This is a genomic window from Polyangium jinanense (assembly GCF_028435365.1).
This window is the reverse complement of the sequence record NZ_JAGTJJ010000001.1, coordinates 858,867-916,206: the sequence shown is the minus strand read 5'-3', so window position 1 is coordinate 916,206 and position 57,340 is coordinate 858,867. Positions and strand designations below refer to the sequence as shown.

The following is a 57,340-nucleotide window of genomic DNA, read 5'->3' as shown; positions in this document are numbered from 1 at the left end:
GGTCGGCGCTTCGCCGAGCGATCGGTAGTGGAGGGCAGCCACCGCTCGCTCCGGGTGTCGTCGACGACCTCGAGAGGCACGGGCTCCTTCGCGACGGCGACGTGTTCAGCAGCGCGTTTGCCTCGTTCGTGCAGGAACAACGATGAGGCGGTTTCTCCGCGAGACCTTGGAGCTTTGGCATTGGGCGCTCTTCAGCCCAACGAAGCTCGAGGGACGCTTGAAAGAATGGGTCCCCCTAGCGGACCTCATGCCAAGAGAAAAGGCGCAGAACGACGAGGCACACGACGAGGAGCCCAAGGACACCTCGTTTCGAGACATCCTTTGGTTCCGCGCCAAGCCCGAAACGAGAGCGGGTCGGCTCGTGGCCGAGTACGTACTCGCCGTGGCCATTTCGACGTTGCCGCTCGCAATTGTGATCGTGACACTGGGGAGGCCTCGCGATATCACCATTGTTTTGGCTGCCCTGCTACTTTCACTCGGGCTTGGTGCAGTCAGTCATTCCGTAGCCCTCATCGCTCCGATCCTGTGCGCTCTCACCTGTCTATTCCGGCTGTCGATCGTGCAAGGCAGCCTGGATACTTTGATTCGCTCCTTTCCCCCCTATCGACGCCTGGGACTCGCGCTCTGCATTGCGGTTGCGATACTCAACCTGACCGCCGTCACGGTCGCCAAGATATGGCGACACCGTTGGCTTAAGTGCGGGTGGGTCTTGCTCATTTTGGGAATCACAGCGGGGCTCTCGGCAGGCTTCTGGTTGACGAGCGGAGATCGTGGCGGTGCCACGCTGAGCGGCATGGGGATGGGACTGTTTGCGTTCGTCATGTTCAAGGAACTGTCGAAGTCGGAGGACACGACCGATCTCCTCGTTTTTAATGCGGCGCTGGTGGCGCTCGGGACGGGGCTCGGGTTGTCCGGTGAGATCGAGTACCGGATTGGTTCGGATATCATTGAAATATCCATCTTTTTTGTCATGCTGACGTCGAGCATGGGCGCCATCGGATTCCTAGTGAAAGGGCTCGTCCGTGCACTCAAAGGAAATCTACCGCTCACCGTACCGGGCTCTGCTCTTGCGGGAGTCGCGTGCGGAATTCTGTATCCTGTAGCGACCGGCTTCGTAGCGGGACTCGTGCACGCGCCTCTGAGCTGCTTGACCATCGCGGGGCTGCTCTTCGGACATTCCCTCGCACCCACGCGTGCGGGTGTTCGCATTTTTGTAGAGCTATGGGACATCATAAAAACAGCGTGGAGCGACGGGTGGATGGAGCTCAGGCTTGTTCCCATGGCCATATTGGACTTCGAGCCCACGCGCAGCCTCGTCGTAGGCATGTCCTGGGTCGCTGTATTGAGCTTTCCGCGCGGAGTCTGGGCACTACTCCCTGTGTCAGCCATGCTGGTCGGATATTTTCGTCTGTTGCCCGAATATTTGTTCCTAGTAATGAAGGCGCTGTGGCGCGTCCGGCGAGCGCAGCGGACCTCGCGGGATGAGCTATCGCGGTACCTGAGTGACCTACCGCCATACGAGCATGAGCTCATCGTCATCCCGATCGTCGGGCATGCCCGTCTTCTGGTTGCTTCTTTTCGTATCGCACCGCAGGCCACGCTGGAGACCGTGAGCAAGGCCGTGCAGATGGGGCCGTCGTGGGGCTACTGGCGAACTCTGGAATCTGCCTGGGACGAGATCGCTGCTATTGCCGCAGAATTCGATGGCGCCGAGCGGAGCAGGCTCGTACGCACGCGGCTGCTTGCATTCTGTGAGCCAGAGCGTATAGCCGAGATTGCGACACACGACCTCAGCCTCGCCACGCTCACGAATCACCTCTACAATCCATCGGAAGCATCTGGTGACGACACGGAATCGCCCGAGGGCGAACGGGGCGACCTCGCAGAGCTCATGCCGGCGTTGAAAGGGGTAGCGCAAGGCGTCGCCGACGCGCTTGCCCAGGATCTACCCATTCAACGAGAGCGTGGGCTAGAGCGCTGCATCAACGTACTCGATCGGCTGCAAGGACGCACTCAGCAGCTTGGTCTCGGCGATCGCGCGGCCGCTGAATGGCTGCGTGTACTGAAGCACTGGCAAGTGGTGTTGAGGGAGAGGATCGAGACAGACGCATCCGTAATCCCCCACAAGGAGGTGATTCAGCCCTTCCAGAGCGGTAATCCCCTACGCGCAGATCGGCCGTACCTGTTCAAGGGTCGCAAGCGTCTAGCGCAAGACATCGTTCGGACCATCCGCACCGGCGGCCGGCCGACGCTCGTGCTCCATGGTCCACGTCGCTGCGGAAAGAGCTCGTTTCTTCTGAACTTGTCCCGCCTTCTACCCGACGACGTCCTGCCCATCTACGTGGACCTCCAGAGTCAGGCCATGACGAGCAGCGAAGGAGACTTCTGCTATGGGCTGGTGCGGGCAGCAATTCGAGATCTGCGCAGCCGAGGTCTCGATCCTCCGATGGCCGATCGCTCCACGTTCAAGTCGGCGCCCTACCCGGCACTCGAGGATTGGCTGGATGAACTCCGTCCTCGGCTGGGCGAGCGGCGCCTGCTTCTCTGCCTGGACGAATTCGAGAAGCTAGGCGATGCCATGGAGCGCGGCAGGGTTACCACCTCACTTTTCGACGAACTGCGCCATCTCGCGCAGCACCGAGACGAGTTTGATCTCATCTTCTGCGGCGCGCAGACGCTCGAGGAGCTGGGACCCGGGTGGACGAGCTATTTCATCAACGCACGCCCGATCGAGATTCTCTACCTCGAGCCTGACGAGGCCCGCGAGCTACTTTTGGACCCAGATCCCGCGTTCAACCTCAAGTACGACGAGGGCGTCGTCCGTCGTGTCCTGGAGATGACCGCGTGCCAGCCCTATCTCTTGCAGCTCATTGGCGAGGCGATGGTAAAGACGGCGAACCGACACGGAATGCGCCATATCGATGAAGCGTACCTCGAGGAAGCGCTCGGCGAAGCGCTGGCCGCGGGCGCGATCTACTTTGCGAATCTGTGGGAGGAAACGACTGGCGCAACGCCAAGCGAGGTCGCTGCGGGCCAGAGGTTGCTCCTGGCGCTCGCGCACGAGCGACCTCTCCCGGCCATGGATGCGGCCGCGAGCGCTGCTCTGCGCCGGTTGAAGCGCTATCACGTCGTCACGACAGGCGACAAATACCGCATCGAGATCCCGCTTGTTGCGCGGTGGCTGCGGGATTGGAAGGGAGACGAGGCCCGTGTCGGCACCTGATGGCACCGATGCGGACCCTTCGGGGGCCGGACGGTCGTGCCGATCTGCGTCGCAACGGGATCGAAACCGAGGCCCCTCGGATTCACCACGACGAAGGCCGCCTCCGCGAGGACACGACCGGGATGAGCTCGTTCGGGGTGAAGAGATCCTTGGTGCGCCAACCTTCGAGGTCGTACTCGTCGAGGCAGCGACCTGCGAAGGCCTTGCAGCGGTCGGCGAGCCCGCTCGTGGCGGCCGCGGCGAGCACGTCGATGCGCATGTCGTCGGCGCTCTCCAGGCGGTCGCCGGAAGCGAAATGGCTGTCGATCTGGCCGCCGAGCGCGTCCCAGAGCAGCTTCGTGAGCTTGACCCGATCGAGCGCGGTGTAGCCGTTCTCCCCGCGCACGAAGCGCTCGAGGTACGCCCGCGTCTCGGGGTTCATGAAGTCGCTCGCGTTCGCGGTGAGGAAGACCTGGCCGCTCCCCACCGCCCGCTCGATGACGTCGCGCAGCCGCGGATAGGCGAGCGTCGAAAAGATGCGGAAGGACAAACCATGCTCCGGGTTTGGCAGCAATGCGTCCTGCGCCCACGGGGCGGGGACCCGCGCCTGCGCTTCGGTGAGGCCCCAGAAGAGATTGCGATACGAGAGGACCTCGCCGAGCGAAGCGCGCACCTCCGGCGAGCCGCCCGTGCCCGCCGCCTCGACGGAGCGCAGGAGCAGGCCCGCGAGGAATTCGAGCTTGATGCTGAGGCGCGTGCACTCCTGGAAGCTCGCGCGCGCGGCGAACGAGGCGCGCTGGAAGGCCGCCGCCCGGTCGCTCGCGTCGCGGTACAGGAACACGTTTTCCCAGGGTATGAGCGCCTCGTCGAACGAGAGGACGGCCTCGTCCTCTTCGAGGCGGCTCGTCAGCGGATGATCGAAGGGGCTTCCGTGGAGCTTCGTGTTCGTGGTGGCGCTCGGGCGGCATTGCAGCTTCACGCCGCGGCTGCCGAGCGGCACGACGAACGAGAGGAGGAGCTCCTCGTCGCGCAGGATGCCCGGGTGCACGACGAAGCTGCAATGGGAGAGCGCCGCGACCGAGGGGACGGGCGTCGTGCCATTGACGACGATCCCCGCGTCGGTCTCGCGCTCGATGTAGAGCGGCGTGGGGGCCGGGGCGTTCGGCGGGTGGCTTCTGCGATCGAGCATCGCGTGGTGGAAAAAGAGCGCCTGTCCGCTCGCTTTGCGATACCAGCTCCGCGCGTTCTCGGCGAAGCGGCCATAGACTTCGGGCGCGGCGCCGAGCGTGGCGACGAGGCTCGCGCCTTCTTCCGGGCTCTGTCCCATCCAGCCGTACGTGATGCGCGCCGATTCCGCGATGGCGTCGCGGGTCGCGACGAGATCGTCGATGCTGCGCGGGATGCAGAAGAAGCGGTGTGTCCGGGCACCCGATCCCGTTTCCGTCTCCGCCGTGAGCGCGGCTTGCCTTCCGGGATCGTTCAGGGCGTCGTAGAGCCGCGCGAGCATCCGCGTGGCGTTGCGGAAGACCGGGTGGCTCGGGAGATCGATGACCCGTTCGCCACGGATCCAGACTTCACGCCCGTCGCGCAGGCTCTCGAGGTACTCCGCGCCGGTGAGCGGGCGGGTACGAGGGACCGCAGTGCCATTCGTGGGAGGGGCGCTCATGAAGTCGTCTCCTGGGCAAGCCCGGTAGTGTAGACCGGTCCGCCCGAACTCCAGTAAATTTCGCCGAGAATACCCCACAGCGCAGCGAAAAGACGTCGCTTTTTTGGCGCGCCCGGCCCGTCGATGCGAGCATCGCGGGCGCCGTCATGCGGAGCTCGCTCGCTCGAAAGGTCGCCCTCGCCTGCACGCTTGCCCTCGGTGCTGGCTGCTCGCGCGAGGTCGCGGAGCTCGACGCGTCTTTCCTCCTGCCGCCGATCCCCACGGCCGAGCCGCGCGCCGCGCTGGCCCTCGACTGCGACGATCTGCCCCCCCTGTCGCCGGAGGAAGCCGCCCGCCCGCCTCTATCGCCGCCGCGCCTCGAAAAGTCGACACCACGGGGAAAACCTCCGGCGTGGAGTGCGCTTACGGACGTAACGTTGCCGGATCCGGTCGCGGACAAGGTGGACGCGATCGACGAGGCGTACTTCAAGCGGACGGGAAAACACGTCACGGTCACGAGCGGGACGCGGGACGCGGCGCGGCAGGCCAAGGCGATGTACAAGATGCTGCGCCTCGGCGGCGATCCGATGCAGCTCTACCGGAACAAGGAAGCTGCGCGGGAGATCAAGCAGGCGTACGAGCGAGCGCGGGCGGCGCGCAAGGAGCCGGACGACGTCGTCGCCGCGATGCACGAGGTGCTCAAATCGCAGATCGCCCGGGGCGTGTACATTTCGGCGCATCTGCGCGCTGGTGCCGTGGACGTGCGAAACCGCGACATGTCGTCCGCCGACAAGAAGGCATTCGTCGCGGCCGTGAACGAGGCGAAGGGCGTGACGCTGCTCGAAGAGTCGGCCCCGCCGCACTGGCATTTGCAGATCGATTGAAAGCGCCGGCCGGCAGCCCACGCTGAGCACGGAGACGCGAGGAGGACCTCTTGAACGTGCTTCGACAGATCGTGATCGACACCGACGCCGGCTGGGACGACTGGCTCGCGCTGCTCTTCCTCATGAAATGCCCCGAGATCGAGATCCTGGGCGTCACCGTCACGGGCGTGGGCGAGGCCCACCTGACGCCGGGGATGACGAACATGCAGCGTCTCCTGGTCTTCGGGGGACAATCGGCGAACGTTTATCCCGGCGCCCAGAAGCCGCTGCTCTACAGCAATGTGTTTCCGGCCTCGTTCCGGGCCACGATCGATTCGTTTTGGGGCGTCTCGATCCCGCCCCCGCCCGGACGAACCGGGACCTCCACGATCTCCACGACGAGCGCCGTGGATTTCCTGTACCAGACGTTCGCCGCGGCCGCGGCCCGGGGCAAACCCGTCGACATGCTTTGCATCGGCGGCTTCACGAACCTCGCCACGCTGCTCGCGGAGCGGCCGCTTCCTGAATTTCAGGCCGGGATCGGCACCATCTACGCCATGGCCGGCGCGGTGGGCGTCCCGGGGAACGTGTACGACCCGGGCGATGCCACCTGGGGGTATTACGACAACACGAAGGCCGAGTGGAACGTCTTCGTCGACGCGAAGGCCGCGGAGATCGCCCTTCGCGCGGGCCTTCGTATCGTCCTCGTGCCGCTCGACGCGACGAACCACGTGCCGGTCACCACGGCGTACGTCAACGCGTATGGAAGTGCTGCCGGAAGTGACGTGTACGCGGGGTTCGTCTACACGCTCCTCCAGCTCCAGGCCGGGGAGACCAATTTCTTCGACCCGCTCGCGGCCGCCGTCCTGCGCACGCAGAGCGCGAAGGACCTCGTGACGACAGCCCCCTTCCGCCTCGAGGTCTCGACCGGTTTCGACGAAGAAGACAACACGACCGGCGCCCTCACACCCACGGCCGATCCTGCGTTCCCCGAGGTCGTCGTCTGCACGTCGGCGAACGCCACGACGTTCGAGGGGCTCTTCTCGTCGGCGACGCTGCCGCGGCAGGGCTAGAGCATCGACCGGTTGGATGCTCGGAAGATCGCGAAGCGATCTTCCCTCGGGGGGTGAATCGTCCGGGCTTTGCCCGGTCGAGAGGGGGACGCGAGGCGTCCCCCTCGGGACAAAAGAGCTAGGACATCGAGCGGTTGCAAACCGATCGATGTCCTAGCGCGACGCTGCCACGTCCCCCCAAACCTTTTCAGCGAGCGCCGAGGCCCACGCGGCGATTTCTTCCCAGATGGGTCGTGACCGCGGATCGGTGACGAGCCCCATGTGGTCGGGCGCCCGGCCTTCGTGCTCGGCGTTCGTCACGATCCGCAGCTTCTTCTGCGCGCTCCCGATGCGCGCGAAGAAACGCGTCACGGATTCGGGGTGCGCGAGCAGTTTGTCGCCCTCGCTTGCCACGGCGAGGACCGGGCAGGTGACGCGAGAGAGCGCCTCAGCATAATCGTACCGCTCGTCGATGCTGCCCCACCGATCGGAGGACCAGACCTTCCAGAACTGGCGGATGTACGGCAACGCGACGGCATCCGAGCCGATGCGGAATGGTTTGGGGTCGAAATGACCGACCGTCTCGGCCGCGGCGAGCCACGTCCGGAGGACGGCCGCCTTCGCGGCGCGCCGCGCGAGGCTCGGTTCGTCCGAAGGGAACCAGAAGTTGCCGGCGATCGAGGCGACGGCGTCGGCCGCCTTGTCCGGAAAAACACCGGCCGCAGCGAGCGCGGCGTGCGCGCCGAGGCTGTGTCCCACGACGATCACGCGTTTGCCCGGGAACAGGGAGCGCGTGAGCCCGACGAGCGCGGGGACGTCGAAGAGCACGCAATCATCGTACGTGTACCTTGCGCCCTCTCGCGCGGAGGGGCCGCTCTCGCCGTGGCCGCGCAAGTCCATGGAGACGACCGAGAGCCCGGCCGCGGCGAGCGTCGTGGCGAGGCCTGCGCCGCGGGGTTTGTCCATGCTCCTTCGGCTCGCCATCATCGCGTGCAGGAGCAACGCCACCGCGGGCCGACGGCCTTCGGCGAGCACCTCGCCGCGCAGGTGCCAGCCGTCGTCGGTCCGGGCGGAGACGGGCCCGATTGCGATCATGGGGACGAGGCTACCACGCCCCGAATCCTTCGCTACAGTGCGCGCCATGCTGGACGAACCGCCGATCGCCCTGTTCGCCGCGCAGCCCGGCGTGACGCCGGGATGGGTGATCCGCAACCTGCCGGCCTGGTCTTACACGAAGTCGGTCTACGGCGTGACCGTGTGGCAGTGGGTCGCGTTGCCGCTCGCGTTCGTGCTGTCGATGCTCACGGGCGCCCTCCTGTCCGCGATTTTCGTGCGCCTCACCTCGCCGATCGCCCGGCGCACGGCGACGACCTGGGACGACGAGCTGCTCGTCGCGCTGCGCGGACCCGCGACGCTTTTCCTCGGGACGACGGCGTTCTGGTCCGTGGAGCCCGCGATCGCGCTGCGCCGCGCGGCAAGCGATGTGGTGGGCCGGGGCGTCGACGCGCTGCTCGTCGCGAGCCTGCTCTGGGGCCTGTTCGGCCTGCTCGACGTGCTCGCGCACCACGTGGGGGCGCGCATCGCGAAGGCGGGCGACACGAAGGATCGTGGCGGCGCGCTCTCGCTCGTGGCGATCTCCACGAAGGCCGCGAAGGTGCTGCTCGTGATCTTCGGGTTCATCTTGGTGCTCGGGCAGCTCGGGCTCAACGTGACGGGGATCATCGCCGGCCTCGGGATCGGCGGCATCGCGGTCGCGCTCGCGAGCCAGAAGACGCTCGAGAACCTGTTTGGCTCGTTCACGATCGGCGTGGACCGGCCGCTGCACATCGGCGATTGCGTGAGGGTCGACGAGCTCGTGGGGACCGTGGAGCAGATCGGCCTGCGTTCGACGCGGATCCGGACGCTCGACCGGACACTCGTGACGATGCCGAACGGGCGGCTGTCGGACATGCGGATCGAGAACTACAGCGCCCGCGACCGGCTGCGGCTACACGCGAAGATCGGCCTCGTGTATTCGACGAGCCCCGCCGTGGTGCGGCGGATCGTGGAGGAGATGCGCAGCTATCTCGCCGAGCGGCCGGGCATTTACCCCGACGCGGTGAACGTGAACTTCATCGGCTTCGGCGACTCGGCGCTCACGATCGAGGTGATGGTGTGGCTCGACTCGTGCGAGTGGACCGAGTTCCTCACGTGGCGGGAGGAGATCCTGTTCGGGCTGATGGAAATCGTCGAGAAAAACGGCTCGGCGTTCGCGTTTCCGACGCAGACGATCCACGTGGCGTCTTATCCGTCCCCTCCGCAGCCGGGGCCGGCCGAAAAGAGGTCCGAGCGGTGAGGCTTTACAGCGGGACCGTTCTGAAGGATACGTGACAAAAGTCCGAGACGAGGAGGCCCCGTGGCAAGCTGGCGAGACGAGCTCATCGAGGCAGCGAAGACCAAGGCGGAGCGCGACGCCGAGGAGCAGGAACGGCATCGAAAGCGCGTCCAAGAGGCGCTCCACACGGCCGAGGCCGCGCTCTCGCTGGGCGCCGAGGCGCTGCGCTTCACCAGCGACCGGCTGCGCGACAAGGGGCAGTCGCCCGCGTTCAGCGAGCAGGCGGACGACTTCAAGCTGAAGCTCGGCGATTTCAGCCTGCGCGTGGAGCTCGCCCGAGACGCGGCCGTCGTGCGCGTGACGTTCGGCGACGGCAAGCCGCGCGAGTTCGACTTCGCCAAGGACCGGCACATCGCCCCGGCCGACGTGGAGGAGTACATCGGCCGCCGCGCCGTCGAGCTCGTACGTACGGCCCAGAAGGCATCGCCCTGGTGATCGCAAGCCCGACTTCGTGGTAGAGGCGTTGGCCGTGAAGCCGACCCTCCTGCGCCTTCGTGGGCGCCTCGCGATCCACGCGTCCATCCTCGCCCTGCTCGCCGCCTGTGGTCCCGCGGCCGAGCCCGTCACCCCGCCGCCGCCCGCGCCGCCGGAGCTCTCCTCCGCAGCGCCGGCGCCGAAGGCGGAAAACCCGATCGAGAAGGGCGATCCGCAGCGGATCGGCGAGGACGTGAAGCGGCTCGCGTCGGACGAGCTCGCAGGTCGCGGCACGGGTGATGCGGGCGCGCAGCAAGCGGCCGAGCACGTGGAGAAGCGCTTCCGCGAGCTCGGGCTCGAGCCGTTCGGCGATGCGGAGGGGAACGGCAAGAACTTCAAGCAGAAGTTTTCCGCGCGTGTCGGCGCGAAGGTCGAGGCGCCGATGGTCTCGCTCGCGAAGAAGGGTCAGAAGGCGGCGAAGACGCCGGCGCCGGCCGACGTGATCACGGCGGAAGGCGCGCAGACGGGCGAGGCGAAGGGCGAGGTCGTGTTCGTCGGGCACGGCGTGACGGCACCCGCGGCGTCGTGGGACGACTACGCCGGCAAGGAGATCGCCGGGAAGGTGGCGCTGATCGTGGACGGCGCGCCAAAGCCCGAGTCCGGTGGCAAGAACGCCGAGGCGCTGCGCGACTTCAAGAGCGTGCGGTACAAGCTGCGCACGGCCCGCGAGCACAAGGCCGTGGCAGCGATCGTGGTGGCCGCGGGCGAGGAGCTCCCGGCCGCGCCGGAGAACGCGAGCGGGATGGGCATCCCGGCCGTGGTGCTCAAGCGGAGCGCGGCGAAGGTGCTGTTCCCGGAGATCAAGTGGGACGACGCGGCGGTGAGCTCGCCGAAGGCCGCCGTGAAGCCGAAGGCGCTCACGGGCACGGAGCTCACGGTGGCGACGCGGCTCGAGCCGACGTTCGCGGACGCGTGGAACGTGGTCGCGCGGCTGCCTGCGCGCGCGGGCTCGAAGACGGCCGAGGAGTACGTGGTGATCGGGGCGCACTATGATCACCTCGGCAAGGGCGGCACGTCGCACTCGCGCGCGCCGGGCGCGCGCGAGATCCATCACGGCGCGGACGACAACGCCTCGGGGACGGCGCTGCTGCTCGACGTGGCACGGCGTTTCTCGAAGCTCACCGAGAAGCCCGCGCGGAACATCGTGTTCATCGCGTTCGGAGCCGAGGAGCTCGGTACGCTGGGATCACGGCACTGGGTGGAGCACCCGCCCGTGCCGATCGGCTCGGTGACGGCGATGATCAATGCGGACATGGTCGGCCGCATGCGTGACCGGACGCTGGTCGTCGACGGCACGGGAACGGCGGCGGCGTGGCCGGAGCTCGTGAACGCGGCGAACGCGGGGATCTCGCTCACGCTGAAGCTCGGCGCCGAGGGCTTCGGCGCGAGTGATCACGCCTCGTTCACCGCGGCGCGCGTGCCCGTGGCGTTCCTGTTCACGGGCGTGCACGACGACTACCACAAGCCGAGTGACACGGCCGACAAGGTCGACGTGGGCGGCATCGACCTCATCGCGACGCTCGCCGCGCGCCTCACGCAAGCGGTCGCGGAGCGGCCGGAGCGGCTCGCGTTTGTCGAGGCGCCGGCGGCGCAGGATCCACACAAGGGCGGCGGAGGCGGCGGGCGAGGGTTCCGGGCGTCGCTCGGGTCGATCCCGGACTACGCGTGGCAGGGCAAGGGCGTGAAGCTCACGGGGGTGCGTCCGGACGCACCCGCGGCGCGCGCGGGCCTGCAAGCGGGGGACATCATCGTGAAGCTCGACAAGCACGAGATCACGAACGTGCACGACTACGTGTTCGCGCTCGGCGATCTGGAGCCGGGGCGCGAGATCACGGTCGAGGTCGAGCGCGACGGCAAGCGTGTGGCCCTGAAGATCATCCCCGCCCCGGGCCGATGAGCGAGCGTTTTTCGAACCCGTCGAGGCTGGGCCTCGGCCTTCTGTTTTGCGTCGCGCTCGCCACTTCGGCGACGGCGCCCGCATGCTCGGGCGGTGGCTCCACGCCGCCCGCGCCCGACGCGGCTGCCGATGCCGCGATCGAAGCTGCGGAGGCACGCGCGGAGCTCGACGCAGCGCTCGCCGATGCGGCGCTGGATGCGGAAGCCGACGCGGATGCGGCGGCGGATGCGGACGCGGCGACGGACGCGAATGCGGCGCTCCCTGGGACGAGCGAGGGGTGTCCGTCCGATATGGTGCTGGTCGCGGGCGAGTATTGTCCGCTCGTGCAGCAGCGGTGCGTGGAGCACCACGACGAATTCGAGAAGGACCAGGCCAAGAAGAAAAAGGCGTCTGAGGGGGGCGAGGGCTCCGGGCCGAGCACGGTGAGCGAGCGGTGCATGCGGTACGAGGAGCCATCGGTGTGCCTCTCGAAGAAACGCACGCCGATGCGGTACTGCATGGACCGCTATGAATGGCCGAACCAGAAAGGCGAGCTGCCGGCGCTCCTGGTCTCATGGGGCGACGCGCAGAAGCTTTGCGAAGCGAAGGGAAAACGGCTCTGCACGGAGGCCGAGTTCAATTTCGCGTGCGAGGGCGAGGCGATGCTGCCGTACACGTACGGCTACGAGCGCGACCCCACGGCGTGCAACATCGACAAGGCCTATCGAAAACGCGAAAAGAAGCTGTTCAAGTACGAGCGATGCATGAAGCGCCCCGAGTGCAAAGCGGAGCTCGAGAAGCTCGATCAGCGCTTGCCGACGGGCTCGATGCCGCGCTGCGTGTCGCCGTTCGGGGTGTATGACCTGAACGGCAACATCAACGAATGGGTGGTGCGGCCGAAGCAGAAATACCCGAACCGGAGCGGCCTGAAAGGCGGCTGGTGGGGCCCGGTGCGCGGCCGCTGCCGGCCGACGGTGGGGTTCCACAAGGAAGACGATTACGGCTACGAGGAAGGGTTCCGCTGCTGCAAGGAGGCAGAGGGGACCTGAAGGGGCGGACGGGCGTCAGAGGGTGTTCCACAGGCTGCTGCGGGACTCGATGCGTCGGTCGGCCTCGCTCGACGTACAGTGTACGCCTCGCTCGGACTCCCTAGCCTCGAGTCGCTCGCGACGCCTGTGGAACACCCTCTCCGTGCCCGTTCGTCGCGGCGAGCCAGGAGGCGAGGTCCTCCGGGGAGAGGTCGAGGACCACGTCGCCGAGCCGCTCGGCGCCTTGCTGAAGGAGCTGCTCGGCCAGCGTCGCACGTTCGGTCGGCGTGAGGGGGCGGCGGAGGCGGCGTTCGAACAGGTGAGCGAGCGGGGCGAGGCCCTCCTGCCGGCCCTCCTCGCGGCCCTTCTGCCGACCGTCCTCCAAACCTTCCTTGTAAATCCAGTTCTGCATCACGAGCTCCCTGGGTAACATCATTCTTACCACACTTCGGAGATCGCGGCCTCGCCTCCTTCCTGGACGGCTGTGCAACGCTTACGTTTGTCCCCGGGTTCCGTCAAGAAAAACGTTTGTCGAAACATGTGCAGCGGTACCCATAAAATTCTGGGATAAAAAGCCGCGTCGACACAGCCACACTCGGAGGGCCTCCTCCGTCCCCGGCACAGCCCGGCGGGCACGATCCCCTGCCTTTTGACCCACTGCGTCGAGCACGCCCCCGCCTCTCGTTGGGGTTTTCCACGGGCCCTCGTCTCCGCTAGGCTGTGGGCATGGGGTCACGACATCGTGGGCGACATGGCTTCCACGGCGGGCTCGTGCTCGTCGGGGCGCTCTTCTTCGCGGCATGTGGCGGGAGCCAGGCCGACGGCTCGCCCCCGACGGTCGAGGGGGGCAACGCGTACGCGCCCGCGGCCGCGCCCGGGCAAGGCACCGTCGCCGGATCTTATGGCCCCGCGCCCCAAGGCCAGGCCGCCGGATACGGACAGACGTCCGCCGCGCCGACATCCACGGCCACGCCCCCGCCGAGCCCGCTCTCCCCCCTCTGCACCGAGGCCACCGCGATCGTGTGCGGTGGTCATCGCTGCAATGCCCAGGTCGGACGGTGCGCGATGCCCTGCGGCTCGGCGCAGGATTGCAATCCGGGGTTTTCGTGTCTAGGGGCGGGCGGGCCGACGGCGATCTGCGTGCCCGGAGGACCGTGAGGCGAGATCAGGCCGCGCCGGGCTGAATGCCCTGCACCGCGAGCATCTTCTCGCGCTCTTTTTGCTTGTCGAGGTCGCGGTACTTCTCCTCGAGCTTGTCGACGTCGAGCTTCAGGATGCGGCCCCAGAGCATGAACGTCGGGCCGAGGACCGAGCCGTAGCATTCGGCCTTCACCCGCTCGTCGTAATGGGGATACGCCGCGTGGTGGAAGCTCTTCAGGTTGTAGAACGGAATCCCCGGGTACTTGTGGTGCTCGTTGTGGTACGTGACGTTGTTCCACAAGAAATTAAGGAAATCGCTCTTCGTCCCGTACGTGCGTGAGCTGTAGGCGTCGTCGTCCGTCGCCGGCATCTCGAAATGCTCGATCATCGACGTCACGCTCGCCAGGATCGCCCCGAAGATGAAGGGCAGGGCGAAGCAGAAGAACCACACCTGGAACGGCATCTTCCAGGCCGCGAGGCCCACGAGCGAGAAGTAACCGAGCGTCTCCAGGTGCGTTCGCACCTGCTGCCCCAGCGTGAGGCGGCTCATGTAGAACTTCATCATCTGCCCGAGGAAATACATCGGGTACGCGAACGTGTAGACGCAGAAGAGGAAGATCTTCGCCAGCGTTGGATTTTTCGTGTAATCGGTGACCACGACGTTGTCGACGTCGGGATACGTGTTCGTGATCTTGTGATGGTGCAGGTGATAGTTCGCGTAGAGCGTCACCGGAAACCCCGACGGGGACCAGCACAGGAGCGCGAGCCAGTACGAGATCGTCTTCGAACGCGAGAGATTTCCGTGCACGGCGTCGTGCCCCGCCGCCCCGAGCCCGCGGATCAGGTTCGCGATCGTAAACGCGACCACGATGCCGATCGGGATCGCGAAGCGATGATGCTGCGTCGCGTAGAGGACCCAGGCGAGGCCCGCCCAGAGACCATAATGCAGCGGAATCTTGAGCAGGTAGATCGGCTTGCGCTCGTAGGCCGCGCGCAAGATCTCCCGGGGTACCGCGTCCATGCCCTGTCCGGCCATCACTCGCTCCACGTAAGAATCGTCGGGGGCGGAAGGTGGCAAAGATCCGGACAGATGACAAGCGCGGACGCTGCTAAGCCTGCGGCATGACGACGCGCATCGAGACCGACACGTTCGGACCCATCGAGGTCGAGGCCTCCCGCTACTGGGGCGCCCAGACGGAGCGATCGCTGCATCACTTCGCGATCGGCGCCGAGCGCTTCCCGAGGCCGTTCCTCCGCGCCCTCGGCATCGTGAAGAAGGCCGCCGCGCTCACGAACGCCGAGTTCGGGCTGCTCGGGCCAGAGGAGTCGCAGCGGATCGTGGCCGCCGCCGACGAGGTGATCCAAGGCCAGCACGACGCGCATTTTCCGCTCTCGATCTGGCAGACCGGCAGCGGGACGCAGACGAACATGAACGCGAACGAGGTGATCGCGAACCGCGCCATCGAGTCGAGCGGCGGCGTGCTCGGCTCGAAGAAGCCGATCCACCCGAACGATCACGTGAACCTCGGCCAGAGCTCGAACGACGTGTTCCCGACCGCGATGCACGTGGCCATCGCCTCCGAGATCACGGCCGCGCTGCTGCCGAAGCTCACCACGCTGCGCGACACGCTCGCGCGGAAAGCCGAGGCGTTCGCCGAGGTCGTGAAGATCGGAAGGACGCACCTGCAGGACGCGACGCCGCTCACGCTCGGGCAGGAGATCTCGGGCTGGGTCGCACAGCTCGATCACGTGAAGGGGATGATCGAGCGGGCGCTGCCGCCGCTCTACGAGCTCGCGCTCGGCGGGACCGCGGTCGGGACGGGGCTCAACACGCATCCGGAGTTCACGACGCGCGCCGTCGCGAAGATCGCCGCGCTCTCGGGCTTGCCGTTCGTGCCCGCGCCGAACAAGTTCCAGGCGCTCGCGGGGCACGAGGCGATCGTGTTCGCCCACGGCGCGCTGAAGACGCTGGCTGCGACCCTGACGAAGATCGCGAACGACGTGCGGTGGCTGTCGAGTGGGCCGCGCGCCGGGCTCGGCGAGATCACGATCCCCGAGAACGAGCCCGGCAGCTCCATCATGCCGGGCAAGGTGAACCCGACGCAGAGCGAAGCCGTGATCATGGTCGCGGCCATGGTGCAAGGGAACGACGTCGCCGTGGGGATCGCCGGCGCGGGCGGGAACTTCGAGCTCAACGTGATGAAGCCGCTCCTGCTCCACGTGACGCTTCAGTCGATCCGGCTGCTCGGCGACGCGATGGCCTCGTTCGAGGAGCACTGCGCGCGCGGGATCGAGCCGAACCGCGCCCGCATCGCGGAGAACCTCCAGAAGAGCCTGATGCTCGTGACGGCGCTCGCGCCGCGGCTCGGCTACGACGCGGCCGCGCGTATCGCGAAGAAGGCGCACGCCGAGGGGACGACGCTACGCGAGGCGACACTCGCGCTCGGGCTGCTCACCGGCGAAGAGTTCGACGCGATCGTGCGGCCCGAGCGCATGATCGGCCCGAGCCCATCGGCCTGAAAGAAATACCGGGCGCGCGTGGCCAGGGGGATCACCACGCGCGCCCGGCGACCGGAAGCGTTTTGTTTCGGGCCCCTACGGAATCATCCAGGGCAGCTCGAGCTGAAAGCCCACGAGCACGCCCTGCATGCCGCGGGACTCAGCCACCACCGTCGACGCGGTCTCGATGGGGATGAGCTGGGCCCGCGCCGGCCCCACGTAAATGATGGGCTGCTCGGGGCTCGGCGGAATGAACGTGCGCATGTCCGCGCCCCAGAATTGCGAGGGGACGCTCACTTGCACGGCCGGCGTGATGGCGGGCGGCGCGCCATAACGGGAGAGATCCGCGAATGCCTCGAATGCCTCGAACGTATCGCGCAGGACACGCTGGTAGCCGTCCCCGAACGGGGTCGCTCGTGTAAACACCTGACCGGGCTGCCAGGGCAAGCCGCTCTCCGACAGCGGCGCCAGAGGCGCCTGCGCCCAAGCCAAAGCAGGCGTGCCGAGCGCGATTCCCATCGCGACGACCGCTCCCAGCACCTTCGTGCAAGCTCCCATCGCACGCTCCTCCATGGACGCACGCCGCGCGCGCGCCGGTGACCGTGGGAGGCGGAGAACCGCCCCCGAATCCAATGGCAAACACGAATATAGCGAGTGCCAGCGACAGTGAAAAGAGGGTCTCCTCACGCAGGCGGCATTTTCCAGCGCGCGGTCGCGTTCCGAGCCGCTCGCCCGCGGAAGGGCCCGACGTGCCTACGGTCCTTCCTCGGGTGGCTGCTTGCGCCGCCCGGACGTGACACGCGGCGGCAAACATGAAGCGTGGTGGGGCTCGCGTGGCGCCGTCACTCCCAGGTGACGTCGACGGGCGTCATCCCGCCGCCGGTGTCGAGGCGCAGCGCATACACGCCCGTCACCGTCGAGAGGAGCAGGATCGCGAATCCATCGCGGGAGAAGAGCCGGAGGTCGAAGAGCGTCGAGAGCTTCTGGACCTGGCCGTCCTTGTAGAGGTCGTCGTAGAGGATCGAGTCGTCCGCGCGCTCGATCTCTTCGGCCTTGGCATAACGCATGCGTACGCCGCCACGTTCGCCCGCCGCCCACACGACGAGGAGCTTTCCGTTGACGTCGACCGCGTCGACCTTCAGCTCGCGCGGGCCGAACTCGTATTGGCCCTTCAGGATCTTGTCGAACGAGACGTCGTGCACGCGGCAGCCGGCGGTCGTGCACTGGCTCTGGGCGATCTTCGTGGCCCAGCCTTTGTCCGGGCCGCCCGGATAGAGCCGCGTGACCACGGCTTCGGTGCCGTGGCAGGAGAGCAAGCCGTCGCTGACCTTGGGCGACATCGGCGGGCTCCACTTGCCTCCGACGAGGAAGCTCATGAAATCGTTGTCGTAGCCTTTCACGCGAACGACCATGGCCTCCGACGATCGGCAGCCGCCGATGTGCGGGGGTTCGTCCGCGCCGCCCTCGACGAGGCCCGGCTCGGGCAGCTCGCCGATGTCGGCGAACGAAGGCTCGGTTTTACCCGCGACGCCATACGGCGAGACGAAGAGGCGGCGCTCGTTCTGCTTGGTCACGCCGCGCAGGATGAGGTGATCCCAGAGGATCTGCGTCGAATAATAATAATTGCCAACGCGGAAATCGGGCTCGATCTTGGTGCGTCCGGGCTCGCCGCCCGAGGCCTTCCGCGTGAGGAGCAGGTCCTTCGTCTTCTCGTCGAACCCGAGCGCCGCGGCCGCGCCGTCTTTCTTGGCATAACCGCCATAACTGTACATGGCGTCGACCTTGTCGCCGCTGTCCGCGCGAAAGATGCCGGCCTGGCCACGCTCGCCCGCGAAGACGAGCGGCGCGGAGTCGTCGTCGGCCGTGCCCCAGAGGCGCAGGCCGTGGCCCTTCGGTAGCGAGCCCGGGAGCGATTTGCAGGTGGCCTTCGCGTCCTTCGCGGCGAACGTGCAGAGGAACGGCGCCTTCTCCACGCCCTTTTCCTCGATGAGCAGCCGCATCACGCCCGCCGGGTGCGCGTCGGTGTAGGCCGCCCGCAAGGTGAACGCCGTGCGCGAGAGGGGCTCGGTGAGCTCGTCGAGGCGCGTCGCGTCGAGGGGACGGACCGCCTCGGGCGCGCGCGGGCCCTTCTCGACGACGACGCGCTGCACGGCGGCCTTTTTCGCCTGCGTGAAGGCCGCGTCGATGGCCTCGGAGAGGTCGGCCATGCGTGCTGTCGGCTCGGCCAGGGATTTCGCCAGGGATTCGGCCATCGCGCCGAGGTCCTTGCCGCCTTCCTCGGTGCGACCCGCGCTCTTCCAGACCTCGGCGACGGCGTGGCCGAGCGGCGCGCACGCGGCGGGCCAGGGTTTGTCCACGCCCGGCGTCATCCGCTCGGCGTCCGTCATCGTCATCGCTTCGAGCTGCACGCGCCGGAAGCGCTTGCTCGCGGCCTCGTTCTCGTCGAGCTCGGGACCGATCGTGCACGTGGCGAACGCGCTCCACGCCTCGGAGAGCGCTTTCGTGTTTTGCGCGTCCTGATACCGGAGCAGCCCGAAGAGGCCGCCGCCCCCGATCACGAGCGCGAGCGCTCCGAACGTGACGAGCCGACGCCCGCGCTTCTTGCGGTCTTCCACGAGCTCGTCGACAGGCTCGGGCGGAGGCGGCTCGTGATCGGCCGCGTGTGAGGAAATGGGTTCGTTCATGATGGAGCGTTCTCCCTCCCTGGGGGGCCCGACACATACCACGCGTTTCGAGCGACCTGGAAGATTCCCCCGATGGACAGACGTGAGCCTGTCTGGCAAGCTCGCGCGCCCATGGCCGGTTCTCTCTCCATTCCCAGGACGCTGTACCCAGAAATCGAGCCTTACCGCACCGGGCGCCTGCGCGTCTCCGACGTGCACGAGCTCTACTTCGAGGAGTCCGGCAATCCCGCCGGAAAACCCGTCGTCTTCCTGCACGGCGGCCCCGGCGGCGGCAGCGACGCGAAGCAGCGGCGGTTCTTCGATCCCGCCCATTACCGCATCGTCCTCTTCGATCAGCGCGGCTGCGGCAAGAGCACCCCCCATGCCTCGCTCGTGGACAATACGACCTGGCACCTGGTCTCGGACATCGAGCAATTGCGCGAGCACCTCGGGATCGAGCGCTGGCAGGTCTTCGGCGGCTCGTGGGGCTCGACACTGGCGCTCGCGTACGCGGAGAAGCATCCGGAGCGCGTCACCGAGCTCGTGCTGCGGGGGATTTTCCTCCTGCGCAAGTGGGAGATCGACTGGTTTTACCAGGACATCGGCGCGGCTGCGTTTTTCCCCGACGCCTGGGAGTCCTACCTCGCCGCGATCCCCGAGGCGGAGCGAGGCGACATCGTGGCCGCGTATTACAAGCGCCTCACGAGCGAAGACGCGGCCGTGCGGCAGGCCGCTGCCCGCGCGTGGAGCGTGTGGGAGGGCAGCACGAGCTTTCTCTTGCAGAATCCGGATTACATCGCGCGGTGCGCGGGCGACAAGTTCGCGGACGCATTCGCCCGCATCGAGTGCCATTACTTCGTGAACCGCGGGTTTTTCGAGCACGACGGGCAGCTCCTCACGGACGCGGTACGCATTCGGCACATCCCCACGGTCATCGTGCAAGGGCGCTACGATGTGGTTTGTCCCGCAAAGAGCGCCTGGGACCTCCACCGCGCCTTGCCCGAGGCAAATCTGCGTATCGTGCCCGACGCGGGGCACTCGGCGTTCGAGCCGGGGATCGTTCACGAGCTCGTCACGGCGACGGACGCTTTCCGCAGCAAGAAGTGAGCGTGCCCGGCGATTGACGTCGCTCCGCGGACCTGGTTCATTGTCGAGGACATGAAGCGAAAGGCCCCCCGGAAAGCGCTGGCCATGACGGTCGAGACGCTCTTCGAAGCGGCCTCGTCCAAATCGCACGGGGAGGTGACCCCGAACGAGGACGTGCTGCTCGTGTCGGGGCACGTCTACGGCGTGTTCGACGGGGCGCGGAGCGGGGTGATCGCGAGCGAAGTGTTCGGCGAGCGGACGAGCGCGCCGCTCGCGGAGCTCTGTCAGGAGGCGAATCGGCGTATCGGTGAGGCGCGGGCGCAAGGCGGCTCGCAAACGGGCAGCGCGGCGGCCGTGGTGCGGGTGGCGAAGGACGCGTTCGAGTGGGTGATGGTCGGAAGGAGCCAGGTCGTCGTGGTGCGGGCGGACGGCTCGTTCGAGCGGCTCGCGCCGGAGGACGAGCACGTGCTCTCCGGCGAGCTTTCGGCCGAGGCGCACGTGCGTGCGGGCGTGCGCAAGCTCGCGGGCGTGCGGCACCTGCTTCTGTTCACGGACGGTCTGCTCGCATCGAGCGCGGACGAGGCCATGGAGGGCCTCGTGAGCCGTTTCCTCGACGGAGGGCTCACGGCGGTGCGGCACGGGGCGAACGAGGCGGACGTTGCCGCGGTGGCCATTTCGTTTTTGCCGCCAAACCCCGTGGCGCGAAAGCGTATTTCGCTCTATCCGCGGCGGATCATCACGGCAGGCTCGAAGCGGAGCTCGGGCGTGCCTTCGCGCAGGCGGCGGAGCCGGTTTCCCTGAGCCCCGGATTCCCTAGCTTCGCTTGGCCAGCTTGTCGGCGAGGTGCTGCGCGAGGGCGACCATCGTCAGGGTGGGGTTCCACGAACCGCTGGCTGGCCAGAGGCCGCCGCCCGTCACGTACACGTTCTCCACGCCGTTGAGCTTGTAGTTCAGGTCCACCACGCCCTCGTTGCCCTTGCCGATCCAGAGGGTCGATCCCTCGTGGACGAGGCCGGCGACGCGGCGCTGCGTGGGGCTCGGCCGCACCTGCGACCATGCGCCCTCGTTGGGTTCGCCGTGCCAGTATTCGAGCCCCTTGTCATTCGCGCCCTTCGGCAAAAGCGCGCGTTCGAGAAGCTGGAACGTGCCCTCATCCATCGTATCCCACGTTTGCCGGTCCTTGTCGCTGGCGAGCACCTGCAACGTCACGTTGGTGGTGGGATCCGATCCGCCGTTCGGGCGGAAGAAGTTCTCGGGGTTGTCGTGGTCGATTTCTCCGAGCACGGCGCACACGAAGACCAGGTGGTCCTTGGACGTCGCGAGCTGCTCGGGCGAAGCCGTCGCCACGACGTCGGGCATGTAGCGAGCTGCCTTTTCAGCGAACTTTTCGGGGTTCTTGTCCGAGAGCACGGAGAGCTGAACGTGGTACTGCATCTTGCTCCTCGGGTCCTCGCCCGCGACGTAGATCGCCGCGAGCTCGAGCTCCTCGAGCTCGTCGCCGAAGGAGTAGGCGTCCCGGGGGATCCGCGCGACCACCGAGGTGATGAAATGCGACGTGAAGCGCGTGCCCGCCTTTTCGACCTGCGGAAATGAATTGAGCACCAGCGTGGTCGCCGGCAGCGTCCCCATGGCGAGGACCACGTTCGCGTCACCCACGTTGAGCACGCCGCGCGAAGTTTCGAGCGCGGTGGCGTGGTATTCCTTGCTCTCGCCTCGGAGGATCTCCTGCTGGAGGATCCGGGTGACCACGCAGTCGGTCACGATGTACAGCGGGTTGCCCTCGCCTATCTTCGCGCGTCGTGCCTGACGGTCGATGAGGTTGAGCAGTGGGGCGGGCGTCGAGAACTTCGCGAAATCGAGCCCCTCCTGGACCCCGGCCCCGACCGCCAACGGCGCCGCCATGAAGCGCGTCATCGACGGGATCTCGTGGCGGTTGTCCTTCAGCATGCTCTGCAGGCGCCTCTGCAGCTTGGAGTAGACCGGGCGGCTCTCGGCGACCTTGCGCCGGAGCTTGGGCTCGTCGAGGTTTTCGTCGATCTTGTCGGCGGGGACGACGTTGAGCAGCTTCTCGGCATCCTCGAAGTATCGGTTCGCGGCTTGAATGACCTCCTCGGGCCAGCCCGCCATTTCCTCGTGCGTGGGGCGGGGGCACCACGCGCTCCACAGGGTGCTGCGGCCGCCGAAGAAAGGCACCATCCCGTGCTGGTACTGGATGTTGCCCTTCGGCTGTTTCGCTGTATTGACCGACAGGGTCCAGGGGAAGGTCTCGGAGAGGCCGCCCAGGGTGCGTTGATAGGAGATGGGCAGGTTCTGGAAGTGCTGCGGGAGGAAAAACGAGCCGCGCTCGATGATGAGGATCTTGGCGTGGGGGTTCCGGTCGAGCGTGCGCTCGGCGAGGGCCAGGGCGCAGAAGCCGCTGCCGATGATGATGAGGTCGAGCTTCTCTTCTTCTCGCACCCTCTTCCATTCCGTCTCGGAGAGGAAGAAGACGTGGTTCATCACCTTCTGGCCGCTGGGCGTCTGCGGGCCGGGCGTCGGAAAACCGTAATTGAAATTGGGCGATGACGAGGCAGCGCTCATGGGTCCCTCCCCTTTCAGATGTATTTTGATGGCCCCCTCGAGCTCGGACATGACGAGCCCACGCTCGCCCCCGCACCCCGCCGGCACGGACACCGTGTGGTGGGTGCTCGGTGGGCGATCGTACGACCATCCAACATCAATCGCCGCCCCGACGTCAAGACTTTTCGATCACGGCTACCGTGGACCCGGCTCGACGAGCCAGGCTGGTCAGCGGCAGCGGGTCCAGCGCAATCGATACGTTTGTCGAACCACTCCGTCCACGCTGTCGACGGTGAGCAGACCGCTCTTGCCGCGGGCGAAGCGGTCGTCGATGACGGTGTCGGTCTTGATGTGGAGGTTTTTTCGACCGGTGCAGGGGACGGGGCGGTCCGGCGTAACGACGTCGTGGTTCTCGTAATTATCGGCCATCTCGCCCTGGAGCACGATTTCGAACGCGCGCTCCTCGCGGGACAGGCCGGGGAACGAATACGTCGAGCGGATGATGCCGCTGAGGCCCGCTTCGAGGAAGGCATACCCGCGCACTTCGCCGCCCTCGATCGCGAAGGACCAGCCAGCCGGGAAATCGAAGAGGATGTTCAGATTGCAGCGCTTCTTGGCGTTGCCGCGGTCCACGTTCGGGCCGACCTCGGCGTAGAGCTTGGAAAAGAGAATCGTGAAGGCCTCCGCATCCTGCGAGGCGAGGTAGGCGACGGATCCTTCGGGGCAGCCGGGGCCGGAGTATTTGAGGTCGCGGATGGAGAACGCCTCCGGCGCTTCGGCCCGCGCTTCCGCGGAGAAGGCGGCGATCGCGGCGGAAAAGGCGAGGAAAGAGAGCGCGAAATGCCTCATGGTCGTGGCCTCCCGTGGCCTCCATGAGACGGCCTCGCCGGCTCGGCAAGCGAGCCGGAGCCCCGGCCCTAGCTCATTTCGAGCATGTCTCCATCGCGCTGGCCACGGCATCGGGGGCCGAGATGAGCATGTCGTGGACGGCATCGGAGCGCGTCACGAGCACGAAGCGCTGGTATTGCGTGTCGCCCGTGAGATAACGATAAAGAGCCATCTCCTCGTCGACGGCGATGAAGATGTCCTCGCTGAAGGCAATGACGCAGGCCTCGCTCCCGTGGCGTCGACCGAAGATTCCCGGACCCACCGTGGGGCGACTCCATCCGCCGGCCCCGAGCATTTCCAGGCTGGCGGTCAGCGCCTCGGGCGCGATGTATCCTTGGGCGACGACGTCGGCGGCGCTCGGCGCACCCGGCGCAAGGTCGCCGATCGTGTTCGTGAAAAACAGGCCCGGCCAGACCGCGGGAGGGATGGATAGATGAGGGCCGAGAATCGGATCCGAAAGGATGACGAGGGGTGCAAGAAACGCCGCGCCCGCGCCGGAGTCCGCGAGGTCCCAAGGCAACACGTTCGGGGGGACCGCGTTCGGAATGGTGGAGGCGAGCAGCACGACTTCTTTGATGCCGAAACGGGTTCGGAAGTCGGTCTCGTCGTCAATCAGCCGGTCCTGCGCGTGCTCGACGATTCCCGCTCCCATGCTGTGGCCCACGAGGACATCGGGGCGAAGCCCGCGAGCCGCGAGGGCATCCAGGGCGCCGATCAGGGCCGCCGCGTCATCGTCGAGCGTGAGGTCTCCAAAGAGAACGCCTTGGCCCTGAGGCAGGGAGCTCCCGCCATGGCCGGGCAGGCTCAGGAGCACCGCCCTCGACGCTTTGAGCGCCTTGTTCGCGAATACGGCTTCGACCAGCGGTCGAAGGGCGTCGCCGGTGTGGGCCAGACCGTGGAGCAGCACGAACGTGCGGCCTCCGCTCGGATGGTCTGGATTCACGAGCACGTGGGCCTCGATATCGGCCGTCACCAGAGGACGCAGCTCTACCTGGAGCAAGAGGTCCTGCTCGCCGGGCTGATCCGCGGATGCGGGACGTGCAAACAGGAATGTCACCAGCGAAAGCAGGCGGCTCCAGATGGCCACGGATTTCATGGGACGTCCTTCCTGATCCGGCAGAGCCGGAAGCAATCCCCTCTGCTTGCCATCCGCAGGCCAGGCTTCGGTAAGCGCACTGGAAAATGAGAGCACACGGGAGGAACCCGCGACGGACACGAGCGCCGAAGACGTCGAGGACGCGCAGAACTCACCCGGACAGGCGAGCCGAACGAATGTGGGGTGAGGAAATGCGAGGAGGGGAGGGGAGGGAGGAGCCGATTACTTCATCAGGCTCATCAGCGTCGACGCCATGTCGGCCGGGGTCGGGGCGACCTTCACGCCGGCGTCTTCGAGCGCCTCGATCTTCTCGGCTGCCGTGCCCTTGCCGCCCGAGATGATGGCGCCCGCGTGGCCCATGCGCTTGCCGGGAGGCGCGGCGCGGCCCGCGATCAGCGCCGCCACGGGCTTCTTCATGTTCGCCTTGATCCACGCCGCGGCCTTCTGCTCCGCGCCGCCGCCGATCTCGCCGATCATGATCACGCCGTGCGTGTCCGGGTCTTCATTGAAGAGCTCGAGCACGTCGATGAAGTCCATGCCCGCGACCGGGTCGCCGCCGATACCCACGCACGACGACTGGCCCACGCCCATTGCCGTGAGCTGACCGACGGCCTCGTACGTGAGCGTGCCCGACTTCGACAGGACGCCGATATGGCCCTTCTTGTGGATATGCCCCGGCATGATGCCGATCTTGCATTCCTCGGGCGTGATGATGCCGGGGCAGTTCGGCCCGATGAGACGCGTGGGCTTGCCTTCGAGATACCGGCGCACCTTCACCATGTCGAGGACCGGAATGCCCTCCGTGATGCAGATGACGAGCCGACAGCCGGCGTCCGCGGCCTCGACGATCGCGTCGGCCGCGCCCACGGGCGGGACGAAGATACACGAGACGTCGGCGCCCTCTTTCTTCACGGCGTCTTCCACCGTGTCGTACATCGGGACCTTGTCCTCGAATCGCTGGCCGCCGCGGCCGGGCGTGACGCCGGCGACGACCTTCGTGCCGTACGCGAGGCAGGCGCGGGCGTGCTGCGAGCCGTACTCCCCGGTGATGCCCTGGATGACGACCCGCGTGTCCTTGTTGACGAGAATGCTCATCGCAACTGGTTCCTTTTCGTGACGAAAATCATCCCCGGCATCAGGCCGCGGCGCCCTGCTTCACCGCGGCGACGATCTTTTGCGCGCCGTCGCCCATGGAGGAGGCGCTCTCGATTTTCAGGCCGCTCTCGTCGAGGATCTTGCGACCCGCCTCGACGTTCGTGCCTTCGAGCCGCACCACGAGCGGCACCGACAAACCGAGCTCCTTCGTCGCCGCGACGATACCCGCGGCGACCACGTCGCAGCGCATGATGCCGCCGAAGATGTTGACGAAGATGCCCTTCACCTTGTCGGAGCGAAGGATCATCTGGAACGCCTTCTTCACCTGCTCCTGCGTGGCGCCGCCGCCCACGTCGAGGAAGTTCGCGGGCTTGCCGCCGTAGTTCTGGATGATGTCCATCGTGCCCATCGCGAGGCCCGCGCCGTTCACGAGGCAGCCGATGTCGCCGTCGAGCGAGACGTACGAGATGCCCACCTTCTTCGCCTCGAGCTCGACCGGATCCTCCTCGTCCGCGTCGCGCAGATCCGCCCACTCGGGGTGGCGGATCTCGGCGTTGTCGTCGAACGTCATCTTGCCGTCGAGCGCGACGATGTCGCCCTTCTTCGTCACGATGAGCGGGTTCACCTCGATGAGCGAGCAGTCCTCGGCGAGGAAGCACTTGTAGAGGCTGTCGACGAGCTTCGTGAACTGCCGCATCTGCTCCTTCGCCCCGAGCCCGAGCGCGAACGCGAGCTTGCGGGCCTGGTAGGGGGCGAGGCCGATCACGGGGTCGACGTGCAGCGTGTGGATCTTCTCGGGCGTGTCGTGGGCGACCTGCTCGATGTCCATGCCGCCCTCGCGCGAGGCCATGATCGCGATGCGACGGCGATCCCGGTCGAGCGTGAGCGCGAGGTAGATCTCGCGGTCGATGTCGAGGCCCTGCTCGATGTAGAGCCTGCGGACCTTCTGCCCGGCGGGGCCCGTCTGCACCGTGACGAGCTGCATGCCGAGGATCTGCTCGGCGAGCTTTCGCGCCTCGGCGACGCCGCCCTTGGCGACCTTCACGCCGCCGCCTTTGCCGCGACCACCGGCGTGGATCTGGGCTTTCACGACGACCACCGGGATCCCGGTCGCCTCGATCAGGCGCTGCGCCGCAGCCTCCGCCTCCGCCACGGAGAAGGCAGGCTCACCCTTCGGCACGGGGATCCCGTAGCGTGCGAAGATTTGCTTGGCTTGATACTCGTGGATTTTCATGCGAGGGCGGGCAAGGTATCACACGCATGAGTCCAGCATGGGATCGAATTTGAGCTTGTTGACCGCGGCTGCCGTGATGTCCCTCACGGCATCGAGCTGCGGCGGTCCGACCGAGTTACCAAAAGGCGCGAACGCGACGGGCGTGCCCAGCCAGACTGCGGCCGCGCCCCCGGCGGAGCTCGTTCCCGCGGCGGAAACGGCCGCGCCTGCGGCGAGCGCAGTCTCCACGGCGCCGGTGAGCGAGGCCAAACCGAAGTCGCCCTGCCCGGAGGACATGGCCTTCGTCGACACCACGTATTGCCCCGACGTCGAGCTCGAGTGCCTGAAAAAAGAGCACAACAAGCCGAACAAGATCATCATCTGCCACGAGTTCGCCGAGCAGGCGCAGAAGTGCAAGACGGAGCTCCGGCGGCAGCGATACTGCATCGACAAATACGAGTACCCGAACAAAGAAGGCGCGCATCCGCCGGTCATGGTCGACTGGTACGACTCGCTGCAAATGTGCCAGGAGCAGGGAAAACGCCTCTGCTGGGAGAGCGAGTGGGTCGCGGCCTGTGAAGGGCCGAAAAAGACGCCTTTTCCTTATGGGTACAAGCGCGACCCGAAAAGCTGCAACATCGACAACCCCTGGTATCAGCCCGTCCTCAAGAACATTTATTCGCGTGAGGCCTGGATCCAGGATCAAGAGCTCTTTCGGCTCGACCAGAGCGTGTCGAGCGGCGAGATGCCCGGCTGTGTGAGCGGGTTCGGCGTCCACGATCAAACCGGAAACGTGGACGAGTGGGTCAACGCGGAGAAGAACTACGAAAAGTCGAAGTGGGCAGGGCTCAAAGGCGGCGCCTGGGGCCACGTGCGCAACGCCTGCCGGCCCATGACCGTGAGCCACGAGCCGGAGTTCACCTATTACTTCGTCTCCTTCCGCTGCTGCGCCGACGCCGCCCCCGACCCCGCCGCCGAGGCCGATCCGAAGCTCTGGCGCCCGCCGCCCCAGCCCACCCCCAAGAAACACGGCGCCTTCTCCAAGGGGTGGACGCCGAAGACGCGCGCGCCCCACCAGCCGTCCCCCCCGAAGCCCTGAGGTTTTTCCGGGGTGGCTCGACCTTGAGGAGTCGGACTTGGGCTGAGCCCTTCCATCCGCGCCCGAACCCGCCGTATCGTTCGCCGAAACTCCCCCTCCGGCGGAGGTTTCCCCCGCATGGTTCCCGAGTTCCCCGGCTGCACCATCTTTGCCACCCTCGCTGAGGACACGCGCTTCGCGCTGCACCGCGGCCACCTCGAAGACGGCACGCCCGTGCTCGTCGAGACCGCTCGTGCTCGCGCCCGCGGCGAGGAACGCGCGAGGATCCGTCGCGCCCACGCGATCGCCAAGGACCTCGGCGACTCCATCGTCCCGCGCACGCTCGGCCTCGTCGAGCACGGCGACGTGTTCGCGCTCCTCCGCGCCGACCCCGGCGGATGCACGCTCGCGGAGCTGCTCGCGTCGCGAAGGTTGCGCATCGAGACCGCGCTGGAAATCACGGCCTCGCTCGGGCAAGCGCTCTCGACGCTCGCGGCGCACGGCATCGTGCATCGCGACATCGCCCCGAAGAATGTGCTCTTCCGCGAGGAAGACGACGCCGTTTGGCTCCTGCACTTCACCTCGGCCGCGCGCGTGGGCGAGGAGTCTCTGCGCACGCCGAACCCGCAAGCGCCCGAGGGGACGCTCGCGTACATGCCGCCCGAGCAGACGGGCCGAACGAACCGACCCGTCGATCACCGCGCCGACCTCTACGGGCTCGGCGCCGTGCTCTACGAGATGCTGACGGGCTCGCCGCCCTTCACCACGCAGGACCCGGTCACGCTCGTGCACGCGCACCTCGCGCGCACGCCGAAGCCGCCGCACGAGCTCGAGCCGAACGTGCCGCCGGCCGTGTCGCGCATCGTGCTCAAGCTGCTCGCGAAGGGCGCGGACGATCGGTACCAGAGCGCGCGTGGGCTCGTCGCCGACCTCGAGACGTGCCTCACGCGCCTGCGCAAATCGGGTCGGATCGATCCGTTCCCGCTCGGCGGTCAGGACCGACCGACGATGCTGGCGTCGGCGGTGCGTCTCTACGGTCGCGACGCGGAGCGCGAGTCGTTCGCCTCGGCGATCGAGCGAGCGCGGCGCGGCGGGCGTGAGCTCTTCGCCATCCAGGGCGGCGCCGGCATGGGCAAGACCGCGCTCGTGCTCGACGCGGCCACGCGCATCGGCCCCGACGACGCCTACATCGTCACGGGTAAGTTCGATCCGATCGGGCAGGGCCTGCCGTTCTCTGGGTTCGGCCATGCGCTCGGCGAGCTCGTGCGCGCGGCGCTTGCCGAGAGCGAGTCCGAGCTCGCGCGTATCCGCAGCGAGATCGACACGGCGCTCGGTCCGAACGCCGAGCTCGTCACGCGTGTGGTCCCCGAGGTGGGGCTGCTCTTCGGCGGGCCCGCGGAGGCCGCGCCGGACCTCGGCCCGATCGAGTCGCAGAACCGCTTCGCGCTCGTCGTGCAGCGCTTCTTGTCGGTGTTCACGCGGCGCCGCCCGGTGCTGCTCTTCCTCGACGATCTACAGTGGGCCGACCCTGCATCGCTAAAACTCCTGCGCGACCTGCTCGCCGATCCGCAGTCGAGTTACCTGCTCGTCATCGTGGCGTTCCGCGGACGCGAGGACGGCGACGGCTTCCGGTCCATCGGGCGCGTGATCGACGAGATCGAGTGGCAAGGCGTGCCCGTGTCGAAGGTGGAGCTCCGTCCGCTCCGGCCGTCCGACGTGCGCGCGCTCGTGGCGGGGCTGCTCGGTTGCGACCTCGCGGACGTCGAGTCGCTCGGCGTGCTCTTGTGGAGCAAGACGAGCGGCAATCCGCTCTTCATCCGGCAGCTCCTCGGCACGCTCGTGCGCGAGGGCCTCGTCGAGGTCGATCCGGCGACGGGTGCCGTGGTCTCGGACGAGGCGCGCATCGAGGAGACGGTCACCGACGACATCGTGACGCTCTTGCTCGACAAGATCGGCGACCTCTCGCCCCCGGCGCAGCGGACGCTCATGCTCGCGTCGGTGTTCGGGCACGAGTTCGAGATCGATGCGCTCGCGGCGCTCTCCGGGCGCACCGAGTCTGACGTGCGCGCGGATCTCGCGGCGGCGCTGACCGAAGGCCTCGTGATCCCCGTGCGCATGCGGCAGTTCGCTCCGCGCGGGTCGGGCAAGTCGACCCCGCCCAAGCCGCTCGCGCCGCGCGCGTTCCGCTTCTCGCACGACAAGGTGCAGCAGGCGGCCTACTCGCTCCTGCGCCCGGAGGAGGTGCCGCACTTGCACCTCGCGATCGGGCGGCGGCTGCGCGACGAGATCGGCACGGAGGGCGAGGGGCTCTTCGAGCTGCTCTTGCACATGAGCCGCGGCATCGCGGTGATGACGGATCCAGCCGAGCGGCTGGAGGTCGCGCGGCTTGCGCTCGACGGCGGACAACAAGCGAAGGGCGCGGCCGCGTACGAGGCGGCGATCGGCTACCTCGCGACGGGCATGGAGCTCGTGGGCGAGCGCGGCTGGGAGGAGCAGTCGTTCCTCACGTTCGCGCTCACGCGTGACCGCGCGGCGTGCGCCTACCTGACGGGCCAGTTCCACGAGGCCGAACAGCTCTTCGCGCTCCTCCTCTCGCACGCGACCTCGGCGCTCGATCGGGCGGGCGTGCACGACCTGCTCGTCGTGCTCTACGTGACGCAGGGACGCTTCGCGGACGCGGTGCGCGTGGGCCGCGAAGCGCTCGCGCTCCTCGGCGAGACGCTCCCCGACGAGGCGACGCTCGAAGAGGCGCTCGCGAAGGAGCAAGCCGAGCTCGCGGCCGAGCTCGAGGCGCGCTCGGTCGAGTCGATCACCTCGGCGCCGCCGCTCGACGACGCGCGCAAGCGCGCGACCTTGCGGACGCTCATGCATCTCGTGTCGGCGTCGTACGGCACGTCGCCGTCGCTCATGTTTTTCGTGTGCGCGCGCATGGTGCGCGCGACGCTCGCGTGGGGCCCGACGGAGCTCTCCGCGTACGGGTTCTCGGCGTACGGCATGAGCCTCGTCGCGGCGCGGCGGTACGAAGAGGCCCATCGGATGGGCGAGATCGCGCTGCGCCTGCACGAGCGCCTCCCGAGCCCGACCATCGCGTGCAAGGTCTACCTGAACCAGGGCGCGACCTTGCACCCGTTCCGCCGCCCGCTCTCGGCGTGCTTGCCGTTCCTCGAACGCGCGCAGCGCGAGGGTCTCGCGACGGGCGACTTCTCGTTCCTCTCGTACGCGTGTTTCTCGACGACGGGGATCCGGCTCGGGATCGGCGAAGACCTCGCCGTCGTCGAGCAGGAGGCCGAGGGCTTCCTCACGCTGATGCAGAAGACGCGGGACACGACCTCGGAGGCGTACCTGCGGATCATGTACCAGCTCATCCGTTGCCTGCGCGGCCGGACGCGGGGTCGGATCTCGCTGTCGGATCGGGAGTTCGAAGAAGTCTCATTCGTCGCCTCGCTCGTCGAGCGAAAGCTCCCGTTCATCGCGTGCCGCTACCACGCGGCGCGCCTCAAGCTCGCCCTGCTCTTCCACGACCTCGACCTCGCGGAGAAGGCGTGCGCCGAGGCCGAGACGCTTCTCCCCACGGTCGTCGCGCAGTACTTCGCGACGGAGGTCGTCTTCCACGGCGCGATCGTCGCGGCGGCGCTCATGAACACTGGTACACCCACAGACCAGGCGCGTCGGCGGGCGGACCTCGATCGTCGCGAGGCCGAGCTCGCGGCGCTCGCGCGGAGCTGCCCGGAGACCTACCAGCACCGGCTCGACCTCGTCCGTGCCGAACGCGCGCGCGCGGAGGGACGTGACGCCGAGGCGATCGACCTCTTCGAGGCGGCGATCGCGGGCGCGTGCGAGCACAGCTTCACCAAGGACGAGGCGCTCGCGAGCGAGCGCGCTGCCTTGCATCACATCGCGAAGGGCCGAAAGCGCCTCGCGCGCGCCTACGTGCTCGACGCGCGCAAGGCGTACCTGCGCTGGGGCGCGCGCGCGAAGGTGGACAACATCGCGGCGCGGTACGAGGATCTCTGGGAGAACGAGACGCCGCCGTGGGACCTGCCGGCGAACTCGAGCCCGGGCGAGCGTTCGTTCGCGACGCTCGACACGGCCACGGTCATCCGCGCGGCGCAGGCGATCGCGGGCGAGATTCTCCTCGAGCGAGTGCTGTTGCGTGTCGTGCGCGCCGTCATCGAGAGCGCGGGCGCGGACCGGGGGATGCTCCTCATCGAGCGGGGCGGTCGTCTCTGGGTCGAGGCGACGATGGTGGTGGACCCGGAGCGGCTGACGGCGGGCCCGAGCGTGCTGGCGGAGGAGACGGAGGATCTACCGCTCTCGGTGGTGGAGTACGTGCGGCGCACGCGCGAGCCGCTCTTGCTCGGCGATGCGCGTTCGGATCGGCGCTTCGCGAAGGATCGGTACATGGTGGCGCGCGCGCCGCGCTCGATCCTGTGCACGCCGATGCTGCACAAGGGCCGGCTCGTGGGGATCATCTATCTGGAGCACGCGCTCGCTACGGAGGCGTTCGTGCCGGCGCGGCTCGTGCTCGTGGACTTCCTCGCCTCGCAGGCGGGCGCCGCGGTGGAGAGCGCGCTGCTCTACACGGAGGTGCAGCGCGTGACGGAGGAGCTCTTGCGCACGAACGAGGGCCTCGAAGAGGAGGTCGCGCGGCGGACGCGGGAGGCGAACGAGACGGCGGAACAACTGCGCATCGAGCTCGCACAACGCATGGTCGCGGAGCTCGAGCGCGAGTCGCTGCAGCAGCACGTCATCGACGTGCAGCGTGAGCGTCTGGCGGAGCTGTCGACGCCGATCATCCCGATCACGGACGACGTGGTGGTGATGCCGCTCATCGGGACGATGGATCGAGCGCGCTCGGACGAGGTGATGGGGGCGGCGCTACGCGGCGCGTCGGAGCGAAGGGCGCGCGCGGTGATCCTCGACGTGACGGGCGTGAAGGGTGGCGACATCTACATCGCGGAGGCGCTCGTTCGAACGGCGTCGGCGCTCCGGCTGCTCGGCGCACAGGCGATCCTGACGGGCATGCGCGCGGACGTGGCGCGGTCGCTCGTGGGCAGCTCGGCGGAGCTGACGGGGATCGTGACGAAGGGGAGCTTGCAGGCGGGGATTGCGTTTGCGATGGGGGCGAGGAAGCGGAGCTAGGTCGCGGCGTTTTGGACCCTGCGGTCGAAGACCTCGGTCATCGAGTACGAGGTCGCGGACTTCGAGTACGAGGTCGGCGACTTCGAGTACGAGGTCGGCGGCTTCGAGTACGAAGACCTTGGCCATCGAGTACGAGGTCGGCGACTTCGAGTACGAGGTCGGCGACTTCGAGAACGAAGACCTTGGCCATCGAGTACGAGGTCGGCGGCTTCGAGTACGAAGACCTTGGCCATCGAGTACGAGGTCGGCGACTTCGAGTACGAAGACCTTGGCCATCGAGTACGAGGTCGGCGGCTTCGAGTACGAAGACCTTGGCCATCGAGTACGAGGTCGGCGACTTCGAGTACGAGGTCCTTGGACCTTGAGAGGGTGTTCCACAGGCATCAGCTCGACGTCCGGACCTCACCCACCCCAACCCTCCCTCTCCACACAGTGGAGAGGGAGGGAGTTTCATTCGCCCCCTCTCCGCCGCGCGGAGAGGGGGTGGGGGGGTGAGGTTCTGGGGGAACACCCTCCGAAAACGCGGTCTACTCCGCTGGAATCACGAGCGCCTCGCAGCAGAACACGCTCGGATCCGTGGGGACCGCCTCGCCGCTCGCCTCGCCGCCCGTCACCACGCAGGACCCCGGCTCCTCCGCCAGCCACGCCGCGGAGATCGAGCCGAGGGCCAGGGGCATGGACGTGTCGTAACAAGCGGGGGAGTTCAGGCCCACGGCCGCGTTCTGAAAGATAGGCATGGGAGCGCCGCCGCAGCTCGCGTCCTGGAACGCGCTCACCGCCGCAATGCAGATCCCGTCCACCGGCGGCGCACACGAGCACGCAGCGCATTCACGCGTGTCCGACAGGCCCGCGTAAAACACATGCCGCTCCGGGAACGCCGCCGGGCACGCCTGCACCTCGTTCTCCTCCGTCCCCTCGGGATAACGAAGACATCGCCGAAATCCGCTCGGAAGCTCCTCGATCCCACGCACGCACGGCGCCCCCGCACACGCGGGCGCTCCCTCCTCTTCTTCCGCCGCGCAAGCTCGCGCCGCCTCTGCCCACTGGGCCGGCCAGGCATAGGCGAAATGCGGTGTCGGCAGGGGATCCTCGACGAGCTCGCACCCCGCCGTGCCCACCGCGCCAATCTGCACCGAGCTGAACATCCCCGGCTCGAGTGACGGCCCCTCGAGGCACCCGCCTTCCCACGAGGGCGGCGGCTCGACCGCGCCGACGACGCTCCCAGCACACGCGTCCCCCGCCGTCGCGCTCACCGAGGGCAAGACGCACGACGGCTCGGAGCATTGGCACGGCGCGCACGTGTTCGGGGCCGTCAGCCCGGCATATCCATTGAAGACCGCCTTGGGCGCTTCCTTCGGGCACGCCGGCTCCCGGCCCTCGGGGCCTATCCACAAAGCGACGATCATCCGATCGAACTCCAGGGAAACCTCCTCGCAGCCCCCTCGACAAATGGACTGCTGCTGCCCTTTCTCCTCCAGATGGCAGGGGTCGGGGTTTCCCTTGGAATCGAAGTGGCCGATGTCCGGGTTGTCGCAGGAATAAACGACGTCCTCCGTTTCCTCCTCGCATCCCAGGACGAGCGCCGACATCGAGAGCAAAACGAACACAAAAGGCGAAGTCTTCATTCCGTGGGATCCTTCGTTCCGTATTGCATGATGTCGTAAACGATCTGCATCGAGAGGACGCCGAAGACAGGAAACGGCGGGCCCCAGATCTGGTCGAACCTCGCGTCCACGCGGAGCGTGGGTTTGGCGAAGGTGTACCCGCCTTCGGCGAGAACACGAAAGGCGAGCCTCTGCGTGAAGCGCCGGTAAAACTCGGCGCCGACGAGCCCCGCCGCGCTCGACCCCTTGGATTCCAGGGGACCACTCGGCGTCTCGTTCCAGCCGTACCAGTCGCCGATCCGAACGCCGCCGAAAACCCCGAGAAACTCCAAGGGGCGGAAGCCGATGTGCGCGAAGAGCGAGGCATTGTATCCACGCATCGGCGCCCGAAAGCGCTCCTCGGGGACCACGGCCACGGCGAACGTCGTGCCCAGGTCCCACAGCCACATCGGGCTCCGGATGCTCAGGTTCACCATGCCCCCCGCGTGATAGAGGCTGGGGACGGGCCCGCCGATCTGGGCGAGCGGGCCGGCGGCGACGGAGAACGCCTTGAGGCCCCGCGGGGTCGATGGCGCCGGTGATGGGGTTGGTCCGGGGGCGGCGCCGGGTGTTGCGTTCCCGGCGGAGGAAGCGACGGCCCCGAGAAATACCGCGCCTCCTACGCCCAGGGCCAGACGTCGACAAACCGGCATCCCCAGGCCTTACCCGGGGGTTTTTCCGGGGTCAAGGGATGTTTGTCTCAGTACGCGCTTGCTTCATGGCCCCACGGGAGGGCCGAATATCGCAATCGTGGCGCTATCGTGCACAGCCCGGACGTTGTCGGCCGTCCTGGTTGTGGCCTCGATTTCTTCTTGCCGCCCCCCTCGTTCTGTGCCCTACCGCCGCCGCCAAGCCCCCCGGAGCGCCTCCGCAATCGCGGCCGCCAGCGTGCTCTTCGTGGTCATCCCTCGCATCTCCACGCCGAGCTCCACCAAGGTCCGCGCCACGGCCGGCCCGATTCCCGACAGGATCACCTTCGTCCCGAGTAGCCCCGCCGCCCCCGCCGCCGAGATCAACGCGTTCGCCGCCGACGTGTCCACCGTGGGCACGCCCGTGATGTCGAGGATCGCCGTCGTCGCCTGGTGCTCCTGGATCCCGGCCAGGAGCGTTTCGAGGATCTGCTGCGCGCGCGTGTCGCCGATCGTGCCCACGAGCGGCATCGCGATCACGCCCTCCGCGATCGGCACGAGCGGCGTCGAGAGCTCGCGGATCAGCGCCTCCTGCGAAGCGATCACCTTCGCTTCGAGCTCCGCGCGCTCCACTTCCTCCCGCTGCTCGTCCGAGAGGTCCCGGACGATCGCAGCGAGGCCGAGCACCTCCTCGGGGCCGGTGCGCACCACGTAGCAGTCGACCTGCGCCGGCAAGGGCGCGCCTCTCGCGCCGCGCAGCGTGAGAATCCCGCGATACGTGCTGCCGTCGACGAGCGCCGCGTAAAGCGCCTCGCGCGTCGATGCGTCGCCCGGCCGGATCGCGTCGACGAGCGGCGTGCCGAGGACCTCCACGTCCCTGCCGAACAGCCGGTGGTAAGAGCCGTTCACGCGCGTCACGTCCCCCTCGGGGCTCGCGATCACCACCGCGTCCGGCGTGTGGTCCGAGAGCGCCGCGAAGATGCGTAGCTCGTCGTTTGCCTTCCGGCGATCGGCCTCGTGCAGCGCCACCGTTCGCGCGAGCTCCGCGCGCAGCACCTCCGCTTCGCGCTCCTTCTCGGCAAGGGCTCGTTCGAGCGCCGCGACGCGCTCCTCGATGTTGCCCTCGCCCCCGGTCGCCACGATGACGCATCGTAGGCCCTTTTCCTCTGGCCCATCCAGTGCTTCCGACCTGGGAACGGGTCCCGCATGGCGCAACGCGTCCGAGGTGCGTCACCAAAAATTGGGCCCGTCGGCGTCGCTTCCGGTAGGGGGGCTTCATGATCATCGCGCTCACCGGACAGAAGGGTGGGATCGGCAAGAGCACGACGGCGGTGAGCCTCGCCGTGGCAGCGCTCTCGCGGGGAAAGCGCGTGCTCCTCGTGGACGCCGATCCGCAGGGCACGGTGCGCACGTGGGGCGAGGTCGCGAGCGAAGCGGGGCACAAGACGCCGACCATCGTGGCCATGGGCGCGCAGATGCATCGTCCCGGGCAGCTCGATGCGGTCTCTCCCGCGTACGACCTCACGATCATCGATTGCCCGCCGCGGCACGGAGAAATCTCCCGCTCGGCCCTCATGGTCGCGGACCTCGCCGTCTTCCCCTCGGGGCCGACGGCCGCCGACGCCTGGGCGCTGACGGCCGCGATCGAAGTGTTCCAGGAGGCGCGCGCGCTCCGGGACAAACTTTCCGGCTGCGTGCTCATCACGCGCAAGCAAGGCCGCACCGCGCTCGCCAAGAGCGCGCGCACTGTGCTCGAAACCTCGGGCCTGCCGGTCCTCGGCACCGAGCTCGGGTTTCGCGTGGCTTACCAGGAGGCGATCGCCGTGGGGAAGGGCGTCACCACGTACGCCCCGCGCGACGCCTCCGCCAAAGAGATCTACCAATTGCTCGACGAGCTCACGAGGTTCCACCATGGCCAAGAAGCAAGTCGCGGTTTCGCTCCGCAAGCCGCCGTCGCCTGAATCGATCGACGCATTCGTCAGCGGGGACGAGCCGCCCGCCGTCGCGGCCGCGCCGAAGCGCACGCGCCGCGCGTCGGCGAAATCGGAGAAAGTGGCCGAGACCTCGCCCGTCCCGCCGAGCGTCACGCCCGTCCCCGAGAGCGCCGTCGTCGCCGTCGAGGCACGCGCCGAAGCACCAGCCGAGCCTGCCGCTGCGCCTGCCGAGCCCGTGGCTGAGCCCGCGCCCGCGGCTGCGCCCGCGCCGCTGCCCGAGCCGACGATCGTGGGAGGCGTGCCGCTCCGTGCGGTCACCGTTTACCTCACGCCCGAGCTTGCCGAGCGCCTCACGGTCCATTGCATTCAGCACGACCGCGATCTGAGCAACGTCATTGGCGAGGCCCTCACGAATCACCTCGCGCCGCGCCTCGGCGCCGGCCCGACCGAAGGCGCCCCCGCGCCCGGCGGCGCCTCGCCCCCGCGCCCCTCCCCGTTCTGGGGCAACGCGCCCTTCCCGCGTGTGGAATGGCCTCCGCGTCGCTTCGACCAGATCGTGGAAATCGGCCGTATTCTGCTCGATGTCGTCCGTCGGCGTGGATACGCCGCGACGGCGTAGTCCTGCACGTAACGAAATTCCGTCCCGTGCGGGCACCTCACATCCCGGAGAAATCTTGCACGGCCGTTGAAAGCGCCCGTCGTTTGCGCTGAACATGGCCCCTCGGCGCCGGCCCCCCCCGTCGCCGTGACTTCGTTACGCTACGACTCTCAAGGCTTGGCGGTTCTCGCCTCGGACGTTCCGAGGGAGGCCTCCAAACCCCCTTACTGAGGAGCTTCTTCCCATGCGAATGAGCCGAGTGGGTCTTCTGTCGTTGTCTCTCGTCACGCTGTTTGCGCTCGGTTGCGCCGGGGAGACCGGTCCGGCGGGGCCCGCGGGACAGCCGGGCGAGGAGGGGCCGAGCGCGGACCCGAGCATCAGCGCCATCACGCCGAGCAAGGCGTTCGTCTCGCGCCGCGCCGAGGTCACGGTCAGCGGCTTCAACACGACCTGGACCGACGCCGCGACGCTCGACTTCGGGCCGGACATCACGGTCGTCGAGAAGAAGATCGCGAGCCCGACGGGGATCGTCGCGGTGATCGAGATCTCCGAGAAGGCCGCGGTCGGCGCGCGCGACGTGAACGTCACCGAGGGCGGCTCGACGGTCACCTACAAGGGCGCCTTCTCCCTCGACGCGCCGCTCGAGGTTTCGTTCGAGGGCACGCAGGCGCAGGGCTCGATCCTCATCGCGAGCGCCAAGCAGAAGGATCTCTCGACGCCGTTCGACCTGACGACCACGGGCGACGGGCTCTTCGAGCCGATCGTCTACACGAACCTCGCCGTCTCGGGCTCGGAGGGCGTCTTCGGCAGCGTCGAGGACGCGCAGCTCTACGGCGCCTCGATGATCGTCTTCACCGACGTGAAGGCGGCCGCGGGGGCTGCTGACGTCGCGATCGCGAGCGGCCCGCAAGGCGAGGAGATCCTCTCGCCCGCGACGGGCGGCTTGCAGATCGCGGCGCGCGAGCCGGTCGCGCTCACGGCGGGCATGAGCATCAGCGGCACGGTCGATCAGCCGTTCGCCACGCTGCTCTACTCGTACACGCCCTCGGGTCCGGGGAAGATCATCTCCGTCGAGGCGCTGGCCGACTCGGCCGACGCGGCGACGGGCTTTGCGGTGCTGCCGGCGAGCGGCAAGTTCTCCGAGCTGCTCGCGTTCGAGACGGCGCCCACGCTCGAGGTCGGCGCGGAGCCGGTCTACTTCGTGTACTGGGACAACTCGGGCACGGCTGGCTACAACATCGACGTGACGGTCAAGGAGATCGTCCCGGCGGAGACCGAGCCGAACAACGTCTGCGGCGAGGCGCAAGCGGTCACGGCGCTGCCGGCGACGCTCGACGCGTTCAAGATGGCGGACAAGGACGACCAGGACTGGCTCGTCATCGACGTCGTGGAGGCGGACGTGGGCAAGGTCATCCACGTCGTCACGTCGCCCGGCGAGGCGCAGACGGACACGGTCGTCGAGGTCGTGGGTTCGGACTGCACGACGTCGCTCGGCGTGAGCGAGGATTCGAACTACCACGAGGACTTCACGAGCGAGCCGATCACGGCGCCCGGCAAGTACTTCATCAAGATCTCGAACTCGACGTACGGCTACTCCGGCGCCCTCTACAACGTCGCGATCACGCTCGAGTGATCCGAACGTGAGGGGGAGCGCGCTCGTCCTTGCGCTCCCCCTTGCCCCGCCCATTTCCCGGAAAAACCTCCTCGCCGTCCCGAGCGTCTTGACGCTCGCTCGGGTCTTGGGAAAGCTCTGCCCGCTCGCCCAAGAGGAGGGAACGACATGACCACGCAAGAACCGTCGAAGCCGGCCCCGTCGAACTGGCCCCGCATCTCGTCCGCGCTCTACTACGAAGATTCGAGGGCCGCGATCGACTGGCTCTGCCGCGCCTTCGGGTTTCAGGTGCGGCTGCTCGTCGAGGGGGAAAATGGGAGGGTCGAGCATTCGGAGCTCGTCTACGGCGACGGGCTCATCATGGTGGGTCATCCCAAACCGGAGAAATTGCCGCACACGCGGGCCCCGAACCAGCTCGGCGGCGCGAACACGCAGAACATCCTGGTGTACGTCGACGACGTGGAGGCGCACTGCGCGCGGGCCCGGGCCGCGGGCGCGAGGATCGTCAAGGAGCCGGAGACGGTCGATTACGGCGAGGAATACTGGTCGGACCGCGGATACGAGTGTGTGGACCTCGGCGGCCATCACTGGTGGTTTTACCAGCGGCTGCGCGATCCGAAGACGGGCTGAGCGTCAGGGCTTCTGCACCTCGATCGTGCTCTCCCCGGCGGCCTTGGGGACCTTCACCCACAGAGAGCGCGTCTCGGCCTCGTAATGGAAGCCCGAGGGCGCCGCATCGAACGCGTCCCGCGTGGCGTGCTTGGTCGCCGCATTGCCGGAGACCGTGACGCTCGCGGGCTCTTCCTCCACGCGGACGCGGAACAACGTATCGACGAGCGTGCGCGAAATCGTCACGGAGGCCCCGCTGGCCGTCGCGCTTGCCTTGACCGTGGTGACCACGTCATCCGTGTCGTGCAGGGAAAAACTCGTCGACGTCGCGTCCGGGAACACGAGCACCGTCAGCTTGCCGGCCGAAGCTGCATTGCCGAGCCCGGTGACGTCGTCCGCGACGTGCATCGGCACGATCGCGCCGGCCCGGTAATACAGCGGCACCTTCTGCAGATCGGCCGAGAAATCGGCGGCCACCGTGGTTCCGCCTTCGAGCGGCGCCGCCGACGGCGTCCAGAAATCATAATAACGCGCGCCTGCCGGAAGCGCGACGTCCCGCTTTCCCGTGCCATCGAGCAGCGGCGCCACGAGGAGCGCGTCGCCGATCGCATAACGATAATCCTTGGGCCAGCTCTCCTCCGCGCCCACGGGCCGCACGGGGACCGCGGCCCCGGCATAGGCCTCCTCGGAGAGGCTGTACCAGAACGGGACGAGCTCGTGGTGGAGCTTCGACCAGAATCGATAGATGTCGGCGATCTCGGTCCCATTCTGCGGCACGGTCCAGGGCGTGATGTTCGCGCGGCCGTGGAGCTGCATGAACGGCGAGAGCGCGCCGATCGCCGTCCAGCGCGCGAAATTCACGGGGTCGAGCGGGATCTGTTCGCCGAGCAGGTCCTTGTCGTCCCGATCGAGATACCCGCCGATGTCCGACCCGAGCACCACGTACCCCGCGGCGGCTGAGCGGAACATGTGATCGAGCGAGTCTTCGAGGCCCACCCAATCGCGGCGGTTGTCGCCCATCCACGCGACGGGCGCGTGCTCCTTGCGGGCGAAGAACCGGCCCTTGAAATCGTACGACTCGTCCCACGCCCGGACCATCGTGACGAACTCGGGCCCGCGCCGCGCCACGCCATGGGCCAAGAAATCCTGGTAATAGGCCTCCGAGTATTGCTGGTGCGGCACCGGCCCCGCGGCCGTCGCGACCGTGTCGAGCCGGACGTAGCTGTCGCCGAAATCGATCTTCCAGCCGTCGATCCCCATGTCGAGCACGCCGTTCTGCTGCTCGTGCCACCACGCCCGCGCCGACGGATTCATGAAATCGACCGCGGCGCCCGAGCCCTTCCACCACGAGAAACGCAAGCCTTCCTCGACGAAGTAATTGCACGCCTCGCCCTCCGCGAGGTTCGGTGAGGGGCCCTCGTAGGCATCGCCGCCGTCTTCGAGGTCGTACGACACCGAATTCACGAGGTTCGTGATCCAGAGGACGACACGCACGCCGTCCGCGTGCATGTCGTCCACCATCTTCTTGAAGTCGGGGTAGCGCGAGGGGTTCGGGATGAACGTGTTGTAATGGGTTTCCCAGGGGCTATCGAGGACCACGGCGCCGACGGGGATGTCTCGCTCGCGGAAGCCGGACACGAAGGCATACGTGTCCGGGCCGTCCGAGATGTCCTTGGAGATCCATGGTTCGAATGCCCAGCGTGGCGTGTGACGCGCAGGCTCGGGCAGGTTCTCGGCCGGCCGGACGCAAGGGTCGGTCGGGCTCGCGGGCGGCGTATCCAGATCCTCCGGGCACCCGAGGAGCGCAAGGAGAGACAAAGGCAGAACACGGAGCGAGGGCGAAAGCATTTTCATTCCGCGAACCTATCGCGGCTCGTCCGCCCCTGTCACCCGCTCGGCGCCGCCTGCCTCGTTCCGGGGCGCGTGGTACGATCGAGCGATGCCCCCGATCACGCCGGTCGACATCCTCGCCTCGGGATTCAAGGCGAATCCATTTCCATTCTACGCCCGCCTCCGGGCCCAATCGCCCGTGTTTCCCCAGAAGCTCGAGGACGGGCGCACGGCGTGGCTCGTCACGCGATACGACGACGTCGTGGCCGTCCTCAAGGATCCGCGCTTCGCCAAGGATCGCACGAAGGTCCTCACCCGGGAGCAACAGGCGAAGCAGCCGTGGGTCCCGGACTTCATCAAGCCCCTCGAGCGCAACATGCTCGACGTCGACGAGCCCGATCACCGTCGCCTGCGCAACCTCGTCCACCAGGTATTCACCCCGCGCATGGTCGAGGACATGCGCGTGCGCGTGCAGCAAATCGCCGACGATCTCCTCGCGAAGGTCGCGGCACGCGGCCGCATGGACCTCGTGCGTGATTATGCGCTCCCGCTGCCGCTCACCGTGATCGCCGAGCTGCTCGGCATCCCCCCCGAGACCCGCCCCAGGTTCCATCGCTTCTCGAAGGCGCTGATGGAGACCACCTCGAACGTGAAGATGGTGCTCGCGCTCCCGCAGTTCTACTTCATGGTGCGGTATCTCCGCGCGCTCATCGCCGAGAAACGCGCGCGGCCCCGGGACGATCTCCTGAGCGCTCTCGCGCAGGCGGAGGAGGAGGGCAGCCACCTCAGCGAGAACGAGCTGCTCGCGATGATCATCCTCCTGACCGTCGCCGGGCACGAGACCACGGTGAACCTCATCGCCTCCGGCACGCTCGCGCTCCTGCAACACCCGCGCGAGCTCGATCGGCTCCGCCAGAATCCCTCGCTGATCAAATCGGCCGTCGAGGAGCTCCTCCGGTTCACGAGCCCCGTCGAGATGGCGACCGAGCGTTATACCCGCGAGGACGTCGAGCTCGCCGGTGTCAGGCTCCCCCGCGGCGAGCTCGTGCTCGTGGTCCTCGCCTCCGCGAACCGCGACGCCGCCCAGTTCGAGGACCCGGACAAACTCGACCTCGCGCGCGACCCGAACCGTCACGTCGCGTTCGGCCAGGGCATCCATTATTGCCTCGGCGCCCCGCTCGCGCGGCTCGAAGGGCAGATCGCACTCGCCACGCTTTTGCGCACGCTGCCCGATCTCCGCCTCGACGCCGCGCCGCACACCCTGCGCTGGCGCCCCACGTACGTCGTGCGTGGGCTCGAAGCGCTCCCCGTCGCGTTCTAGCCCCTTCCAAAACAAAACCCCCTCTCATCGCGCGGAGGAGAGGGGGCTTCGGGACCTACGAGCGGGCGTGTTTTACTGCTTGTCGCCCTTGCCGCCCTTGTCCTTCGACTGCAGCGCCGAGAGGTCCTCGGCGATGATCGCCTTCGGGTTCATGATCTCGAAGAATGCCTTCTTCGCCATCTCGCCCGTCTCGCCCTGCTCCTGACGGAGCGCCATCAGCACGCCGCGCTCCTTCATGAACTTGAGCGTCTGGATCGCGCCCTTCTTCCGCGCCGCATCGCCGCTCTTCGCGTCCTGCCAGAGCCGGTAACGAAGCACGACGCGCGTCTCGGAGTGCGGGCCGTTGTCGAACTTGAGGTTGTCGAACTGCGACTGCAGGCGCTGACGCGACCACTCCTGCGGCACGTCCGCCACCTTGATGCGCGCGATGGCCTCGGCGTTCGCCACCCAGCGGTAGATGTTGCCGCGCTTGAAGTCCTCGTCCGACCAGTAGCCGAACGCGCGGAAGTAGTGGTCCTTGAGGTCGTTCAGCGCGTCGGGGCCGAAGTCGCCGTACATCGCGACCGTACGGGCCGCCGTCTCCGCCGAGCCGCCGAGGATCAGCGCGAGCGCCGCCGCGTTGCGGATCTCCGGGTTCTGGAGCTTCTCGAAGAGCTTCGCCTCCGTCCCCTGATCGAAGCCGCCGATGCCGATCGCGCGGGCGTAGGCCATGCGCAGGCCGATGTCGAGGTCGGGCGTGAGCAGGTCCGCGAGCTCGCCCGCGATCGCCGGCACGGGCTTGAGCGAGAGCGTCGAGGCGTAGCAGGCGCCGATGAGCTGCTTGCGCGGCTCCTTCTTCGCCCCGTACTCCTTCGCCTTCTTCGCGACCTCGCTCATCGTCTTGTCGTCGGCGCACCACGCGAGCGCGTCACAGGCGGCCTGACGCGCCTCCTCGTGCCACGACTCGTCCTCGATGAGCTCCATGAGCGGCTTCGAGGCCTTGCCGTCGCCCCATTGTCCGAGGCCCTGCGCCGCGCCGTAGGCCACCGCGCGGAGCGCCATGCCGAGCATCGCCAGGCCCGCGCCGTTCAGCGCCTCCTGCGTGATGTCCATCTTCTTGTCGGGCTTGCGCTTGAACTGCTCGAGCAGCTTCGGGAACGTCGGCTCGTCCTTCATCAGGCCGACGTAGCGGAGCGCGCTCTGCGCCGTCTCGAAGGCCGTGGGGAAGGGAGGCTGCGCGCCCTCCTTCGGCAGCGGATCCTTCGGGAACGCCCAGTCGCGCAGATCGTTCTTGATCTTGTCGCTCTGCACGGCGGCGAGGAAACGCAGGCCGTTCGCGTGCGGCTGCGGGCGGTCCTTGATCCAGAAGATCACGCCGTCCTCGGCCGCGGCCTTGAGCTCGTCCTTCTTGTCGGTGTGGATCATCGCGAGGTCCGCGAGCATGCGGCTGGCGACCACGCGCGGCAGATCCGTGCGCGAAAGGTGGCCGCCCTCGTCGGCCTCCCAGAACCGCTCCTGCGCGTAGAGCTTCGAAGGATCGGCGCGCATGCGCTCGCCGAGGTACTTCGCCGCGCGGATGTCGCCGACCTCGGCGAGCCGCGTGCCGGCCTCGCCCTGCCAGTGCAGCGTGGGCTTCGAGCCCTCGAGCCACTTCACGAGCGAGTCACCGACGCGCGGATCGGCGACGTCCTTCATCATCTCCATGAGCTGCTTCGTCTGGAACCACTCGGTCTCGGCCGGATCCTTCTTCACGCTGGCGAGCGCGAGCACGAGGCCTTCGCCGCCGATGCCGTCGCGCAGCGCTTCGAGGAACTTCTGCCGGTTCTCCTTGCTCGAGCTGCTGAGCGCCGAGAGCAATGGAGCGCGCGCGGTCTCGTCGCCGATCTTGCCGAGGCCCGTCGCGGCCTCGCGGCCGACCTCGGAGTCGGGATCCTTCACGAGCTGGATGAGCGTCTGCGTCCACTTCGGGTTCGCGTCGCGCGAGAGCAGCGTGGCCACGAGCTGACGCACCGACGGGCTCTGATCGCCCGCGAGCTTCGCGAACTCGTCGAGCGACACGAGCTGCGCGAGCTTCTCCGGATCGAACGCGGTGCCGCCGCCGAGACGCTCGACCTTCGACAGGAAGCCCTTCCTGTACTGGTCCATCGCGTCCTTGAAGACCTGCGGCTCCTTCAGCATGACGAGGGCCCACACGATCTGCGGCCTGTCGCTGTCGTCGGCCTCCTTGAGCGCGGCGAGCAGTGCGGCCTTGCCAGCGTCGCCCTTCGGCGATCCGTAGTAGGCGAGCACCTGCGCGGCGACGCCCTTCACGCGGTGATCGGGCTGCTCGAGCGCCTTGGCCGCGTGCGTCACGCCCTCGGGATCCTCGGCGTAGGCGAGCTGGATCAGCGCCTCTTGCTGGAGGGCCACCTCGTTCGGGTTCGCGGCCCAGGTGCGCCAGCGCGGGACCTGGTCCTTCACGGGCAGGACGAAGATGTTCTTCTTCTCCTTGACGACCTGCTCGACCGTCATCTTCTCCTGGCCCTGCTTGATGCCGAAGAAGAGCGCGGCCGCGCCGCCGGCGACGATGAGCAGCGCCACGATGATCGTGACGGGATTGAAGCGACCTTTCTTGAAGTCGCCGTCGCCGAAGTCGGCGCCGCCGCCGCCGCCGCCTGCGGGTGCAGGAGGCACGGCGCCGCCGGGCGGGGCGCCGGGAAGATCGTCGTCGTCCGGCGGCCATTTCGCGAGGTCGAGCCGATCGGGCGTGCGGAGCCTGCGCTTGATGGGCTTCTCGGTGCCCCCGATCCCCCGGGGAGGAGGCTGTTTTCCGTTGGGAAGAGGAGACGGTTCGGGCTGTGAGTTCGGACGATCGAGCATGGTTCCTCCCCGCGTCGCTCTCGTGCGACCGGCGGAGCGGCGGCGCCGCTTTGCGGGGACCGAACATACCAGGGGACGCCTTTCGGGCGCAGCCGCAAAGAACTTGCTAAGAAGAACGGGTGCCGACGCCCGCCCCCGCTCCCTCCGATGGCAAGCTTCGCTCCTGGGTGTTTGCGGGCCTTCTGGGCCTGGGCGCGCTCGGGGGGGTCTCGCTCTTGCCTCGCGTCGTCGGCGGGGGCAGCCCGTTCGAGGGCAAGCCGGCGCCCGACGCGGTCTTCGCGGTCGCGGCGAACGGCGATCCCGGGGCGCGGATGCAGATCGAGAGCCTCAAGGGGCACCCGGTGGTCCTGGACTTCTGGGCGACCTGGTGTGGCCCTTGCGCCGCGCAGGCCCCGATCCTCGACCGCATCGCGCGTCGTTACGAGAAGCAGGGCCTCGTCGTGCTCGGCGTGAACGCGCACGACCCGCCCGCGAAGGCGAAGAGCTACGCCGAAAAAAAGGGACTTTCGTATCCCATCGTGATCGACGCGGGCCAGGAGGCGGCGCAGGCGTACGACGTGCAGAACCTGCCGAGCCTCGTGGTCATCGATCGTGAGGGCCGCGTCGTCCGGTACATGACGGGCCTCGTGGACGAGGCTTCGCTCGACGAGATCGTGGCGGCGACGTTGTAGTGCCTCACCCCCAACCCCTCTCCACTCCGTGGAGAGGGGAGAGGAGGCGCCCATCACCCCTCTCCACGGAGTGGAGAGGGGCCGGGGGTGAGGTCTGGTGCTGCGCCCACTGGTACGCGAGAAACCGCTCCACCGCGGCGAGCGCGTGCCCCGTGCGCTCCGACGGAAACACCTCGAACGCGTGTTGCGCGCCCGGTAGCTCCGCGTAGAGCACCGGCGCGCGGCTCTCGGCGCGCAGAAGCTCCACGAAGAGCCGCGCCTCCTGCACCGGCACGAGCGAGTCGCGATCGCCGTGCACCACGAAGAACGGCGGCGCGTCCTTGCGCGTGAGGCTCATCGGCGAGGCCGCCTCGAACGCCGTGCGATCCTCGTCGAGCTGCTTCTTCATCACGCTCTTCTCGAGGATCGTACGCAAGAGCGTGCCCCTCCAGATCCCGCGCCGATCCGTGAAGTCGTAGACCCCGTAGAACGGCACGCAGGCTTGCACGCGCGTATCCACGTCCTCGAAGCCCGGCTGGTAGCGCGGATCGTTCGGCGTGAGCGCCGCGAGCGCCGCGAGGTGACCGCCCGCCGATCCGCCCGTGATCACGAGGAAGCTCGGGTCCGCCCCGTGCTCCTTGCCGTGCTCGCGGATCCAGCGGATCGCGCTCTTCACGTCGATCAGGTGATCCGGGAACGTGAAGCGCGGCGAGAGCCGATAGTTCGCCGACACCACGACCCACCCGTGCGCGGCGAGCCGGTAGGCGAGGGGTTTGCCCTGGTCGTCCTTGCTCCCGATCACCCACGCTCCGCCGTGCACGAACAGCACCGTCGGCCGCGGCTTCGTGTTGCCGCGCGGCCGGTAGACGTCGAGCCGCAGGTTCACGCCGCCCGCGCGCGAGAAGATCACGTTGCGCACGACCTCCACGCGCCCGTCGAGCACCGGCAGCGGGAAGAGGCGCTGCCGGAGGGAAAAATGCTCGTCGACGTGCGCGCCGATCTCCTCGGGGATCACGCTGCGATACTCCGTCCCGAGCCCCTCGCAGAGCGCCGCCTCCGTCACGTCGCGCGCCTTCCGCGCGTCGATCACGATCCGCACGAGCCCCACCCACGACAGCGTCACGATGAACAGCGCGACCCAGCCGGGCCATCCGTCGAGCCCGCCGGCCCACACGAACAGCGTGGTCGCGACGGCTTGCCAGAACAGGTGATGCGCGGCGAGCTCGCCGGTCAGCCACGACGCGAAGAACCCTGCGCCGACCAGCGGCCAGAACTTGCGGGCCGGCCGGAGCGCGTTCAGCGTGAACATCGCCCCGACCGCTGCGGCGATCAGGAAGAGCACGGGGGCGGGGAGCAGGAAGGGCAGGGGCACGTCGCGTGGAGGATGACCGAGGCGCGTGGTGTTGTCTCGCGCCGCGAGAGCACGAAATGCTGCGTGGGAGGAGCCTTGCCCTGCGGTATCCTGCGTCGCGATGAAGAAGAGGCTCGCGTTCGGAACGCTCGGCGAGCTGCTCGTGCTCGCGCATTCCGAGCAACCGCCGACCGATCCCGAGTGGAAGGCGTACATCGAGGCGTGGGAAGTCCATCACCGCGCGAACGGCCGCTCTCGCCTCCTCGTCTGCACCGAGGGCGGCGCGCCGACGGCGGCGCAGCGCCACATCCTCGACGAGCGCGTACGAACGTTCAGCAGGGACTCCGCGCGCGCCGCGATCCTCAGCGAATCGCTCTTCGCGCGTGTCGTCACGAACGCCTTGAGCGCGATGGAGCACGCGCGTGCGAGCCGCTTCCTCGGCGGGCTCGGCGCGCGCGGCGGGCCCGACGCGTCCCAGATCTACCGCATGTTTGCCCGGACCGACCTGCGCCAGGCGCTCGTCTGGCTCGACGTCTCCCCCGCGCGCGAGCCCGAGGTCGTTCGCTACATCGAGCAGCTGAAGGACGTGATCAAGAACAGCGGCTAACCTTCACGCCCACACGTCTTCGGCCACGCTCGCCACGACCGCGTGCTGGAACCGGAACGTCCGCGCCCGGTCGTACGTCCCCGTCAGGTTCAGCGCGATCTCGTCGAACGAAGCACATCGCGCGTGCCGAAACCCCTCTTCGTAGAGCATCGGCAGCACATGATCGATCCCGAACACCACCGGCTCGCCCATCTCCGCAACGCCGTCGCGCGCTGCGATCGACGACGCGTCGCGCACGTTCCCCTGGCCCATGCGTTTGCCCACGTGGTCGAACAGGATCACCGAGCTCGGGTGCAGCTTTTCCGCGATGCGCCGCAGCGTCGCCCGCACGGCCGGTTCTTCCAGGTAATACGTCACGCCTTCCCAGATCAGGAGCGCCGGGTTGTCCGCGCGAAACCCGCTCGAATCGAGCCGCTCCACGAAATCGTGCAACGCGAAATCACACGGCACGTACGTCGCATTCTCGAACGGATACCCGGGCAACGCGGAGAGACGCGCGAGTTTGTCCGCCTGCGTCGTCGGGTGATCCACCTCGAAGAACCGCACGCCTTTCCGCCCGAGCCGCGCGGCGCGGGTATCGAGCCCCGCACCGAGCAGAACCACCTGGGTACACCCTCGCGCAAGCCAGCGCCGCGTCTCGCGGTCGAAGAGCGCCGTGCGCAGCGCCACGAAGAGTTCGATGTGCGGATAGCCTTGCTCGTAACGCGTCGCGTCCTCGAACCCGCCGGGACCGGCGAGCGTGCGGGCGAACGGATCGTCGCAGAGCGGCGTTTCTCGCTCCGTCGCTCGTGCTCGGAGGGCCGCCACCATCCTCGCCGTTCGGCTCGGCTGCTGCATCGCCTCAGAATGACAGGGTATGCCGCGGTGCGCAATGTCCACGTTTCAACCGGGACGGACCACATGCCTCGTGGAGGTCTGTCATGTAGGATCTCACCGTGACGACCCTGCGCCGCGTCGGTTTTCTGGGCGACGTCCACGCCGAGGACGAACGGCTCGCGCGTGCCATCGACGTCCTCGAGGCCGAGGGCGCCGAGGCGCTCGCGTGCGTCGGGGACATCGTCGACGGCAAAGGCGACCTCGAACGCGTGGTCGACCTGCTCCGCGAGCACCGGGTCGTCACGGTACGCGGCAACCACGAGCGGTGGTTTCTCGCGAACGACATGCGCGACCTGCCCGACGCGCACGGCCGCGATCGGGTCTCCGAACCGGCGCGGACCCACCTCGCTTCTTTGCCGACGATGGTCGAAATCCCCACGATCGCCGGCTCGATCTTGCTTTGCCACGGCCTCGGCGAGGACGACATGGCCGGCGTTTCGCCGTGGGATCCGGACACCTGGCTCCGCCACGACCCGTCGCTGAAGCGGCTCCTCCGGACGACCTCGATGCGGTTTGTCCTCAATGGTCATACCCACCGACGGCTCGTGCGCCCCATCGAGGATCGCCTCTTCGTCAACGCCGGCACGTTGTATCGCGATCACGACCCGAGCTTCGGCCTCCTCGACCTCGAAGCCTCCGTCGTGCGCACCTGGCTGTTCGATCCGGACCTCTCCGTCCGCGAAATCGCTCCCACGCCCTTCGACCTCGCCGAGCCGCCTCCGACCCCGAAGCGCCGGCCCGCCTGAAACCTCATTTCGCCCCGCGGGACGATGTTCTAAGCTCGAATCCATGCGCGCCCTCGCTTCGCCCCTCGTCTCGCTTTTGCTTCTCGTGTCCGCGTGTGGCGGCGGGCCCTCCGCGCAGCAGGAGCCCGCGAAGGCGCCCGTCGTCGAGGTGGGCGCGGGCTCCGCGGCGCCGCTCTTGCTCGCGCAGGGGCCCGAGGACGAGAAGACGACCGTCGAGCCGGTCGATACCTGCATCGAGCGGCTGCGGGACGGCCGGGGTTTGCCCGAGCGCGTGAAGGCCTCGCCCGAGGGGTCGAAATATGCCCAGGCCCTCGCCGCCGAGCGGGCGGGCAACAGGAACGAGGCGAACAACGGGTACCTGCACTTCATCCAGCAATACTACCCGCAATCGCCCTACATCCCGCTCGTCTATGTCGGGTTCGGCGAGCGCTTCTTCAAGAATGGCCAGGAGGACCCCATAAGCCTCGATTTCGCCGAGCAGTCGTACCTCGATGTGGTCAAATTCGCCATGCCCACCAACACCGCCTGGCTCGTGGCGCACTTCCGCCTCGCCGAGATCTACCGGCAAAAAGGCGACCACCCGCAGGCGCTCTCCTCGCTGAAGAAGGTCGCCGACGCCGTGGCGAAAGAGCCGGGCGCGCCATGCGCGGCCTCGCTCGCCGCACCCACCCGCGCGAGCCTCGTCACTGTGTATGCCGACGCGGGACGGCCGAGCGCCGCGTTCGATTTTTTCAAGAGAGCGAGCGGGGACAAGGGCGACGAACGCACGAATGCCCTCGCCATGGTCGCCTCCCTCGCGGAGCTTTACATCCAGCAGCAGAAGCACGACGACGCGGCGACGGCGCTGCTCTCGACGAATGCGGAGTTTTACGATGCGGCGTATTGCCGGCGCGAGGGCCAGCTCGTCACGAAGCTTGGGCCTTCGCTCACGGCGACGCGCCGGGACGAGCTCGTCCGCGCGCACTCGCTCCATTGCGTGGCGCGCTGAAAAGCCTACCGCGAAAGCTTGATCCACGCCGCCGCGAGCACCTCGGCGGCCCGCACGATCTCCGCCTCCGTCGTCCCTCGCCCGAGCGTCAATCGCACCGAACCGATCGCCTCCTCCGGCTTCACGCCCATCGCGAGGATCACGCTCGACGCCGATTCGTGCCCGTCGTGGCAAGCCGAACCCGTCGACGCCGCCACCTCCTCCGCCTGCGCGAGCAGCGCCGTCCCGCTCACCCGCGGGAACCGCACGTTCAACGTATTCGGCAATCGTTTCTCCGGATGCCCATTCAGCGCGAGCCCCGGCACCCGCTCCCGGAGCAGGACAAACAGATTGTCACGTAAAACGCACACCCGCGCGCTCTCCGCCGCGAGGTCGCGCATGGCCATCTTCGCCGCGACCCCGAGCCCCACGAGCGACGGCACGTTCTCCGTCCCGGGCCGGATTCCCCGCTCGTGCCCCGCGCCCAGCATGAACGGCGCGATCGGCAGGTCTTTCCGGATGAACAGCGCCCCCACGCCCTTCGGCGCGTACAGCTTGTGCCCTGCGATCGACAGCAAATCCACCCCGAGCGCGCCCACGTCGATCGGCACCTTGCCCACCGATTGCGCCGCGTCCGTGTGCACGACCGCGCCCGCGCGCCACGCCGCCCGCGTGATCTCCTCGATTGGCTGGATCACGCCCGTCTCGTTGTTCGCGTGCATCACCGTGATCACGCCGGTCTCGTCCCCGAGCTTCGCGGCAATCTCCTCGGCGCGCACCCGCCCCTCCGCGTCGACGCCCACCACCTCTATGCGATGCCCGTGCCGCGCGAGCCAAGCGCAGAGCTTCGACGTCGCTGGATGCTCGATCGACGACGTGATCATGTGCCTTCGATCGGGCAGCGCCTCGGCCACGCCTCGGATCGCGAGGTTATTCGCCTCGGTCCCGCCCGACGTGAAGACGAGCTCTTCCGGCGTGCATCCGACGAGCGCCGCGACCTCCACGCGCGCCGCCTCGATCGCGGCCCGCGCGCGCCTGCCGTACACGTGGCTGCTCGACGGATTGCCGAATCCGCCGCGCAGCCAGGGCAGCATGGCGTCGACCACCTCGGGCAAGAGCGGCGTGGACGCGTTGTAGTCGAGGTAGATCGGATCTTTGGCGTGCACGATCTCTCGCGGTACTCAGCCCCGGCCTTCGCGTCAAGCGCGCTTTTCGCCGCGGAGCCCGTGCGACTGCCTTGACGTGTCGCGCCTGCTCGTGTCCATTCGTTATGGGCATCGCACCCCGACGCCCGCTTGATCTGGAGACACACGATGAAAATGCTTGGTATCCTTGGAATTCTGATCCTTTCCGCGACCTCCTTCCTCGCCTGCAGCAGCGGCGAGGGTGAGAGCAGCAGCAACAATACGCCTCCCGCCTCTTCGCTCGACGTCACACCCTCGATCAGCGCGTGTGGCGGCTTCCTCGGCGGCTCGGAGAGCGCGAAGATCCCGCCGTCCCCCGATCCGGCCACGTATTGCGAGGCCGAGCGCCTCCTCTGGAATTACGACCCCGAAACGCGCACGCTGGGCTTCCTCGACGCGCGCATCCAGCTCAATTGCTGCGGCGAGCACTCCATCGACGTCGCCGTCGAGAACGGTGTCCACGTCGTCACGCAGACCGACGCCCCGGAAAAACTCGAGGACGGCAGCGAGGCACGCTGCGGCTGCATGTGCGTCTTCGATTATGCGGCCGACATCGCGCCTGTCGAGAGCTCCACGATATCGCTGCGCATCATGCGCAACGTGACGGACGACGACCCGCCCGTCACGCTCGTCTGGGAGGGCATGGTCGACCTCACGGCCGGCTCGGGCGAGGTCGTCCTCTCCACGGCGAGCGCCGAGCCCTGGTGCAGTAACAAGGAACCCTGATTCTCGGGGCTTCCCCGCGCGCGCGGCCTCGGTTATCCTCCGGCGCGAAAAGCGGTCCGGAGGGCAGATCATGGCGGAAAAGTACCGGCTGGTGACGCGGAGCGACTTCGACGGCCTCGTGTGCGCCGTCCTCTTGAAGAAGCTCGGCATCCTCGACGAAATCAAGTTCGTCCACCCGAAGGACATGCAGGACGGCAAGGTCCCCGTCACCGATCGGGACATCACGACGAACCTCCCGTACGTCGAGGGCGTCCACCTCGCCTTCGATCACCACGCGAGCGAGACGCAGCGGGTCGGCAAGCGCCAAAACCACATCATCGACCCCCACGCCCCCTCCGCCGCGCGTGTCGTCTTTCGCCATTACGGCGGCAAAGAGAGGTTTGCCGACATCCCCGACGAGATGATGGAGGCCGTCGACAAGGCCGACGCCGCGCAATTCTCCCGCGACGAGATCCTCTCGCCGAAGGGCTGGGTCCTCCTCAACTACCTCATGGATGCGCGCACCGGCCTTGGCCGATTCCGACAGTTCCGCATCTCGAACTACGACCTCATGATGCGCCTCATCGACGCGTGTCTGCAGCATTCGGTCGAGGAGATCCTCGAGATGCCGGACGTCAAGGAGCGCGTCGACATGTATTTCGAGCACGAGAAGCGGTTCAAGGAGCAGATCCGCCGCTGCTCCACGGTGCACAAGAACCTCGTCGTGCTCGACCTCCGGAACGAGGAGACGATCTGGGCGGGCAACCGTTTCGTGATCTACGCGCTCCACCCGGAGTGCAACATCTCGATCCACGTGATGTGGGGCCTCAAGAAGCAGAACACCGTCTTCGCCACCGGCAAATCGATCCTCGACCGCAGCAGCAAGACGAACGTCGGCACGCTCATGCTCGAATACGGCGGCGGCGGGCACGAGGCGGCCGGCACCTGCCAGATCGACAACGACAAGGCCGACGACGTCCTCCAGACCCTCATCGCCCGCATCAACGAAGGCGGCTGATCGCGGACTTCACGATCGTCGTTCACAACCCTCCTGCGCCGTCGTCCATCCCTCGCCATGATCAAACGTCGCTCGTTCCTCGTCGGCTCGCTCGCCGCGGCCGCGTCCACGACCCTCGGCTGCGCGTCCCAGCCCCCCACGCCGCCCGCGGATCCTGCGGGCGCGGCGGGCGCGGGCGCGGCGCCTCCGCCCCCGACGAACCAGAAAAAAAGCCTGCTCATCCTCGGCGGCACGGGGTTCGTCGGGCCTGCCGTCGTCGAGGCGGCGCGGGCGCGCGGATTCGCCATCACCCTCTTCAATCGCGGCAAGACCCGCCCCGAGCTCTTCCCCGACATCGAAAAGCTCCGCGGCAACCGCGACCCGAGCAAGGACGAGGGCCTCAAAGCCCTCGAAGGCCGGAGCTTCGACGCCGTCATCGACACCTCGGGCTACGTCCCGCGCATCGTCCGCGCCTCGGCGGAGCTGCTCGCGAAAAACGTCAAGCAATACATCTTCATCTCCAGCATCTCGGTCTACAAGGACACCTCCAAGCCCAACATGGACGAGACCGCGGCGGTCGGGACGATGGCCGATCCCACGGTCGAGACCATGGGCAAGGAATTCGAGAATTACGGCCCTTTGAAGGCGCTCTGCGAGCAGGCCGCCGAAAAAGCCATGCCGGGCCGTGTCGCCAATGTGCGGCCCGGGTACATCGTCGGCCCGGGGGACGGCACCGATCGATTCACGTACTGGCCGCTCCGCGTCGCGAAGGGCGGCGAAATGCTCGTCCCCGGCACGCCGAACGACCCCATTCAGGTGATCGACGTCCGCGACCTCGCCGAGTGGCTCGTCAAGCTCGTCGTGGACGGCACGACCGGCGTCTTCAATGCGACGGGCCCGGGCGCGCCGCTCACGATGGGCGGTGTGATCGAGGCCAGCAAGAAGGCCTCGCCGAAGAGCGACGTCAAGCTCACCTGGGTCCCGCCCGCGTGGCTGAAGACGAAGGAGTCGGGCGGCGGCGAGCCGATCGACCTGCCGATCTGGGCGCCGCCCGAGGGCGAGAGCGCGGGCTTCCACCTCGTCAACGTCGACCGCGCGCGCAAGGCGGGCCTCACGTTCCGGCCGATCGACACGACCGTCACGGACCTGCTCGCCTGGTTCAATGCATTGCCCCCGGAGCGCCAGGCCAAACGCCGCGCGGGCCTCTCGCCCGAGCGCGAGGCCGAGCTGCTCCGCGCGTTCCACGAGGAATCGAAGAAAAAATAGCCGCCTCAGCGCGGATCGAGCGCCTCGCAGACGGGTGGTTTTACGTTCGTGTTCCAGCGGAACGATTGAAGCCACCCGTCGAGCGTGCGTTGCGCCATCGGGTCGCTTGTCGATTGCAGGAACACGAGCGACCCCGTCCCGCCGCAGATCGGGACCATCACCGCGCGCACCGAGATCGCCGTCTCTCCAATCGTCCACCACCGCTCGATCCCGGCCCCGAGCGGCGTCGCCACGGGTCCGGTCCTCGCGGCCACGACCTGCTTTCCTTCCGTGCCCTTCGCGAGCCCGCCCGCGACGTCGGCGAAGAGTTTTTCCTGGAATCGCGGCGTCGTCACGAGGTCCGAGACGAACAGGGCCCCGCTGACGAGCACGTCGGGGCGGCTGATCCGGAGCTCGAGCCCCTCGTATCCGACGACCGTGTTCAATCCGAGCGGGATCCGCCCGGCGATGCCGAGCCACCGGCTGAAATAATCGTGACCGACGAGAAAGCCAGGCTCGCGCTGCGGCAAGGGCGCGCGTGGCAGGAGCCGGTACGGCAGCGCCACGGACGGGCTCGCGGGCGCGGCGATCGGCGCGTCGAGGATCTGCTTCGCGGCCGCCTCGGCGATCGTCCCTGACAAACCACGCACCACGGCCACGCGGTTTTTCTCGGCGCGCACCACGATCCCGCCGTCGATCGACGTGGCCCCGAGCGAGAGCGCGCGCAGGCATCCGGGCCTCGATTGAATGGCTGTGACGAACTCCGCCGCGTCGCTCTCCGAATCCCACGCCGTGCTCCACAGCAATCCCACGCCGCCGTTCGGCGCCGCAACCAGCGTGTATCGATCGCCGCCCCAGCCCGCGGCCGCCGCGGCGGACAATGGCGAACATCGATCGAGCACGACACGTGTCTCCAGCTCGCCGAGCGTCCCTTCGTCGAGCGTCCGATACCCCTCGGGCGCGCGCGGCGCCGCGAGCATGACGGGCCGCTCCCCGGCGAGGTATTTTTCGGGGTGGATCACCTGCTCGGTCGACACCGGCGGCGACACGAACATTCGATTGACGAGATCGAGCCCACCCGCGCGATAAAGCTCCGCGACCATGGCCGTACCGGCGTGATACCGGAAGAGGAGCCGCTCGCGCACGATCGGCAGCGCGCGAAACAGCGCCGCGTCCCCGTCCCCGGCGACGAACCGCTCGGCCGGCACATCACGCATCACGTCCGCCGCCCGTCGCACCATGCGCTGGAATGGCACGCCGCGCTCCGCCGCGAGATACGCGAACATCGTGAGCATCGCATCGCCTTCGAGCAGCGATCCGTACGCGAGAACCTCGTCCGCGCCCATCGTCGCCTGCTTCTGCACATCCGGCCGACCGAAGCTCTGATCCTGCAACGCGTGCTCGATCTCGTGCGCGAGGATCGCACGCTCTTTCTCGGCCTCGGCCTCGTTTCGAGGCCGAGACGCGCGCACCACGATGATCCTTTGTTCGTGATCGTAAAACCCGCGCACTTGCTCTTCGAGCACCTCGCGCGTGCTGCTCGGCGGCGCGGCGCCCGGCTTTCCGTCGGGCAGGAGATCGAACGCCAGATGAAATGCCTTCCGCGCCTCGTTCTCGGCCGCCGCCGCCTTCCGCTCGGCCCGCTCGCGCAGCGCCGCCAGAAACGCCGGTTCGTCGAGCAAATACACCGGCACGGGCGCGCGTTGCGGCAATCCGCGCAGATGCGCGACCTCGGCGACGAGCGCCTGAATGCGCTCCTGCGTGAGCGGCGCCGGAGGAGCGGCCGCGGCGGGGTTTTCCGCGGCAGGCGGCGGGGACCCGGCACAACCGGCGAGGGCGAGGAAAAGCCCTACCGCACCGGCTCTTTGACCTGCTCGATCACCCATCGCGCGATCTCCTTCGCCCCTGGCCCCGCGAAATGCATTCCATCCGGCCGGATCGCCGCCCCGTCGCTCTCCATCGAGCATTGTCCCCCGGGGCAGAGGTGCGCCGCGAGGTCGAACATGCGCACGCGCGCATCACGCT

Annotated in this window: 47 protein-coding genes (2 of these 47 only partly in view); 26 read left to right on the top strand and 21 right to left on the bottom strand. The window is 67.7% G+C overall.

Annotated features, from left to right (window positions below):
- Window positions 1–146, top strand: partial view of an nSTAND1 domain-containing NTPase gene (locus KEG57_RS03790; protein WP_272417959.1) — the final stretch only. The gene continues 844 nt to the left of window position 1, outside the view; 146 of the gene's 990 nt are visible here — the last part of the coding sequence; its start codon lies beyond the left edge, outside the window; it ends in the stop codon at window positions 144–146.
- A complete protein-coding gene (locus KEG57_RS03785) occupies window positions 143–3,223 on the top strand; it encodes an AAA family ATPase (protein WP_272458127.1) in 3,081 nt (1,026 codons plus the stop codon). Before KEG57_RS03790 ends, KEG57_RS03785 begins: the two co-directional genes overlap by 4 nt.
- A gap of 82 nt (window positions 3,224–3,305) precedes the next feature.
- Here the strand turns inward: KEG57_RS03785 and KEG57_RS03780 are convergent, their stop codons facing one another.
- A complete protein-coding gene (locus KEG57_RS03780) occupies window positions 3,306–4,868 on the bottom strand; it encodes a 4-hydroxyphenylacetate 3-hydroxylase N-terminal domain-containing protein (RefSeq protein WP_272417961.1) in 1,563 nt (520 codons plus the stop codon).
- Window positions 4,869–5,014: 146 nt separating this feature from the next.
- On the opposite strand from KEG57_RS03780, the gene KEG57_RS03775 reads away from it, so the two are divergent.
- On the top strand, window positions 5,015–5,731 hold the full coding sequence (locus tag KEG57_RS03775) for a hypothetical protein (RefSeq protein ID WP_272417962.1): 717 nt from the start codon (window positions 5,015–5,017) through the stop codon (window positions 5,729–5,731).
- A gap of 56 nt (window positions 5,732–5,787) precedes the next feature.
- The gene (locus KEG57_RS03770) at window positions 5,788–6,783 is read left to right on the top strand and encodes a nucleoside hydrolase (RefSeq protein WP_272418620.1); all 996 of its coding nucleotides are present in this window, start codon (window positions 5,788–5,790) and stop codon (window positions 6,781–6,783) included.
- Between the two features lie 153 nt (window positions 6,784–6,936).
- Here KEG57_RS03770 and KEG57_RS03765 read toward each other — a convergent pair whose 3' ends face one another.
- Window positions 6,937–7,857 carry an alpha/beta fold hydrolase gene (locus KEG57_RS03765; RefSeq protein ID WP_272417963.1) on the bottom strand — a complete coding sequence of 307 codons (921 nt, stop codon included), beginning with the start codon at window positions 7,855–7,857 and terminating at the stop codon, window positions 6,937–6,939.
- A gap of 46 nt (window positions 7,858–7,903) precedes the next feature.
- Here KEG57_RS03765 and KEG57_RS03760 point away from each other — a divergent pair, with 46 nt between their 5' ends.
- Genes KEG57_RS03760 through KEG57_RS03745 form a run of 4 tightly spaced genes read left to right on the top strand, consistent with a single transcriptional unit; the run spans window position 7,904 to window position 12,535 of the window.
- Window positions 7,904–9,097 (top strand): mechanosensitive ion channel family protein, encoded by a 1,194-nt coding sequence (locus KEG57_RS03760; protein ID WP_272458126.1) that lies wholly within the window; start codon window positions 7,904–7,906, stop codon window positions 9,095–9,097.
- Between the two features lie 60 nt (window positions 9,098–9,157).
- Window positions 9,158–9,571 (top strand): hypothetical protein, encoded by a 414-nt coding sequence (locus KEG57_RS03755; protein WP_272417965.1) that lies wholly within the window; start codon window positions 9,158–9,160, stop codon window positions 9,569–9,571.
- A 34-nt stretch (window positions 9,572–9,605) separates the two neighbouring features.
- Window positions 9,606–11,507, top strand: a complete 1,902-nt coding sequence (locus tag KEG57_RS03750) for a M20/M25/M40 family metallo-hydrolase (RefSeq protein WP_272417967.1) — start codon at window positions 9,606–9,608, stop codon at window positions 11,505–11,507.
- Entirely contained in the window at window positions 11,504–12,535 is a 1,032-nt protein-coding gene (locus tag KEG57_RS03745) for a formylglycine-generating enzyme family protein (protein WP_272417968.1), read from the top strand. The genes KEG57_RS03750 and KEG57_RS03745 overlap by 4 nt, the downstream gene beginning before the upstream one ends.
- Window positions 12,536–12,635: 100 nt before the next feature.
- Here the strand turns inward: KEG57_RS03745 and KEG57_RS03740 are convergent, their stop codons facing one another.
- On the bottom strand, window positions 12,636–12,950 hold the full coding sequence (locus tag KEG57_RS03740) for an RpnC/YadD family protein (protein ID WP_272417969.1): 315 nt from the start codon (window positions 12,948–12,950) through the stop codon (window positions 12,636–12,638).
- 290 nt (window positions 12,951–13,240) lie between these two features.
- Between KEG57_RS03740 and KEG57_RS03735 the strand changes: the two genes are divergently transcribed.
- Window positions 13,241–13,672, top strand: coding sequence for a hypothetical protein (locus KEG57_RS03735; protein WP_272417970.1), 432 nt, complete (start codon window positions 13,241–13,243; stop codon window positions 13,670–13,672).
- Between the two features lie 7 nt (window positions 13,673–13,679).
- Here KEG57_RS03735 and KEG57_RS03730 read toward each other — a convergent pair whose 3' ends face one another.
- On the bottom strand, window positions 13,680–14,690 hold the full coding sequence (locus KEG57_RS03730) for a fatty acid desaturase family protein (RefSeq protein WP_272417971.1): 1,011 nt from the start codon (window positions 14,688–14,690) through the stop codon (window positions 13,680–13,682).
- 86 nt (window positions 14,691–14,776) lie between these two features.
- On the opposite strand from KEG57_RS03730, the gene fumC reads away from it, so the two are divergent.
- Window positions 14,777–16,174, top strand: coding sequence for a class II fumarate hydratase (fumC, locus tag KEG57_RS03725; RefSeq protein ID WP_272417972.1), 1,398 nt, complete (start codon window positions 14,777–14,779; stop codon window positions 16,172–16,174).
- Between the two features lie 75 nt (window positions 16,175–16,249).
- Here fumC and KEG57_RS03720 read toward each other — a convergent pair whose 3' ends face one another.
- Both KEG57_RS03720 and KEG57_RS03715 read right to left on the bottom strand, forming a co-directional pair.
- A complete protein-coding gene (locus tag KEG57_RS03720) occupies window positions 16,250–16,711 on the bottom strand; it encodes a hypothetical protein (protein WP_272417974.1) in 462 nt (153 codons plus the stop codon).
- Window positions 16,712–16,995: 284 nt separating this feature from the next.
- Window positions 16,996–18,837, bottom strand: coding sequence for a hypothetical protein (locus KEG57_RS03715; RefSeq protein ID WP_272417975.1), 1,842 nt, complete (start codon window positions 18,835–18,837; stop codon window positions 16,996–16,998).
- A gap of 111 nt (window positions 18,838–18,948) precedes the next feature.
- On the opposite strand from KEG57_RS03715, the gene pip reads away from it, so the two are divergent.
- Both pip and KEG57_RS03705 read left to right on the top strand, forming a co-directional pair.
- The gene (gene pip / locus KEG57_RS03710; protein ID WP_272417976.1) at window positions 18,949–19,923 is read left to right on the top strand and encodes a prolyl aminopeptidase; all 975 of its coding nucleotides are present in this window, start codon (window positions 18,949–18,951) and stop codon (window positions 19,921–19,923) included.
- A 51-nt stretch (window positions 19,924–19,974) separates the two neighbouring features.
- Entirely contained in the window at window positions 19,975–20,703 is a 729-nt protein-coding gene (locus KEG57_RS03705) for a PP2C family serine/threonine-protein phosphatase (RefSeq protein ID WP_272417977.1), read from the top strand.
- A 12-nt stretch (window positions 20,704–20,715) separates the two neighbouring features.
- Here KEG57_RS03705 and KEG57_RS03700 read toward each other — a convergent pair whose 3' ends face one another.
- From KEG57_RS03700 to sucC, 5 genes are all read right to left on the bottom strand, one after another.
- Window positions 20,716–22,482, bottom strand: a complete 1,767-nt coding sequence (locus KEG57_RS03700) for a GMC oxidoreductase (protein WP_272417978.1) — start codon at window positions 22,480–22,482, stop codon at window positions 20,716–20,718.
- Window positions 22,483–22,689: 207 nt separating this feature from the next.
- Window positions 22,690–23,310, bottom strand: a complete 621-nt coding sequence (locus KEG57_RS03695; protein WP_272417979.1) for a DUF4360 domain-containing protein — start codon at window positions 23,308–23,310, stop codon at window positions 22,690–22,692.
- Window positions 23,311–23,383: 73 nt separating this feature from the next.
- Window positions 23,384–24,445, bottom strand: coding sequence for an alpha/beta fold hydrolase (locus tag KEG57_RS03690; RefSeq protein ID WP_272458125.1), 1,062 nt, complete (start codon window positions 24,443–24,445; stop codon window positions 23,384–23,386).
- Between the two features lie 222 nt (window positions 24,446–24,667).
- Window positions 24,668–25,540: a succinate--CoA ligase subunit alpha gene (gene sucD, locus KEG57_RS03685; RefSeq protein ID WP_272417981.1), complete on the bottom strand. Its 873-nt coding sequence runs from the start codon at window positions 25,538–25,540 to the stop codon at window positions 24,668–24,670.
- A gap of 40 nt (window positions 25,541–25,580) precedes the next feature.
- On the bottom strand, window positions 25,581–26,774 hold the full coding sequence (gene sucC, locus KEG57_RS03680) for an ADP-forming succinate--CoA ligase subunit beta (RefSeq protein WP_272458124.1): 1,194 nt from the start codon (window positions 26,772–26,774) through the stop codon (window positions 25,581–25,583).
- A 37-nt stretch (window positions 26,775–26,811) separates the two neighbouring features.
- Between sucC and KEG57_RS03675 the strand changes: the two genes are divergently transcribed.
- The gene (locus KEG57_RS03675; RefSeq protein WP_272458123.1) at window positions 26,812–27,852 is read left to right on the top strand and encodes a formylglycine-generating enzyme family protein; all 1,041 of its coding nucleotides are present in this window, start codon (window positions 26,812–26,814) and stop codon (window positions 27,850–27,852) included.
- Window positions 27,853–27,969: 117 nt separating this feature from the next.
- A complete protein-coding gene (locus KEG57_RS03670; RefSeq protein ID WP_272417984.1) occupies window positions 27,970–32,973 on the top strand; it encodes an AAA family ATPase in 5,004 nt (1,667 codons plus the stop codon).
- A gap of 527 nt (window positions 32,974–33,500) precedes the next feature.
- On the opposite strand, the gene KEG57_RS03665 is transcribed toward KEG57_RS03670, so the two are convergent.
- The 3 genes from KEG57_RS03665 to KEG57_RS03655 form a co-directional block, all read right to left on the bottom strand.
- Complete coding sequence (locus tag KEG57_RS03665; RefSeq protein ID WP_272417985.1) at window positions 33,501–34,598, bottom strand: hypothetical protein; 1,098 nt, start codon at window positions 34,596–34,598, stop codon at window positions 33,501–33,503.
- The gene (locus tag KEG57_RS03660) at window positions 34,595–35,053 is read right to left on the bottom strand and encodes a hypothetical protein (protein WP_272417986.1); all 459 of its coding nucleotides are present in this window, start codon (window positions 35,051–35,053) and stop codon (window positions 34,595–34,597) included. Before KEG57_RS03660 ends, KEG57_RS03665 begins: the two co-directional genes overlap by 4 nt.
- 399 nt (window positions 35,054–35,452) lie before the next feature.
- Window positions 35,453–36,385, bottom strand: a complete 933-nt coding sequence (locus KEG57_RS03655) for an STAS domain-containing protein (RefSeq protein WP_272417987.1) — start codon at window positions 36,383–36,385, stop codon at window positions 35,453–35,455.
- 137 nt (window positions 36,386–36,522) lie between these two features.
- Between KEG57_RS03655 and parA the strand changes: the two genes are divergently transcribed.
- The 4 genes from parA to KEG57_RS03635 all read left to right on the top strand — a co-directional run bounded on the left by parA (window position 36,523) and on the right by KEG57_RS03635 (window position 40,019).
- Window positions 36,523–37,206 (top strand): ParA family partition ATPase, encoded by a 684-nt coding sequence (gene parA / locus KEG57_RS03650; RefSeq protein ID WP_272417988.1) that lies wholly within the window; start codon window positions 36,523–36,525, stop codon window positions 37,204–37,206.
- Window positions 37,157–37,798, top strand: coding sequence for a hypothetical protein (locus KEG57_RS03645; RefSeq protein ID WP_272417989.1), 642 nt, complete (start codon window positions 37,157–37,159; stop codon window positions 37,796–37,798). Before parA ends, KEG57_RS03645 begins: the two co-directional genes overlap by 50 nt.
- 223 nt (window positions 37,799–38,021) lie before the next feature.
- Window positions 38,022–39,410 (top strand): hypothetical protein, encoded by a 1,389-nt coding sequence (locus KEG57_RS03640; protein ID WP_272417990.1) that lies wholly within the window; start codon window positions 38,022–38,024, stop codon window positions 39,408–39,410.
- A gap of 147 nt (window positions 39,411–39,557) precedes the next feature.
- Window positions 39,558–40,019, top strand: coding sequence for a VOC family protein (locus KEG57_RS03635; protein ID WP_272417991.1), 462 nt, complete (start codon window positions 39,558–39,560; stop codon window positions 40,017–40,019).
- Between the two features lie 3 nt (window positions 40,020–40,022).
- On the opposite strand, the gene KEG57_RS03630 is transcribed toward KEG57_RS03635, so the two are convergent.
- Complete coding sequence (locus KEG57_RS03630) at window positions 40,023–41,852, bottom strand: TIM-barrel domain-containing protein (protein WP_272417992.1); 1,830 nt, start codon at window positions 41,850–41,852, stop codon at window positions 40,023–40,025.
- 85 nt (window positions 41,853–41,937) lie between these two features.
- Between KEG57_RS03630 and KEG57_RS03625 the strand changes: the two genes are divergently transcribed.
- On the top strand, window positions 41,938–43,149 hold the full coding sequence (locus tag KEG57_RS03625; protein ID WP_272417993.1) for a cytochrome P450 family protein: 1,212 nt from the start codon (window positions 41,938–41,940) through the stop codon (window positions 43,147–43,149).
- Window positions 43,150–43,221: 72 nt separating this feature from the next.
- Here KEG57_RS03625 and KEG57_RS03620 read toward each other — a convergent pair whose 3' ends face one another.
- Window positions 43,222–45,987: a HEAT repeat domain-containing protein gene (locus tag KEG57_RS03620; RefSeq protein WP_272417994.1), complete on the bottom strand. Its 2,766-nt coding sequence runs from the start codon at window positions 45,985–45,987 to the stop codon at window positions 43,222–43,224.
- Between the two features lie 119 nt (window positions 45,988–46,106).
- Here KEG57_RS03620 and KEG57_RS03615 point away from each other — a divergent pair, with 119 nt between their 5' ends.
- Window positions 46,107–46,658, top strand: a complete 552-nt coding sequence (locus tag KEG57_RS03615; protein ID WP_272417995.1) for a TlpA family protein disulfide reductase — start codon at window positions 46,107–46,109, stop codon at window positions 46,656–46,658.
- Between the two features lie 4 nt (window positions 46,659–46,662).
- On the opposite strand, the gene KEG57_RS03610 is transcribed toward KEG57_RS03615, so the two are convergent.
- Complete coding sequence (locus KEG57_RS03610; RefSeq protein ID WP_272417996.1) at window positions 46,663–48,009, bottom strand: alpha/beta hydrolase fold domain-containing protein; 1,347 nt, start codon at window positions 48,007–48,009, stop codon at window positions 46,663–46,665.
- A 100-nt stretch (window positions 48,010–48,109) separates the two neighbouring features.
- On the opposite strand from KEG57_RS03610, the gene KEG57_RS03605 reads away from it, so the two are divergent.
- The gene (locus KEG57_RS03605) at window positions 48,110–48,595 is read left to right on the top strand and encodes a hypothetical protein (protein WP_272417997.1); all 486 of its coding nucleotides are present in this window, start codon (window positions 48,110–48,112) and stop codon (window positions 48,593–48,595) included.
- A gap of 3 nt (window positions 48,596–48,598) precedes the next feature.
- Here KEG57_RS03605 and KEG57_RS03600 read toward each other — a convergent pair whose 3' ends face one another.
- Window positions 48,599–49,432, bottom strand: coding sequence for a class I SAM-dependent methyltransferase (locus KEG57_RS03600; protein ID WP_272417998.1), 834 nt, complete (start codon window positions 49,430–49,432; stop codon window positions 48,599–48,601).
- 98 nt (window positions 49,433–49,530) lie between these two features.
- On the opposite strand from KEG57_RS03600, the gene KEG57_RS03595 reads away from it, so the two are divergent.
- Entirely contained in the window at window positions 49,531–50,217 is a 687-nt protein-coding gene (locus KEG57_RS03595; RefSeq protein WP_272417999.1) for a metallophosphoesterase family protein, read from the top strand.
- Between the two features lie 43 nt (window positions 50,218–50,260).
- On the top strand, window positions 50,261–51,205 hold the full coding sequence (locus tag KEG57_RS03590; protein ID WP_272418000.1) for a tetratricopeptide repeat protein: 945 nt from the start codon (window positions 50,261–50,263) through the stop codon (window positions 51,203–51,205).
- Window positions 51,206–51,210: 5 nt separating this feature from the next.
- Here the strand turns inward: KEG57_RS03590 and KEG57_RS03585 are convergent, their stop codons facing one another.
- Complete coding sequence (locus tag KEG57_RS03585) at window positions 51,211–52,350, bottom strand: cysteine desulfurase family protein (RefSeq protein WP_272418001.1); 1,140 nt, start codon at window positions 52,348–52,350, stop codon at window positions 51,211–51,213.
- A gap of 147 nt (window positions 52,351–52,497) precedes the next feature.
- Here KEG57_RS03585 and KEG57_RS03580 point away from each other — a divergent pair, with 147 nt between their 5' ends.
- The 3 genes from KEG57_RS03580 (at window position 52,498) to KEG57_RS03570 (ending at window position 55,336) form a co-directional block, all read left to right on the top strand.
- Window positions 52,498–53,094, top strand: a complete 597-nt coding sequence (locus KEG57_RS03580) for a hypothetical protein (RefSeq protein ID WP_272418002.1) — start codon at window positions 52,498–52,500, stop codon at window positions 53,092–53,094.
- Between the two features lie 70 nt (window positions 53,095–53,164).
- A complete protein-coding gene (locus KEG57_RS03575) occupies window positions 53,165–54,091 on the top strand; it encodes an exopolyphosphatase (RefSeq protein ID WP_272418004.1) in 927 nt (308 codons plus the stop codon).
- Between the two features lie 57 nt (window positions 54,092–54,148).
- Window positions 54,149–55,336, top strand: a complete 1,188-nt coding sequence (locus KEG57_RS03570) for an NAD-dependent epimerase/dehydratase family protein (protein WP_272418005.1) — start codon at window positions 54,149–54,151, stop codon at window positions 55,334–55,336.
- 5 nt (window positions 55,337–55,341) lie between these two features.
- On the opposite strand, the gene KEG57_RS03565 is transcribed toward KEG57_RS03570, so the two are convergent.
- Together KEG57_RS03565 and KEG57_RS03560 are read right to left on the bottom strand one after the other, a co-directional pair.
- Window positions 55,342–57,201, bottom strand: a complete 1,860-nt coding sequence (locus tag KEG57_RS03565) for a hypothetical protein (RefSeq protein ID WP_272418006.1) — start codon at window positions 57,199–57,201, stop codon at window positions 55,342–55,344.
- Window positions 57,165–57,340: the final stretch of an acyltransferase family protein gene (locus tag KEG57_RS03560; protein ID WP_272418007.1), read on the bottom strand. The gene runs 1,702 nt beyond the window's last position; the window shows 176 of its 1,878 coding nt (coding positions 1,703–1,878); the start codon falls outside the window, past its right edge — the gene reads right to left on this strand; it ends in the stop codon at window positions 57,165–57,167. Before KEG57_RS03560 ends, KEG57_RS03565 begins: the two co-directional genes overlap by 37 nt.

What these genes read in the sequence shown, in the direction of transcription:
- KEG57_RS03635 (WP_272417991.1), top strand. Translation starts at nt 39,558, where the DNA reads ATGACCACGCAAGAACCGTCGAAGCCGGCCCCGTCGAACTGGCCCCGC.
- KEG57_RS03775 (WP_272417962.1), top strand. Translation starts at nt 5,015, where the DNA reads ATGCGGAGCTCGCTCGCTCGAAAGGTCGCCCTCGCCTGCACGCTTGCC.
- KEG57_RS03640 (WP_272417990.1), top strand. Translation starts at nt 38,022, where the DNA reads ATGCGAATGAGCCGAGTGGGTCTTCTGTCGTTGTCTCTCGTCACGCTG.
- KEG57_RS03665 (WP_272417985.1), bottom strand. Translation starts at nt 34,598, where the DNA reads ATGAAGACTTCGCCTTTTGTGTTCGTTTTGCTCTCGATGTCGGCGCTC.
- KEG57_RS03745 (WP_272417968.1), top strand. Translation starts at nt 11,504, where the DNA reads ATGAGCGAGCGTTTTTCGAACCCGTCGAGGCTGGGCCTCGGCCTTCTG.
- KEG57_RS03760 (WP_272458126.1), top strand. Translation starts at nt 7,904, where the DNA reads ATGCTGGACGAACCGCCGATCGCCCTGTTCGCCGCGCAGCCCGGCGTG.
- KEG57_RS03695 (WP_272417979.1), bottom strand. Translation starts at nt 23,310, where the DNA reads ATGAGGCATTTCGCGCTCTCTTTCCTCGCCTTTTCCGCCGCGATCGCC.
- parA (WP_272417988.1), top strand. Translation starts at nt 36,523, where the DNA reads ATGATCATCGCGCTCACCGGACAGAAGGGTGGGATCGGCAAGAGCACG.
- KEG57_RS03735 (WP_272417970.1), top strand. Translation starts at nt 13,241, where the DNA reads ATGGGGTCACGACATCGTGGGCGACATGGCTTCCACGGCGGGCTCGTG.
- KEG57_RS03730 (WP_272417971.1), bottom strand. Translation starts at nt 14,690, where the DNA reads ATGGCCGGACAGGGCATGGACGCGGTACCCCGGGAGATCTTGCGCGCG.
- KEG57_RS03765 (WP_272417963.1), bottom strand. Translation starts at nt 7,857, where the DNA reads ATGATCGCAATCGGGCCCGTCTCCGCCCGGACCGACGACGGCTGGCAC.
- KEG57_RS03580 (WP_272418002.1), top strand. Translation starts at nt 52,498, where the DNA reads ATGAAAATGCTTGGTATCCTTGGAATTCTGATCCTTTCCGCGACCTCC.
- KEG57_RS03700 (WP_272417978.1), bottom strand. Translation starts at nt 22,482, where the DNA reads ATGAGCGCTGCCTCGTCATCGCCCAATTTCAATTACGGTTTTCCGACG.
- KEG57_RS03620 (WP_272417994.1), bottom strand. Translation starts at nt 45,987, where the DNA reads ATGCTCGATCGTCCGAACTCACAGCCCGAACCGTCTCCTCTTCCCAAC.
- KEG57_RS03625 (WP_272417993.1), top strand. Translation starts at nt 41,938, where the DNA reads ATGCCCCCGATCACGCCGGTCGACATCCTCGCCTCGGGATTCAAGGCG.
- KEG57_RS03715 (WP_272417975.1), bottom strand. Translation starts at nt 18,837, where the DNA reads ATGAACGAACCCATTTCCTCACACGCGGCCGATCACGAGCCGCCTCCG.
- KEG57_RS03575 (WP_272418004.1), top strand. Translation starts at nt 53,165, where the DNA reads ATGGCGGAAAAGTACCGGCTGGTGACGCGGAGCGACTTCGACGGCCTC.
- KEG57_RS03780 (WP_272417961.1), bottom strand. Translation starts at nt 4,868, where the DNA reads ATGAGCGCCCCTCCCACGAATGGCACTGCGGTCCCTCGTACCCGCCCG.
- sucD (WP_272417981.1), bottom strand. Translation starts at nt 25,540, where the DNA reads ATGAGCATTCTCGTCAACAAGGACACGCGGGTCGTCATCCAGGGCATC.
- KEG57_RS03565 (WP_272418006.1), bottom strand. Translation starts at nt 57,201, where the DNA reads ATGGGTGATCGAGCAGGTCAAAGAGCCGGTGCGGTAGGGCTTTTCCTC.
- KEG57_RS03645 (WP_272417989.1), top strand. Translation starts at nt 37,157, where the DNA reads ATGGCCAAGAAGCAAGTCGCGGTTTCGCTCCGCAAGCCGCCGTCGCCT.
- KEG57_RS03600 (WP_272417998.1), bottom strand. Translation starts at nt 49,432, where the DNA reads ATGCAGCAGCCGAGCCGAACGGCGAGGATGGTGGCGGCCCTCCGAGCA.
- KEG57_RS03590 (WP_272418000.1), top strand. Translation starts at nt 50,261, where the DNA reads ATGCGCGCCCTCGCTTCGCCCCTCGTCTCGCTTTTGCTTCTCGTGTCC.
- KEG57_RS03605 (WP_272417997.1), top strand. Translation starts at nt 48,110, where the DNA reads ATGAAGAAGAGGCTCGCGTTCGGAACGCTCGGCGAGCTGCTCGTGCTC.
- KEG57_RS03720 (WP_272417974.1), bottom strand. Translation starts at nt 16,711, where the DNA reads ATGGGAGCTTGCACGAAGGTGCTGGGAGCGGTCGTCGCGATGGGAATC.
- KEG57_RS03705 (WP_272417977.1), top strand. Translation starts at nt 19,975, where the DNA reads ATGAAGCGAAAGGCCCCCCGGAAAGCGCTGGCCATGACGGTCGAGACG.
- KEG57_RS03740 (WP_272417969.1), bottom strand. Translation starts at nt 12,950, where the DNA reads ATGATGTTACCCAGGGAGCTCGTGATGCAGAACTGGATTTACAAGGAA.
- KEG57_RS03670 (WP_272417984.1), top strand. Translation starts at nt 27,970, where the DNA reads ATGGTTCCCGAGTTCCCCGGCTGCACCATCTTTGCCACCCTCGCTGAG.
- KEG57_RS03690 (WP_272458125.1), bottom strand. Translation starts at nt 24,445, where the DNA reads ATGAAATCCGTGGCCATCTGGAGCCGCCTGCTTTCGCTGGTGACATTC.
- pip (WP_272417976.1), top strand. Translation starts at nt 18,949, where the DNA reads ATGGCCGGTTCTCTCTCCATTCCCAGGACGCTGTACCCAGAAATCGAG.
- sucC (WP_272458124.1), bottom strand. Translation starts at nt 26,774, where the DNA reads ATGAAAATCCACGAGTATCAAGCCAAGCAAATCTTCGCACGCTACGGG.
- KEG57_RS03660 (WP_272417986.1), bottom strand. Translation starts at nt 35,053, where the DNA reads ATGGTGAACCTGAGCATCCGGAGCCCGATGTGGCTGTGGGACCTGGGC.
- fumC (WP_272417972.1), top strand. Translation starts at nt 14,777, where the DNA reads ATGACGACGCGCATCGAGACCGACACGTTCGGACCCATCGAGGTCGAG.
- KEG57_RS03675 (WP_272458123.1), top strand. Translation starts at nt 26,812, where the DNA reads ATGGGATCGAATTTGAGCTTGTTGACCGCGGCTGCCGTGATGTCCCTC.
- KEG57_RS03630 (WP_272417992.1), bottom strand. Translation starts at nt 41,852, where the DNA reads ATGAAAATGCTTTCGCCCTCGCTCCGTGTTCTGCCTTTGTCTCTCCTT.
- KEG57_RS03785 (WP_272458127.1), top strand. Translation starts at nt 143, where the DNA reads ATGAGGCGGTTTCTCCGCGAGACCTTGGAGCTTTGGCATTGGGCGCTC.
- KEG57_RS03570 (WP_272418005.1), top strand. Translation starts at nt 54,149, where the DNA reads ATGATCAAACGTCGCTCGTTCCTCGTCGGCTCGCTCGCCGCGGCCGCG.